This is a genomic window from Mesorhizobium sp. M0848 (genome assembly GCF_040319805.1).
GTDB lineage: Bacteria > Pseudomonadota > Alphaproteobacteria > Rhizobiales > Rhizobiaceae > Mesorhizobium.
The window spans coordinates 115,344-156,685 of the sequence record NZ_JAMYOM010000019.1 but is presented as its reverse complement, the minus strand read 5'-3'; the positions used below and the strand labels follow the sequence as shown (position 1 = coordinate 156,685).

General features: G+C 63.3%; 33 protein-coding genes (1 of these 33 only partly in view). 14 read left to right on the top strand and 19 right to left on the bottom strand.

What is annotated here, in order from left to right:
- Positions 1–154: 154 nt before the first annotated feature.
- The gene (locus NKH95_RS22090) at positions 155–1,204 is read right to left on the bottom strand and encodes a threonine aldolase family protein (RefSeq protein WP_352893125.1); all 1,050 of its coding nucleotides are present in this window, start codon (positions 1,202–1,204) and stop codon (positions 155–157) included.
- A 494-nt stretch (positions 1,205–1,698) separates the two neighbouring features.
- Here NKH95_RS22090 and gltB point away from each other — a divergent pair, with 494 nt between their 5' ends.
- The gene (gene gltB, locus NKH95_RS22085; protein ID WP_352893123.1) at positions 1,699–6,435 is read left to right on the top strand and encodes a glutamate synthase large subunit; all 4,737 of its coding nucleotides are present in this window, start codon (positions 1,699–1,701) and stop codon (positions 6,433–6,435) included.
- 140 nt (positions 6,436–6,575) lie between these two features.
- Positions 6,576–8,030 carry a glutamate synthase subunit beta gene (locus NKH95_RS22080; protein WP_352893120.1) on the top strand — a complete coding sequence of 485 codons (1,455 nt, stop codon included), beginning with the start codon at positions 6,576–6,578 and terminating at the stop codon, positions 8,028–8,030.
- Between the two features lie 21 nt (positions 8,031–8,051).
- On the opposite strand, the gene NKH95_RS22075 is transcribed toward NKH95_RS22080, so the two are convergent.
- Together NKH95_RS22075 and NKH95_RS22070 are read right to left on the bottom strand one after the other, a co-directional pair.
- Positions 8,052–9,260 carry an SGNH/GDSL hydrolase family protein gene (locus NKH95_RS22075; protein WP_352893119.1) on the bottom strand — a complete coding sequence of 403 codons (1,209 nt, stop codon included), beginning with the start codon at positions 9,258–9,260 and terminating at the stop codon, positions 8,052–8,054.
- Positions 9,261–9,386: 126 nt separating this feature from the next.
- Positions 9,387–10,607 carry a lytic murein transglycosylase gene (locus tag NKH95_RS22070; protein ID WP_127290518.1) on the bottom strand — a complete coding sequence of 407 codons (1,221 nt, stop codon included), beginning with the start codon at positions 10,605–10,607 and terminating at the stop codon, positions 9,387–9,389.
- A gap of 209 nt (positions 10,608–10,816) precedes the next feature.
- Between NKH95_RS22070 and galU the strand changes: the two genes are divergently transcribed.
- Positions 10,817–11,722: a UTP--glucose-1-phosphate uridylyltransferase GalU gene (gene galU, locus NKH95_RS22065; protein ID WP_023810070.1), complete on the top strand. Its 906-nt coding sequence runs from the start codon at positions 10,817–10,819 to the stop codon at positions 11,720–11,722.
- Positions 11,723–11,759: 37 nt separating this feature from the next.
- On the opposite strand, the gene NKH95_RS22060 is transcribed toward galU, so the two are convergent.
- Entirely contained in the window at positions 11,760–13,550 is a 1,791-nt protein-coding gene (locus NKH95_RS22060; protein ID WP_352893115.1) for an outer membrane beta-barrel protein, read from the bottom strand.
- Positions 13,551–13,800: 250 nt separating this feature from the next.
- Between NKH95_RS22060 and NKH95_RS22055 the strand changes: the two genes are divergently transcribed.
- Entirely contained in the window at positions 13,801–14,802 is a 1,002-nt protein-coding gene (locus NKH95_RS22055; RefSeq protein ID WP_352632049.1) for a KpsF/GutQ family sugar-phosphate isomerase, read from the top strand.
- A gap of 63 nt (positions 14,803–14,865) precedes the next feature.
- Here NKH95_RS22055 and NKH95_RS22050 read toward each other — a convergent pair whose 3' ends face one another.
- The 12 genes from NKH95_RS22050 to NKH95_RS21995 form a co-directional block, all read right to left on the bottom strand.
- Entirely contained in the window at positions 14,866–15,330 is a 465-nt protein-coding gene (locus NKH95_RS22050) for an NfeD family protein (protein ID WP_023810067.1), read from the bottom strand.
- Positions 15,331–15,341: 11 nt separating this feature from the next.
- A complete protein-coding gene (locus NKH95_RS22045; protein ID WP_023810066.1) occupies positions 15,342–16,292 on the bottom strand; it encodes an SPFH domain-containing protein in 951 nt (316 codons plus the stop codon).
- A gap of 121 nt (positions 16,293–16,413) precedes the next feature.
- Complete coding sequence (locus NKH95_RS22040; RefSeq protein WP_352632053.1) at positions 16,414–17,625, bottom strand: NAD(P)/FAD-dependent oxidoreductase; 1,212 nt, start codon at positions 17,623–17,625, stop codon at positions 16,414–16,416.
- 52 nt (positions 17,626–17,677) lie between these two features.
- Positions 17,678–18,742 carry a ferrochelatase gene (gene hemH / locus NKH95_RS22035; protein WP_352441865.1) on the bottom strand — a complete coding sequence of 355 codons (1,065 nt, stop codon included), beginning with the start codon at positions 18,740–18,742 and terminating at the stop codon, positions 17,678–17,680.
- A gap of 236 nt (positions 18,743–18,978) precedes the next feature.
- The gene (locus NKH95_RS22030) at positions 18,979–20,964 is read right to left on the bottom strand and encodes a 5'-nucleotidase C-terminal domain-containing protein (protein WP_352893113.1); all 1,986 of its coding nucleotides are present in this window, start codon (positions 20,962–20,964) and stop codon (positions 18,979–18,981) included.
- A gap of 187 nt (positions 20,965–21,151) precedes the next feature.
- Positions 21,152–21,532, bottom strand: a complete 381-nt coding sequence (gene omp10 / locus NKH95_RS22025; protein ID WP_031212818.1) for an outer membrane lipoprotein Omp10 — start codon at positions 21,530–21,532, stop codon at positions 21,152–21,154.
- 85 nt (positions 21,533–21,617) lie between these two features.
- Entirely contained in the window at positions 21,618–23,063 is a 1,446-nt protein-coding gene (locus tag NKH95_RS22020; RefSeq protein ID WP_023810061.1) for a homospermidine synthase, read from the bottom strand.
- Between the two features lie 128 nt (positions 23,064–23,191).
- Entirely contained in the window at positions 23,192–24,145 is a 954-nt protein-coding gene (locus NKH95_RS22015; RefSeq protein WP_352893111.1) for a heme-dependent oxidative N-demethylase family protein, read from the bottom strand.
- 3 nt (positions 24,146–24,148) lie between these two features.
- On the bottom strand, positions 24,149–24,811 hold the full coding sequence (locus tag NKH95_RS22010; protein ID WP_352893108.1) for an aminotransferase class IV family protein: 663 nt from the start codon (positions 24,809–24,811) through the stop codon (positions 24,149–24,151).
- Positions 24,760–25,905: an aminodeoxychorismate synthase component I gene (locus NKH95_RS22005; protein ID WP_352722617.1), complete on the bottom strand. Its 1,146-nt coding sequence runs from the start codon at positions 25,903–25,905 to the stop codon at positions 24,760–24,762. The genes NKH95_RS22010 and NKH95_RS22005 overlap by 52 nt, the downstream gene beginning before the upstream one ends.
- Positions 25,906–26,086: 181 nt before the next feature.
- On the bottom strand, positions 26,087–26,845 hold the full coding sequence (locus tag NKH95_RS22000; RefSeq protein ID WP_352441869.1) for a helix-hairpin-helix domain-containing protein: 759 nt from the start codon (positions 26,843–26,845) through the stop codon (positions 26,087–26,089).
- A gap of 361 nt (positions 26,846–27,206) precedes the next feature.
- Entirely contained in the window at positions 27,207–29,039 is a 1,833-nt protein-coding gene (locus NKH95_RS21995) for a M3 family oligoendopeptidase (RefSeq protein WP_352441870.1), read from the bottom strand.
- 175 nt (positions 29,040–29,214) lie between these two features.
- On the opposite strand from NKH95_RS21995, the gene NKH95_RS21990 reads away from it, so the two are divergent.
- The 3 genes from NKH95_RS21990 (at position 29,215) to NKH95_RS21980 (ending at position 33,342) form a co-directional block, all read left to right on the top strand.
- Positions 29,215–30,750 carry a sigma-54-dependent transcriptional regulator gene (locus NKH95_RS21990; protein WP_352775047.1) on the top strand — a complete coding sequence of 512 codons (1,536 nt, stop codon included), beginning with the start codon at positions 29,215–29,217 and terminating at the stop codon, positions 30,748–30,750.
- Between the two features lie 408 nt (positions 30,751–31,158).
- Positions 31,159–32,985, top strand: coding sequence for a peptidoglycan L,D-endopeptidase MepK (locus NKH95_RS21985; RefSeq protein ID WP_352775050.1), 1,827 nt, complete (start codon positions 31,159–31,161; stop codon positions 32,983–32,985).
- Between the two features lie 165 nt (positions 32,986–33,150).
- On the top strand, positions 33,151–33,342 hold the full coding sequence (locus tag NKH95_RS21980; protein WP_127272097.1) for a hypothetical protein: 192 nt from the start codon (positions 33,151–33,153) through the stop codon (positions 33,340–33,342).
- 73 nt (positions 33,343–33,415) lie between these two features.
- On the opposite strand, the gene NKH95_RS21975 is transcribed toward NKH95_RS21980, so the two are convergent.
- On the bottom strand, positions 33,416–34,054 hold the full coding sequence (locus NKH95_RS21975; protein ID WP_352632073.1) for a 2-dehydro-3-deoxy-phosphogluconate aldolase: 639 nt from the start codon (positions 34,052–34,054) through the stop codon (positions 33,416–33,418).
- A gap of 259 nt (positions 34,055–34,313) precedes the next feature.
- Here NKH95_RS21975 and trhO point away from each other — a divergent pair, with 259 nt between their 5' ends.
- The 3 genes from trhO to NKH95_RS21960 all read left to right on the top strand — a co-directional run bounded on the left by trhO (position 34,314) and on the right by NKH95_RS21960 (position 37,098).
- Positions 34,314–35,234, top strand: a complete 921-nt coding sequence (gene trhO / locus NKH95_RS21970; protein WP_352632076.1) for an oxygen-dependent tRNA uridine(34) hydroxylase TrhO — start codon at positions 34,314–34,316, stop codon at positions 35,232–35,234.
- Between the two features lie 116 nt (positions 35,235–35,350).
- The gene (locus NKH95_RS21965) at positions 35,351–36,088 is read left to right on the top strand and encodes a tellurite resistance TerB family protein (protein WP_127809400.1); all 738 of its coding nucleotides are present in this window, start codon (positions 35,351–35,353) and stop codon (positions 36,086–36,088) included.
- Positions 36,089–36,342: 254 nt separating this feature from the next.
- On the top strand, positions 36,343–37,098 hold the full coding sequence (locus NKH95_RS21960) for an SDR family oxidoreductase (RefSeq protein WP_352677078.1): 756 nt from the start codon (positions 36,343–36,345) through the stop codon (positions 37,096–37,098).
- On the opposite strand, the gene NKH95_RS21955 is transcribed toward NKH95_RS21960, so the two are convergent.
- Both NKH95_RS21955 and NKH95_RS21950 read right to left on the bottom strand, forming a co-directional pair.
- On the bottom strand, positions 37,099–37,464 hold the full coding sequence (locus NKH95_RS21955; RefSeq protein ID WP_128303104.1) for a YciI family protein: 366 nt from the start codon (positions 37,462–37,464) through the stop codon (positions 37,099–37,101).
- Between the two features lie 150 nt (positions 37,465–37,614).
- Positions 37,615–38,799 (bottom strand): pyridoxal phosphate-dependent aminotransferase, encoded by a 1,185-nt coding sequence (locus NKH95_RS21950; RefSeq protein ID WP_352893087.1) that lies wholly within the window; start codon positions 38,797–38,799, stop codon positions 37,615–37,617.
- Positions 38,800–38,882: 83 nt separating this feature from the next.
- Here NKH95_RS21950 and NKH95_RS21945 point away from each other — a divergent pair, with 83 nt between their 5' ends.
- The 4 genes from NKH95_RS21945 to denD form a co-directional block, all read left to right on the top strand.
- A complete protein-coding gene (locus NKH95_RS21945; RefSeq protein ID WP_352583363.1) occupies positions 38,883–39,569 on the top strand; it encodes a GNAT family N-acetyltransferase in 687 nt (228 codons plus the stop codon).
- A 10-nt stretch (positions 39,570–39,579) separates the two neighbouring features.
- Positions 39,580–40,563 carry a cation diffusion facilitator family transporter gene (locus NKH95_RS21940; protein ID WP_352893085.1) on the top strand — a complete coding sequence of 328 codons (984 nt, stop codon included), beginning with the start codon at positions 39,580–39,582 and terminating at the stop codon, positions 40,561–40,563.
- A gap of 90 nt (positions 40,564–40,653) precedes the next feature.
- Positions 40,654–40,866: a hypothetical protein gene (locus tag NKH95_RS21935; protein ID WP_023810042.1), complete on the top strand. Its 213-nt coding sequence runs from the start codon at positions 40,654–40,656 to the stop codon at positions 40,864–40,866.
- 16 nt (positions 40,867–40,882) lie between these two features.
- Positions 40,883–41,342: the start of a D-erythronate dehydrogenase gene (denD, locus tag NKH95_RS21930; RefSeq protein WP_352610360.1), read on the top strand. Its footprint extends 518 nt past the window's final position; the window shows 460 of its 978 coding nt (coding positions 1–460); it begins with the start codon at positions 40,883–40,885; its stop codon lies off the right edge, out of view.

Genomic DNA, 41,342 nt, shown 5'->3' with positions numbered 1-41,342 from the left:
ACCATTTATTATCAACCCTCACCGCTCTCAATCCACATCTTGTCCCTGTCGGGGTGGCTGTTTATATAAAATACACCAAAAAAACCACCACCCACCCCCCCCCGCCACCCCCCCCCCCCCCCCCCCGCTTTTTTGTTGTCGGGGATATCCGTTATCAGGCGATCAGCTGGCCAAAACGGTCGACTTCATCGGCTGTCGTCGCAAAGCTGGTGACGAAGCGGTAGAGCAACTCGTCCTCGCCGATGTGGCCGTCAAAGCCATGCGGCTTGTGCCAGTCGTAGAAGGCGGCCCCCGCGGCCTGCAGCCCCTCGGCCTCGGCTTTCTTGATCACCGCGAAAACCTCGTTCGCCTGCGGCAGCCATGCCAGCTTGGCCGTGGCCGAATCCTCGATCGCGGCGGCAAGGCGTGCGGCCATAGCGTTGGCGTGGCGGGCGGTGTCCAGCCACAGTCCATCCTTGAAATAGGCCTCGAACTGCGCTGCCACGAAGCGCGATTTCGAAAACAGCTGGGCGGCGCGCTTGCGCAGGAAGGCCAATTCCCTGGCACGATCAAGATCGAACAGCACGACCGCCTCGGCGCACCAGCAGCCGTTCTTGGTGCCGCCGAAGGAGAGGATGTCGACGCCGCGTCTCCAGGTCATTTCGGCCGGTGTCGTGTCGAGTGCGACCAGCGCATTGGCAAAGCGGGCGCCATCCATGTGCAGGGGCACCGAATATTGTTTGGCGATCGCGGAGATCGTCTCGATCTCATCCAGGCCGTAGATGGTGCCGACCTCGGTCGACTGGGTGATCGAAACGGCCATCGGTCGTCCCCAATGGACGATTTCCGGTGCGAAACGGCCGATGGTCCTTTCCAGATTGTGCGGATCGATCTTGCCCAGCGCGCCATCGATCTCATGCAGGCGAGAGCCGCCGGAAAAATACACCGGCGCGCCGCATTCGTCCTCGATGACATGCGATTCGCGATGAGCAAAGGAAATGCCGCCCGGCTTGTTGTAAGCGGTGAGCGCCAGCGAATTGGCGGCCGTGCCGGTGGCGACGAAGAACACCGCGACCTCTCGTTCGAAAATCTCGCTGAAGCGCTGGTAGACTGCCCGGTCGAGCGCACCGTCGCCATAGGCGGTGGAAAAGCCGCCGGCATTGGCCGACAGGCCGGCGGCAATATTGGGATGGGCGCCTGCCCAATTGTCGGAAGCGAAGAACATGCATCTGCCTATGTCTTGGGAGATCGGGGCTTTGGGGAAATCAGCCTGAAGTTGACCGGTTTCGCGAGCGGACCGCAAGGGGCCAGGCGCCGGAAAAATGGTAAAGCCAGCCAACCGACAAAGCCCGGGTCGAAGACTGAAGCTTACGTTTTTCCTCAACTTCACGACATTTTCTGTCGCGGAAAGCCCAAGTTTTTTGTGAATCGGTCTTGTGTGCGTCCCAGATTTCTGCAATAAAAATTTAGGACAGTAGTGCTGTCTTATTTTGTCGCACAAAACGAGCTGGATTGGCGTATCATTTGGGCCTCTCCGGCTGTTGCCGCGAGCGACAGGTGGACAGCCAGACTCTGGCCTGTACGATTACCAGATGCGATCCATGCGGAAAGCCGCCTGGTTCGGCAAGGATTTCGCAAGACGTGCCACAAGGATCAGGGTGAGCCAAGCGCTTGCCGAGGCAAACCAGCGCCTGAATGGCTGGGAATGGAGGACAGGAGATGACGGACATGACGCACTCTGCGACGAACGGCCAGGCCGCGCAGACGAAAGCGGCAACCGTCAAAACCATGTCCCGGACCGATATTGGCCGAACCGTCAACGGCCTTTCCGCCCAGGGCCTTTACGATCCTCGCAACGAGCATGACGCCTGCGGCGTCGGCTTCATCGTCAATATGAAGGGCGTGAAGTCGCATCAGATCGTCAAGGACGGGCTGGCCGTGCTCGAAAACCTGACGCATCGCGGCGCCGTTGGCGCCGATCCGCTGGTCGGCGATGGCGCCGGCGTGCTGGTGCAGCTTCCCGACCAATTCTTCCGTGAGGAGATGGCGGCCCAGGGCATCGACCTGCCGCCGGCCGGCCAGTACGGCGTTGGACACTGGTTCATGCCGCAGGACGTGGCCCTTCGCGCCCATATCGAGGACATCATTGCCGAATCGGCGCAATCCGAGGGGCTTCCGCTCATCGGTTTCCGTGACGTGCCTGTCGACAATTCGTCGCTGTCGAAGGCGCCTGACATCGTGGCATCCGAGCCGTTCCATCGGCAGATATTCATCGGCCGCACGCCAGACATTACCGATGACGAGGAATACGAGGCCAGGCTCTATCTGCTGCGCAAGGTGATATCGGGCCGCATCTACGCCGAGAACGACAACAAGGACATCGGCGCCTATTGCGTGTCGCTGTCGGCGCGCACCATCGTCTACAAGGGCATGTTCCTGGCCTACCAGGTCGGCGCCTATTACAAGGACCTGATCGATCCGCGCTTCGAGACCGCGCTGATCCTCGTCCACCAGCGCTTCTCGACCAACACCTTCCCGTCTTGGAAGCTGGCGCATCCCTACCGCATGGTCGCCCACAATGGCGAGATCAACACCGTGCGTGGCAACAACAACTGGATGGCCGCGCGCCAGGCGTCGGTCGATTCCGAACTGTTCGGCAACAACATCTCGAAGCTGTGGCCGATCTCCTATGACGGGCAGTCCGACACCGCCTGCTTCGACAATGCGCTCGAGTTCCTGTTCCAGGGCGGGTACAGGCTCAGCCATGCCATGATGATGCTGATCCCGGAAGCCTGGGCCGGCAACAAGCTCATGGATGCCGATCGCAAGGCCTTCTACGAATACCATGCGGCACTGATGGAGCCGTGGGACGGGCCGGCGGCGGTGGTTTTCACCGATGGACGCCAGATCGGCGCCACGCTCGACCGCAATGGCCTGCGCCCGGCACGCTACATCGTCACCGACGACGACCGCGTCATCATGGCCTCGGAAGCCGGCGTGCTGCCGGTGCCCGAGGAGAAGATCGTCAAGAAGTGGCGGCTGCAGCCAGGCCGGATGCTGCTGATCGACCTGGAGAAGGGGCGTATCGTCTCCGACGAGGAGCTCAAGTCGGAGATCGCGACCAAGCATCCCTACAAGACCTGGCTCGCCAACACACAGCTCATCCTCGAAGATTTGAAGCCGGTCGAGCCGCGCGCGCTGCGCAAGGATGTCAGCCTGCTCGATCGCCAGCAGGCGTTCGGCTACAGCCAGGAAGACACCAAGCTTTTGATGTCGCCGATGGCGACAACAGGCCAGGAGGCGGTGGGCTCGATGGGCACCGACACGCCGATCTCGGCGATGTCGGACAAGTCGAAGCTGCTCTACACCTATTTCAAGCAGAATTTCGCCCAGGTCACCAATCCGCCGATCGACCCGATCCGCGAGGAGCTGGTGATGAGCCTGGTGTCCTTCATCGGGCCACGGCCCAACATCTTCGACCTGGTCGGCAATTCGCGCCGCAAGCGGCTTGAGGTGCGCCAGCCGATCCTGACCAATGGCGATCTCGAAAAAATCCGTTCCATCGGCCACACCGAGGACCGCTTCGACACCAAGACGATCGACATCACCTATGGCTCGGCCGAAGGGGCCGCGGGCATGCAGGGCGCCATCGACCGGTTGTGCGAGCGGGCGGAGGCGGCGGTCGCCGGCGGCTACAACATCATCATCCTGTCCGACCGCCAGGTCGGGCCGGACCGCATCGCCATACCGGCGCTGCTGGCTACGGCTGCGGTCCATCATCACCTCATCCGCAAGGGGCTGCGCACCTCGGTCGGGCTCGTCGTCGAATCCGGCGAGCCGCGCGAAGTGCATCATTTCTGCTGCCTTGCCGGCTATGGCGCCGAGGCGATCAACCCTTACCTTGCCTTCGACACGCTGCTCGACATGCACAAGCGCGGGGAACTGCCGAAGGAGGTGGACGCCTACGAAGTCGTCACGCGCTACATCAAGTCGATCGGCAAGGGCATCCTCAAGGTGATGTCCAAGATGGGCATCTCGACCTACCAGTCCTATTGCGGCGCGCAGATTTTCGACGCCATCGGCCTGAAGACCGATTTCGTGCAGCAATATTTCACCGGCACCGCGACGCTGATCGAAGGCGTCGGGCTGGACGAGATCGCGGCCGAGACGCTAAGCCGCCACAATGACGGTTTCGGCAACGACCCCGTGCTGCGCAACAGCCTCGAGGTCGGCGGCGAGTACATGTACCGCATGCGCGGCGAGGCCCATATCTGGTCGCCCGACGCTGTCGCCACCTTGCAGCACGCCGTGCGCCAGGGATCGTGGGAAACGTTCAAGGACTATTCCGCCCAGATCGACAGCGAGACGGCCCGCGCCCAGACCATTCGCGGCCTGTTCAAGATCAAGCTGGCCGGAGAAACCGGCCGCAAGAAGGCGGCGCTCGACGACGTCATGTCAGCGGCCGACATCGTCAAGCGGTTCTCGACCGGGGCGATGTCGTTCGGTTCGATCTCGCGCGAAGCGCACACCACGCTGGCGCGCGCGATGAACCAGATCGGCGGCAAGTCGAACACCGGCGAGGGCGGCGAAGAGGCCGACCGCTATCTGCCGCTGCCTGGCGGCGGCAAGAACCCGGAACGCTCGGCGATCAAGCAGATCGCCTCGGGTCGTTTCGGCGTCACGGCCGAATACCTCGTCAATTCCGACATGATGCAGATCAAGGTGGCGCAGGGTGCCAAGCCCGGCGAGGGCGGCCAGCTGCCCGGCCACAAGGTCGACGCGACCATCGCCAAAGTCCGGCATTCAACGCCGGGCGTCGGCCTGATCTCGCCGCCGCCGCATCACGACATTTATTCGATCGAGGATCTGGCACAGCTGATCTACGATCTGAAGAACGTCAATCCGGCGGCCGACGTGTCGGTCAAGCTGGTGTCGGAGGTCGGCGTCGGCACGGTTGCGGCGGGCGTCGCCAAGGCACGCGCCGACCACATCACCATTTCGGGCTATGACGGCGGCACGGGCGCCTCGCCGCTGACCTCGCTCAAGCATGCCGGCAGCCCTTGGGAAATGGGCCTTGCCGAGACGCACCAGACGCTGGTGCTGAACGGCTTGCGGTCGCGCGTCGCGCTGCAGGTCGACGGCGGCTTGCGCACCGGGCGCGACGTGATCATCGGCGCGCTGCTCGGCGCCGATGAATTCGGCTTCTCGACCGCGCCGTTGATCGCGGCCGGCTGCATCATGATGCGCAAGTGCCATCTCAACACCTGCCCGGTCGGCGTCGCGACTCAGGATCCGGTGCTGCGCAAGCGCTTCAAGGGCACGCCCGAGCATGTCATCAACTTCTTCTTCTACGTGGCGGAAGAGGTGAGGGAGCTGCTCGCCGAGATGGGCTACACCCATCTCGACCAGATCATCGGCGACACCGATCTTCTGGAAAAGCGCGACCTGATCGTGCACTGGAAGGCACGCGGGCTCGATTTCTCGAAGATGTTCTTCAAGCCGGATGCGCCGCATGAAGCGGTGCACTGGACCGAGCGGCAGAAGCACCCGATCGACGACGTGCTCGACCGCAAGCTGATCGAGCTGGCAAAGCCGGCGCTCGAGAGCAAGCTGCCGGTCAAGATCGAGGTCGATATCCGCAATGTCGACCGCTCGACGGGCGCCATGCTGTCGGGTGAAGTGGCCAAGCGCTTCAAGCACAAAGGCCTGCGCGAGGATACGATCCAGGTGAAGCTGACCGGCACCGCCGGCCAGTCGTTCGGCGCCTTCCTGGCGCGCGGCATCTCGTTCGAGCTTGTCGGCGCCGGCAACGACTATGTCGGCAAGGGCCTGTCGGGCGGACGCATCATCATCCGGCCGCCCGAAGAGGCCAAGATCGTCGCGGCCGAATCCATCATCGTCGGCAATACCGTGCTCTATGGCGCGACCGAGGGCGAGGCCTACTTCGCCGGCGTCGCCGGCGAGCGTTTCGCCGTGCGCAATTCGGGCGTCGCCGCCGTCGTCGAAGGCGTCGGCGACCATGGCTGCGAGTACATGACCGGCGGCATCGTCGTCGTCATCGGCCAGACCGGCCGCAACTTCGCCGCCGGCATGTCTGGCGGCGTCGCCTATGTGCTCGATGAGGCGGGTGATTTCGCCGAGCGCTGCAACATGGCGATGGTCGAGCTGGAGCCGGTTCCGGAAGAAGACGATCTGATGGAAAGGCTGCTGCACCATGGCGGCGACCTCGATCACAAGGGTCGCGTCGACGTGTCCGGCGACATGACCAGCCATGACGAGGAGCGGCTCTACCAGCTGATCTCGAACCATGTGCACTACACCGGCTCGGTGCGTGGTCGCGAGATCCTTGACGACTGGACGACATTCCGGCCGAAATTCCGCAAGATCATGCCGGTCGAATACCGCCGCGCGCTGATCGAGATGGAACGCATGCGCATGGGCGTGGCGGCGGAATAGATTTGGAATTGCCGGGAGGCCCAGGTTTCCCGGCCCATCTTCATCGATAGTTTGACCTCGTGCGAAAGGTTGCCATGGCTGCCTCAAGGGGTTAACGGGTGCGGCGAAAACCGTACCATCTGGACAGCAGGAACTGGACTATGGGCAAGGTAACAGGCTTTCTCGAAATCGACCGGCAGGTGCACAAGTACCAGCCGGCCTCCGATCGCATCCGGCATTTCCGCGAATTCACGCTGCCGATGTCGGACAAGGAGGTCGAGAAACAGGCCGCGCGCTGCATGGATTGTGGCATTCCGTTCTGCCACGGGCCGACCGGCTGCCCCATCCACAACCAGATCCCAGACTGGAACGACCTCGTCTACAATGGCGACTGGGACAACGCGATCCGCAACCTGCATTCGACCAACAATTTCCCGGAGTTCACCGGCCGCATCTGCCCCGCGCCCTGCGAGGAAGCCTGCACGCTGAACCTCGAGGACATTCCCGTCGCCATCAAGACGGTCGAGCAGGCGATCGCCGACAAGGCCTATGAAACCGGCCATATCAGGCCTTATCCGCCGGAGAAGAAGACCGGCAAGCGCGTCGCCGTCATCGGTTCCGGTCCGGCCGGTATGGCGGCTGCCCAGCAGCTTGGCCGCGCCGGCCATGACGTCCACGTGTATGAGCGCGAGAGCCGGCCCGGCGGGCTGATGCGCTACGGCATTCCCGACTTCAAGATCGAGAAGCACTACATCGACCGGCGCATCGAGCAGATGCAGGGTGAGGGCGTGACATTCCATTGCGGCGTCAATGTCGGCGTCGACAAGTCGGTTGCCGAGCTGCTCGCCGAACATGATGCCGTGCTCTATTGCGGCGGCTCGGAAACGCCGCGCGCGGCCGGCATTCCCGGCGACGATCTCGGCGGCGTGCATGACGCGATGCCCTATCTGGTGCAGCAGAACAGGCGAGTCGGCGGCGAACCGATCCAGTCGGTGGCGTGGCCGTCGCATCCGATCATCGCCGGCGGCCAGCATGTTGTCGTCGTCGGCGGCGGCGATACCGCCTCCGACTGTGTCGGCACTGCTTTCCGCCAAGGCGCGGTGCGCGTCACCCAGCTCGATATCCGTCCGCAACCGCCGGAGAAGGAAGACAAGCTTTCGGTCTGGCCCTACTGGGCGACCAAGATGCGCACTTCGTCCTCGCAGGCCGAAGGCGCCGAGCGCGAATTCCAGGTGGCGACGCTCGAATTCATCGGCGAGGAAGGCCAGCTGACCGGCGTCAAGTGCTGCGAGGTCGACGACAAGCGCAAGCCGATCGCCGGTACCGAATTCGTCATTCGTGCTGATCTCGCTTTCATCGCCATCGGCTTTGCCGGGCCGGCCGCGGCCGGTGTGGCGAGAGAATTGGACGGGCAGATGAAGATCGCCACCGACAGCCGCCGTTCCAGGAATGTCGAGGCCAATGACCGCGACTACAGGACCAGCGTGGACAGGCTCTATGCGGCCGGCGACGTGCGTCGTGGCCAGTCGCTGGTCGTCTGGGCAATCCGCGAGGGCCGCCAGGCGGCACGCTCGATCGACGAGGCGTTGATGGGGTCGAGCGTTCTCCCGCGCTGAGCCCAGGAGCGTGCAGCGATATTAACGATTGATCGCGGTCGTGGTGCCGGTTGCGGCCTTCGACGGCCAGGAGAAATCGTCGGCGCGGCCGGGCGATGCAATCGGTGCCTTGCCCTCGACCACAAGCTTTTCACCGGGCAGGTCCGGATTTGCCTTCGCCGGCGGTGCCGCGCCCAGCAGTTCGGAGCCACCGTCGAGTGCCGGATCGCTGAGCAGCATCGGCGCGGTGCGGTCGATGACGATGGGGGCCGCGGCCGGCGCCGGCGCCTCGACAGGGGCGCCCGCCGGAGCGGACGGTGTAATCACGCTTCCAGGCGCGGTCAGGCCGAGGATCTTCAGCAGCGGTTTTTCGGTATAGAAGGCGAGTTTGCGCTTGCCCGCCCTCGAGACGTTGATGCCGTCATCGGCGCGCAGCCGCACCGGCTGGCCGTTGATGTCGGGGCCGCTGGTGACGAAAGCACCGTTCTCATCGACGAAGCCGTCCCAGACGTCGACGAATTCACCGCCATGGCTTTCAGCGGCCTGATGGTAGATGTCGTTGAAGGCCAGCATGTCGGAGGTCATCTTCGGCACCCGGAACGCCGGCATGCCGACCCATAGGAAAGGTACCTTTGCCTCCGCGATAGCTTTGCCGAACGCCTCGGTCCGGCGCTCATATTCCTTGGTCCAGGTTTCAGAGCGGGGCTGTTCGCGCACGTCACCCACCTTCATCTGCTGGCGGTCGTTGGAACCCAGCATGACGATCACGGCGGCAGGTTTTTCGGTCTCGATCAGCGATTTGATCTGTTCGGGCCAGTTGTAGAAGTCGTCGCGTACGAAGCCGGACGAGCCATTGCTGCGAACGACGATCCTGACGCCGGCATTCTCGGCAAAGGCGGTATCGAGGCCTTCGGCGAGGCCGGCCGCCATGAAGTCGCCGACCACCAGGACGGTGCGAGCGTCCGGTGCCTTGTCGACCACCTGGATTTCCGGTTCCGCGGGCGGGCGCGGGGCACGGGGTTTTTTCGCCTTGGGCCTGGGCCTCGGCTTCTGGATGTCCTGCGGCGGCTCGATGCGCTCGCTGCGGCGCGGAAACAGAAGGTCGCGCAGCGACCAGCCGCGGTTTTGCTGCTCCTGCGCCATGGCGGGCGCATGAAAGGCGCCAGCCACACCGACGGTGAGCACGATCACGGCCAGGATGAGCACCGGCATGCGACGAACAAGCCCTGCGATGCGCGCAGCCGAAGCCAATCGTTTCCTCCATCCCTTGGCGCAGCCCTTTTTGAAAAGTCGTACTTTTCAAACGGACTTTGCGCCAACCAGATTGCTACAGCGTCCTTTGCGCGACCGAAAGGCCGCGCGGCACCGCAGGCGGCTCTATTTCTGCCGGAGCCACTTCAGCACTTCCATGCTCGGGTAACCGTCCTGGGTCAAGCCGGCCTTGGCCTGGAAGGCCAAGATGGCTGATTTCGAGCCGTCGCCTATCTTGCCGTCGAACTTGCCGTCATAAAGGCCATGTTGGGAAAGCCGCTGCTGCAGCTCCTGCCTTTCCTCGAAAGTGAGCTTGGTGAAAGGCCGCTTCCAGTCCTGCACGAGACCGCTGGAGCCGGCGATTTCGTCGGCAAGAAGGCCGACGGCAAGCGCATATTTGTCGGCGTTGTTGTAGGCTTTGATGACCGTGAAATTCTTGATCATCAGGAAGGCCGGCCCGCTGCGGCCGTCCGGTACTTTCAGCGTCGCTTTGTCGGAGCCGTTCTTGAACGGCTTGCCATTGGCCCTGACGACGCCAAGCGCCTGCCACTGCGACAGCGTCTTGGAACCGCCGGGAAGTTTGCCAGCCGGCAGGGCGACCTCGTAACCCCAGGTCTTGCCGGCCTGCCAGCCATTCTTCTTCAGCAAATTGGCTGATGTCGCCAGCGCATCGGGGATCGAATTCCAGATGTCGCGCTTGCCATTGCCGTCCATGTCCACGGCATAGTGCAGATAGCTGGTCGGGATGAACTGGGTGTGGCCCATGGCGCCGGCCCAGGATCCGCTCAGATGGCTTTCGTCGATGTCGCCGGTCTGCAGGATCTTCAGTGCGGCGACCAGCTGGGTGCGGGCGAATTTCGCCCGCTTCGGATCGGCATAGGCCAAGGTCGCCAGCGAGCGCACGACGTTGCGCATGATGTCGTCGCGCTTGAGGATCTCGCCATAGTTCGATTCCATCGACCAGATGGCCAGCAGGATGTAGCGGTTGACACCGAACCTGGCCTCGATCCGGTCCAGCCACGGCTTCCATTTCCTGGCCATCTGCTGGCCGACGGCGACCGACTGGTCATGGACGCGGTTGTCGAAATAGTCCCAGGCAGGGGCCGTGAATTCAGGCTGCGTACGCGCCTTTTCCAGCACCACCGGATCTATATCCCTGATGTTCCTGAAGGCCTGGTCGTAGAGGGCGCCGGAAACGCCGCTCTGCACGGCGGTGGCGCGGAAGCCGGCGACCCACTGCCGGAAACCGGCATCGGCGAAAGCGGGGCCAGGCATCAGCAGAGCGAGCGATAGGCTGGCTGCCGCTATGACGCTGGTAAAACGTTTTGCGGCATTGCGAACGGACATCTTTTCCTCCTTCTCTGTCTCAGGAAAGACCATTCATCGCCGAACCAGGTTAGGAATTAGTTTACCATAGGCGCCACCGGGAACGAAAAGACGCTTCGAAGCTTTACCGGTGGACATTCCTCTCAGTTGCCCAGTAGTCCCCAATTCCGGCGTGAAAATGTCTTGGAACGGGGATTGCGGAGCTGGCCCTCAAACGGATAATTGAAAGCATGAAGAGAGTTCGCAAGGCAGTCTTCCCGGTCGCCGGTCTCGGCACACGGTTTCTCCCGGCCACCAAGGCTGTCCCCAAGGAAATGCTGACCGTCGTCGACCGGCCGGTGATCCAGTATGTGGTGGATGAGGCGCGCGAGGCCGGCATCGAGCATTTCATCTTCGTCACCGGCCGCAACAAGGCCGTCATCGAGGACCATTTCGACATCCAGTTCGAACTCTATGACACGCTGGCCCAGCGCGGCAAAGACGACCAGCTCGCCCGCCTGCAACGGCTGCAGCCGGCGCCGGGGCAGACCAGTTTCACACGCCAGCAGGTACCGATGGGACTTGGTCACGCCGTCTGGTGCGCCCGCGAGCTCGTCGGCGACGAGCCCTTCGCGCTTTTGCTGCCCGACATGATCATGCAGTCGGAGAAGAGCTGCACGAAGGCAATGGTCGAGCTCTACGAGGAGACCGGCAACAACATCATCGCGGTGCAGGAATGCGCTCCCGCCGAAGCCCACAAATACGGCATCGTCGGCCGCGGCGAGGACACGCATCACGGTTTCCGCATCACCGAGATGGTGGAAAAGCCGAAGGCCGGCACCGCGCCGTCCAACCTTTACATCAACGGCCGCTACATCCTGCAGCCGGAGATATTCAAGATCCTCGAAGGCCAGGAAAAAGGCGCCGGCAACGAGATCCAGCTCACCGACGCCATGCTGAAGCTGGAAAAGCAGCAGCCTTTCTACGGCTACCACTATCGGGGCCGCACGTTCGACTGCGGATCGCCGGAAGGCTTCGTCGAGGCCAACGTCGCCTTCGCGCTGTGGCGCAGCGACATGAACGAGAACATGGCTGGCGTCATCCGCACGCTTCTCGACGAGCTGAAGCCGTCTGAGCGCCGCGGCGCTGCGTTTTAAGGTATTATAGCGAGCGGCCGGATGTTGGTGCGGCCGTTCAGCGCTGCACCTTGACGCCAAGGAAGATGCTGTTGGCAGTGTAGTCTCGGCCCGGCAGATTGCTGGTCAGCTTCTCGGTCCTCACTCTTGTGGTCAGGCCGGTGTAGCGGTTCAGCCACCAGGTCAGTCCGGCCTCGGCGCTCAACACCCTGTCATGGCCGTCGATGCCGATGTAATCACGCCAGTCGAGGCCCAGAGCCGCGTTGGCGGTGAGGTTGGCGCGAATCTGGCGTTCGCCTGTCAGGCGACCGGAATAGAGGATGTCGCCGCTTTCGCCCGATGTGGTCGTGGGCTCGACGGTGGTCCGCCCGGTCAGGCCGATCGTTGTGCCGCGCTCGGGTGACCATTTGAGGTCGGCGTTGACGGTGGCACCGGAGATCGCATCAAGATTTTTGTCGTCGATCGCTTCCCTGAGCCAGCCGGCCGAGAATTCGCCCGACAGCTTCTCACCCATGTCGAGTGTAAGGCCAGCGCGGGCGCCGAGCCGCGTCGACGAGCGCTCGAAGCCCTCATTGTCGATGCGTTGATCATAAGTCCGGCGGCCGACCTCGATTTCGGTGAAAGGGGTCAGGGCAGGGGAGATCTCGTAGCCGGTGCGCAGCGTCGCCGTGTAGAGCGTGGAGTCCTGATCCTTCTGCGACAGCGAGGTACCGTCCGAGAGCTTGGCGTCGCCGTAGAAGTCGTGCGAGACCGCGCCGGTCAACGTGTACTGCATCTTGCCGAGATGCTTTTCGACGGCGAGGCTGCCATCGATGGTCTGCCGCAACGGCTGCTTGCTGACGCCGGCGATGGCGTCCGGCGATGATGCCGATTCCGGCACGGCCTCGTAGCCGAGCTTGGCGATGGCGCGCAACTCATTGTCAAGGTCGACATTGAGCTGGCCTTCGATGCGCCCTTGCTCGTCGTGAACCGGGTAACCCGAGACAGTCTCGCGAAAAAGGCCATAGCCGTCGATCGTGGCTGAGTTCTCGCGCCAGTCGGAGGCGGCGGAAAAGCGCAGCGCCGTCTCGGACAGCAGCGCCGACGTGCCGGCACTGCTCGAATCACCGTTCGAGGTGGCGGTCAGGCCCTGTTCGATCGTCGGCCGGATGACGAACGAGCCCCATTTGACGCCGGTGGCAGCAAACGGATCATCCTCCGGCTTCTTCTTCTGGCCTTCGATGGCGTCCGTGCGCTCTGCGCCTGGGTCGAGCTTCTGCCTGTCGGCACTGTCGATGGTGAGGGCGCGGCGGTTGGCCGTGTCCGCATCGGTCTCTGCACCATCGGCGGCGTCCGTCGTGGAGGCCGTCGTGGAAGCGGTGATGTCGGAGGTGTCGGCCGTCGATTTCTTCTTCTTTTTCGACTTGTCGGCAGCCTTGTCCTTGGCCTGGTCAGCAGCATTCTGCCCGGCGGTCGATGAGCGGCGGCGAGGCTTGGGCGGCGCCGCAGTGTCGGCGGCCGTGTCGTCGGTGGCTGACGCCGGGTCGAAGAGGCTGCCGGTCGCGGTGGCGTCGCCAGTGTCGGCGTCGTCAGGCACGGCACCGGCGCTGGCCGGCAGGTAGGTGCGGGCCGGCGCATTGTCCTGCGCGGCATTGGCCGGCTGTTGACCCTGCGCTGCGAGGGCCAGCTGTCTCGCCTTGCGCTGCTGGTCGGACAGGATCGCCGATTCCGAAACCTCGCCGCGCAGTTCGGTTTCCTGGGCATGGAGCGCCGTCGGGCGCAGCAAGGCAAACATGCTGGTTGCCAGCAGCAAGGCGCAGACCGCCTTGCCCCCACGTCCTGTCGAATTTTCTGGCTGGGCCCCGGACATCGCCACCACTGCTTGCGCGGCGCACGCGCGCCATACTTACCGAACCGTAAATGGGGATGGTTAACGGAGGGTTGAGGCGGCGGCCCGTCAGCCGCCTGAAGCGCTGATTTCCAAAGGCATTCATACCGCGTGCGTCAAGCTTTTGGTTTTCGCCCCTGCCGTCGTCAAAAACCACCGCACACGTTCGGGCAACACGCCTTGGGCCATTTCTGTTGGACAGCGCGCCGGCAAAGCGCTAATCGCATCAGCCATGCATGCGGGATCCCTGGATAAGAAGCCTTCGGACAGGCAAGCCTCGATCGCTTCGGCGCTGAGGACGGTGGCGACAGAACAGGCTGGGGTTGCAGCCCTTGCCGAGGCCTTGGAGAACGGATTGGCCGCGCCTTTCGCGCAGGCGGTCGAGATGATCTCTGGGATTGAAGGCCGGCTCATCGTCACCGGTGTCGGCAAAAGCGGCCATATCGGTTCGAAGATCGCGGCGACGCTGGCCTCGACCGGCACGCCGGCTTTCTTTGTCCATCCCGCAGAAGCCAACCACGGCGATCTCGGCATGATCGCCAGGGACGACGCCATCATCGCCATGTCGTGGTCGGGCGAGAGCAAGGAACTGATGGGCATCGTCGCCTATTCCAGGCGCTTTTCCATTCCGCTGATCGCCATCACCGCCGGAGAGACATCGGCGCTGGCGCGGGCGGCGGACGTGGTGCTGCTTTTGCCGCGCGCTCCGGAAGCCTGCCCGCACGGCCTGGCGCCGACGACATCGACGCTGCTGCAACTGGTGATGGGCGACGCGCTGGCGATCGCGCTGCTCGAAGCACGCGGCTTCACGCCGGATCATTTCCGCACCTTTCACCCGGGCGGCCAGCTCGGCGCCAACCTGACACAGATTCGCGAGATCATGCATGTCGGCGACAGGCTGCCGGTGGTGGTTGCGGGCACCGGCATGCAGGACGCGATCCTGGAACTGTCGCGCAAGGGGTTTGGCTGCGTCGCGATCACCGACGCCGACGGTGCGCTGGTCGGCATCATCACCGATGGCGACATCCGCCGTCACATCGGCAGCAATCTGCTGGCGATGACGGTGGATCAGGTGATGACAAAAGGCCCGAAGACCGCGACGCCGGACACGCTGGTGGCAACGGCGCTGCAGACGATCAACAATTCAGCCATCACCAGCCTGATGGTGGTGGAGGGCCGGAAACCAGTCGGCCTCATCCACCTGCACGACCTGCTGCGTATCGGCGCCGCCTAAGAGCGCTGATCTTCGGTGATGCCGGCCTGACCCGGATCTCGACACACTCTTAACGCCGCTCGTTCAGACCGCCTCGACGGTCAGTTCCAGATCCGTATCGGCCGCGCCCGTCACGCGCACTTGCGTGCCGGCCGGCAAATCCGGGCCGGAGACACGCCACAGCGTATCGCCCAGCTTGATGCGGCCGCGTCCGTCCCGGATCGGCTCGGCAAGTGTCGCCATCCTGCCGACCATTTGCGCGCCGCGCCGGTTGAGCAGCGGCTGGTCGGTCGGGTCGTTGCGGCTGCCGACCAGCTTTTTGCCGACATAGGCCGAGACCAGCGACAGCGCCAGGAAGGCGAGGACCTGAACCTGCCAGGTCCAGAAGCCGGCGTCCCAGATCAGCAGCGACACGGCGCCGATGATCAGCGCGGCGATGCCGATCCACAGCATGAAGATACCCGGTGCGATGATTTCCATCACCAGCAGGACGAAACCGAGTACCATCCAGTTCCACGGGCCGAGTTCGGAAACGATGCGGTCGATCATTGGTTTCGACCTCAGTTGTCGGTTGGGCGAACGACCGGCGGGCGCGCGGCCTGCCTCTGCGAGCCGGTCGTGCCTTCGCTGCGGAAGACTTCCTTGGCGATCTCGCCAATGCCGCCGAGCGAACCGATCAGCGACGATGCCTCGAAGGGCATCAGCACGATCTTGCTGTTGGTGGCCGTGCCGATCCTGCCAAGCGCTTCAGTGTATTTCAGCGCTACGAAATAGTTCAGCGCCTGCACATCGCCTTTGGAGATCGCTTCCGACACCACCTGGGTGGCGCGGGCTTCCGCCTCGGCCGAACGTTCGCGCGCCTCGGCATCGCGGAAGGCGGCTTCCTTGCGGCCCTCGGCCTCGAGGATCTGCGACTGCTTGAGACCTTCGGCGGCAAGGATCTGCGCGCGCTTGTTGCGTTCCGCCGTCATTTGCCGGCCCATCGATTCGATAAGGTTGGCCGGCGGGTTGATGTCCTTGATTTCGACGCGGGTGATCTTGATGCCCCACGGATGGGCCGCTTCATCGACGACGCGCAGCAGGCGCTCGTTGATGGCGTCGCGGTTCGACAGGAGTTCATCGAGGTCCATCGAACCCATGACGGTACGGATGTTGGTCATCGTCAGGTTGAGGATAGCGTTCTGCAGGCCGGCAACCTGGTAGGCGGCCTGCGCTGCGTTGAGGATCTGGAAAAAGGCAATGCCGTCGACACCGACGATGGCGTTGTCCCGGGTGATGATTTCCTGGCTCGGGACGTCGAGCACCTGCTCCATCATGTTCATCTTGGCGCCGATGCGGTCGATGAACGGGAAAATGAAATTGAGGCCTGGGCTCAGTGTCTTGGTGTAACGGCCAAAACGCTCCACCGTATAATTGTAACCTTGCGGGATTGTCCTGATGCCTTTGATCAGCAGCACCAATACCAGAAGTGCAAGTGCACCAACCGCAATATCGAAACCACTGAAATCCATTTGGCTCTCCCTCAGACGAAGGCCGCTCAAGCCATTCTCGCGCAGCCGACTTCACCAAAGACTTAAGTGTATTTCAGATGCGTTACAATCAGGTGATGATGGATTGTTTATAGGGTTGCACTCAGCGGTTGAAGGCAAACAACCTTGCATCCGTGTCATCCAGCCCGTTGATCGAAGCCGGGACAATCTCGGAAGCGATCTGCGAGAAGGTGATGCCGTTGCCGCCGTAGCCCAGCACCGCATGGATGCGCGGGTGGCGGGGAATGGCGCCGATATAAGGCAGGCCGGTGGTCGTGGTGCCGAACGAGCCGGTCCAGGCAAAATCGGGTCTGGTGTCGAGATGCGGAAATATCAGGCCGAGCTTCTCGGCGATGCGTGTGCTCTTGTCGGCGATCAGCTCGTCGCGCCGCGCTTCGTCGATAAAATCCTCGTCCTCGCCGCCGCATATGACCCGGCCGTCGACCGTCGTGCGCATATACAGATACGGCTCCGACGCTTCCCAGATGAATGCTGCGTCCGGCCAGAGCTTTCGCGGTTGCGGGCGTGTCGCAATCGCCCATGTCGAGATGATCCGGTGGGCCGCGGCCGGCACGATGTCGACAAGTTCGTAGCCGGTGGCCAGAACAACATGTCGTGCGGTTATGGTTGGGCCATCCCTGGTCGCGACGACAACAGCTTCGGCGCTGTCCTCGATCATTGTGGCTTCGACGGGGGCATAGAAGCGTGCCTTGCGCTCCAGGGATTTCAGCTGCAGCCCAGCCGTCAGCTTGCGCGGGTCGAGCGCGATGTTGCCGTGGCCGAGAATGGCGCCTTCGCGGTCGATGCCGAATTTCTCAGCTAGCTGTTGTCGGGTTAAGCAGATGGCGCCGATGCCGGCTAGCCGACGTGCCTCGGCCTCGTCGCGCAGTTCCGACGGACCAAGCATCGTGCCGGCCAGATAGAGTGATGGCATGCGGCTCAGGCCACAGTTGATGCCGAGTTCGGCAATCCGTCCGGCGAGATTGGAAACGGCGAGCCGCGAGCGTCGCCAGGCCTGCTGGGCCGAGGCTCTGCCAACCATCTTCGAGAGCGTGGAGAGAGGCTGGTCTATTTCGAATGCCACCAGTGCGGTGGTTGCGGCCGTCGAGCCCTTCAGCGGGCCGCGCCGGTCGATGCAGATCACCCGATGGCCATCGGCCGTCAGCGCCTCGGTCATCATGGCGCCGCTGATGCCCATGCCGACGATCAGCACATCCGTCTTGACGTCCCGGATCAGGCTGTCCGTCGGTACCGCAGGCGCCCGATAGGCGGACCACACGGGCCGGCCACTACTGAGGTCGAGTTTGCGGGACATCGAATTCTCCGGAGGGCGCGCCTTAACGGCTCGGAGCAGGCGTTGTTCCGGTTCAGACCCAGCCGGACAGTTCGCGCCGCACCATGGCCTCGATCACCGCCATCCCTTCCGCGCTATCGTTGAGGCAAGGGATATGGGCGAAATTCTTGCCGCCGGCATGGTGGAAGGTTTCGGCCGCCTCGCGGCCGATCTCGTCCAGCGTCTCGATGCAGTCGACGGAAAAGCCGGGATTGACGATGGCGATCGACTTGACGCCGTCCTGCGCGAGTTTTTCCACCGTCTTGTCAGTATAGGGCTGCAGCCATTCCTGCGCGCCGAAGCGCGACTGGAAGGTGATGATCAGTTTCTTGTCATCCCAGCCAAGCCGTTCGCGCAGCAGCCGCGTCGTCTTCTGGCAGTGGCAATGATAGGGGTCGCCCCTCTCGAAATACGGTTTTGGAATGCCGTGATAGGAGGTGATGACCACCTCCGGCTCGAAGTCCAGCGTCGCCAGATGCCGTTCGATCGAGCGCGCCAGCGCTTCGATATAGACCGGTTCGTCATAGTAGGGCGGCACGCTGCGGACGGCCGGCGCACGGCGCATTTTCATCAGCGCGCGAAACAGCTGGTCGTTGGCTGTTGCCGTGGTCGTCGCTGAATATTGCGGATAGAGCGGGAAGGAAAGAATGCGGTCGCAGCCCTGGTCGACCAGACGCTGGGCAATGCTGGCGGTTGAAGGGTTGCCGTAGCGCATCGCCCAGTCGACGACGACATCAGGCAGGTCGCTCAGCGCGTCGGCCAGCTTTTCGGCCTGGGCGCGGGTATAGGTGCGCAGCGGCGACTCGTTCTTTTCCCGGTTCCAGATCCGGGCGTAGTTGGCGCCCGACTTCTTGGGCCGCGTGGTGAGCACAAGGCCATAGAGGATCGGATACCAGATTGCCCTGTTGAGTTCGATGACGCGCGGGTCGGACAGGAATTCACGCAGATACCGCCACATCGGCTTGAAATCGGTGCCGTCGGGCGTGCCGAGATTGACCAGCATGACGCCGATCTTGCCCGCCTTGACCGGCGGATGCCCAGCGGGCAACGGGCCGAGCGCCTTTGCGGCCTTGGGTTCGGCAGGGGTGGGAAGCGTCATAAGGGTTCTCCGGAAGACGCGAACCTAACCATCTTGCGCGCGCATTCAATGCAGCGTCTGGCCGCACCTTAAAGCGGATTGTCTGAATGGATTCAGACGACCCGCTTTAAGTCTTTGTTTTTATGCATGTCGTTCTCCCAAAACCGAGTTCACTTTTGGGCGATATGCATTAGCCCGAAAACAGGACGCCCGTCCGGTTTTCGGACGGACGGTGTCATTCAGGCATATAAGCGAGGCTATTTCGGCGGGATGGTCAGCGTTGCGCCGACAGGAAGCCGGCGCGGCTCATAGCCCTTGTTGGCACCCGAAATAACCTTCCATTTGGCGCCGTCGCCATAGGCCTTCTTGGCCAGATCCCAATAGGTGTCGCCGGCAACGATGACATGGTTGGCTTCGGCCGGCGCCGCCTCCGCTGGCTTTGCCGGCTCGGCCGGAGCCGGCGCGGCTGGTGGCGCTGGCGGGGGAGGTGCTCCTTCCGTCGATATGGCCGGTGGTGTGTTGGCGATATCGCCCGAGTTGGCCGGCAATTCAGGCATTGCAGGTGCCGCTTCAGCAGGCTTGGCGGCTTCAGCCGGATCGGTTGCCGGGGCCGCAGGCGCCGCGGCGACGGTCGCGGCTATTTCGGTGATGCGGCCGTCGAGCTTCGGCGTGTAGGGTCGGTGGGCACCGAGATAGTCGGCAACCACCTGTTCGAGGCCGGGGCCGTAATCGTAGGCATTCTTGGCCTTGTCGGCGAAGATCTTGTAGCCGTCGCCGCCCTGGCGGACATAGTTGTTGGTTGCGACCAGATAGTCCTTGTCCGGCTTGATCGGCGTCCAGGCGCCGCCTTCCATGACTTCCACCGACTTGACGCGGCCGGCATTGGGCGCGACGGATTTGTCGAAGGAATATTTCAGGCCGGCGACCTGGGGGAAGCGCCCGGCGCCGTCCTCGACCTGGCTGAGGCCGCCCTCGAGGCCGGCCACCAGATCCTTGCCCGAAATCTGGAAGGTCGCCAGCGTGTTCTGGAACGGCAGCACGGCCAGCACCTCGCCCATGGTGACGGTGCCCTTGTCGATCGAGGCGCGCAGGCCGCCGCCATTGGAGATGACGATTTCGACGCCCTGTCCCTTGACGCGGTCGAGGACGGCGTCGGAAACGAGGTTGCCCATCGCGCATTCTCGGGTGCGGCAGCTCTCACGACTGCCGTCGATGACGTCGGTGGTTTCCGCCACTTCCTTGTTCTTCAGCGCCTCGATCGGCGCGCCAAGTTCCTTGATGCGGGCGAGCACGGCCGGGTCGGGGGTGATCGACTTGTCGAGATAGATCGGGTCGCCGCTGGCCGATTTGACGACGCCATTGTCGTCGAACACCACCTTGAACTCGCCGAGATATTTCGAGTAGGACGCCGCCTGCACCACCGGCACCTTGTAGCCGTCCGGATTGTCGACCATCGTCGGGTAGGGGCCTTCGGCCTTCGGATCGGTGTTCGACAGCAGGGAATGGCTGTGGCCGCCGACGACGACATCGATGCCCGGGATCTTGGCAATGACGTCGCGTTCGCGCCTGTAGCCGATATGGGTCACGGCGATGATCTTGTTGACGCCTTCGCCCTTGAGCTTCTCGACTTCGGCGGTGATCGACTTGACGTCGTCCTCTATTGCGACGTTGGGTCCGGGGGAAGCGAGGTCCGGCGTGTCGTTGGTGATCGCGCCGATGATGCCGATCTTCTGGCCGCCGACCTCGACGACAACAGACGGCTTGATGCGGTCGCCGAGCTTGGATTGCGCGTTGGCCTTCACATTGGCGCCGAGCACCGGGAACTTGATCATGTCGAGGAACGGCGCCAGGGCCACTTCGCCGTCGTCGAATTCATGGTTGCCGAGCGCCATGGCATCGAACTTCATCTCGTTGAGGAATTCGCCTTCGACCTTGCCCTTGTAAGTGGAGTAGAACAGTGAGCCCTGGAAATTGTCGCCTGCGCTGAGCAGCAGCACGTTCTGGCCTTCCAGCTTCTTGCGCTCCTGGGCGATCGCGGTGATCAGCCGGCCCGCGCCGCCGATGCACTCGCCCTTGGTTTCCTCGTCCGCCGAGCAGGTCGATTCATATTTGTTGTTGCCTTCGATGCGGCTGTGCCAGTCGTTGATATGCAGGATGTTCAGCGTGTAGTCGGCAAAGGACGCGCCGGCCGACAGGCCGAGGGCTGAGGCTGACAGGGCTGCAATGGCGGCAAGCTTCTTCATCTTCGTCTCCCGGAAAGCTGGTCAGAGGCCACTAGCGCTCTTGTTTGACTGGAACATTACAGCCGGCGCTTCGGCCATGTTCCCATCGCGTTCCGGATGACGCAAGCGGAATCCGGGACCCTTTGCCGGCACAAAAAAGGACGGCGGCCAACCGGCCGCCGTCCTTGGAAAATGAATGGTCGTGGGTTCAGACGCGCCTTGTCAGCACGAAATTCTGACCGCTGGAGCTCGTGCAGTTGAGCTGGCTTGTCGATACCATCAGGCAGTTGAAGCTGACCGCGGTCTGGCGGATCAGCGAGGTGCCGCTGATCTGCACCGATGTGGCGCCTGTCATCGTATAGCTGCCGTCGGCAAGCTTCTGGCCGGTGTCGGTGGCGACCGTCGTGAAAGTACCGCCGGCGAAGGTCGACAGGCCGGTGCCTTTGGCGTCGATCCAGGAGCCCTCGACGCCTTTCGGCGCCGCCGCCATGGGCGGCTCATCGGGACCGCTGGTCGCACAAGCAGCAAGCCCGGCCAAGGCTGCCGCCGCTACGCTCATCGAAAGAACTTTGCGCGCAATGTTGTTCATATGAAAATCCTCTCCTCAGTCCGCATCCCTTCAATCGCCCGATTTCCGGGCGATTGCAAGGCAGTGAGGCAGGTAGGCGGTGCTGCTATCGCACAAGGATGTTGCGGAACTGCCACGGGTCGTTGCGGTCGAGGTCTTCCGGGAACAGGCCGGGACGGTTATCGAGCGGCGTCCAGTCGGTGTAGTAGCCCTTGACCGGTCCGAGATACTGGGACTGCACTTCCAGGCACCGCCTGTAGTCCATCTCGTCGGCTTCGACGATGCCGGCCTCGGGGTTTTCCAGCGCCCAGACCATGCCCGAGAGCACCGCCGAGGTGACCTGCATGCCGGTGGCGTTCTGATAGGGCGCCAGCTTGCGCGCCTCGGCGAGCGACAGCTGCGAGCCGTACCAATAGGCATTCTTGTCGTGGCCGTAGAGCAGCACGCCGAGTTCGTCGACGCCGTCGATTAACTCGTTCTCGTCGAGCACATGATGCACCGGCTGAGGCTTGCCGGCGGCGCCGAACATCTCGTCAAGCGACAGCATCGCGTCGTTGCAGGGATGGTAGGCATAGTGGCAGGTCGGGCGGTAATGCACCTTGCCCTTCTTCGAACGCACGGTGAAGAAATCGGCGATCGAGATCGCCTCATTGTGCGTCACCAGCAGGCCGTATTGCGCGCCGGGCGTCGGACACCACGAGCGCACGCGCGTATTGGCGCCCGGCTGCTCCAGATAGATGGCTGCCTTGGAGCCATGCTTGTGCTTCTTGGCGTTCTTCGGCATCCATGTCTCGTGCGTGCCCCAGCCAAGTTCCGCGGGCTGCAGGCCCTCGGAGATGAAGCCTTCTACCGACCAAGTGTTCCAGAACACATTCATCGGCTTCGGCTTCTTGGTGCGCTGGGTGTCGCGTTCGGCGATGTGGATGCCCTTGACGCCGGCCTTCTTCATCAGCTTGGCCCAGCCCTCGCGGTCGTCCTGCGCGGGCTCCGAGAATTCCAGGCCAAGATCGGTGGCGAGATTGACCAACGCCTGCTTGACGAACCACGAGACCATGCCTGGATTGGCGCCGCAGGTGGAGACCGCCGTGGCGCCGCCGGGCTTGTCGTGCTTTTCCTTGAGCAGCGACTCGCGCAGCGCGTAATTGGTGCGGCTGGCGTTGTCCGCCTTGGCGTCGAAATAGAAGCCGAGCCACGGCTCGACGACGGTGTCGATGTAGAGCACACCGAGCTTGCGGCAGAGCCGCATCAGATCCACCGAGCCGGTATCGACCGACAGGTTGATGCAAAAGCCCTGGCCGCCGCCATTGGTCAGAAGCGGGGTCAAGAGCTTCTTGTAGTTCTTCTCGGTCACCGCTTCCTGGACGAAGGCGATGCCGCGCTCGTCGAGCAGCTTGCGGTCGGTGTCGCGCGGGTCGATGACCGTCATGCGCGACTTGTCGAACTTGAAATGGCGTTCGATCAGCGGCAGCGTTCCCCGGCCGATCGAGCCGAAGCCGATCATCACGACGGGGCCGCTGATCTCACCGTAAACGGGCCAGTTTTCATTCGCCATTTTATCGAGCACTCCTTCAAAACCCAGGAAACTGGGAAAACACGCGCAAAACCGGGAATTTCTGCCCGGCGGCCATGCGCTACATCACAGATCATTGTCACAAACCAGCGAAAAGCGCCAACCAGCGGCTACGCTGCGTTGGCCATGTGGTTAAGGACAGTCATCAGCCGATCGCGGTCTGATGTCAGGCCCTTGTAGTCGAGCTGCGCGAGATCGAGCGCGTCGAGCTGGGCGGCGAAAGACGCTGCGAGCTTCGCCCGATCAGGGTGCTTCGCCAGTACGGCGAGCGGGTCGAGATGGATGCGGATGGTGAACAGGATATCGCGTGAAACAGGCAGTTTGCGCAGGGTTTGCCGCTCGACGCGGATGAAGGCATGGGCGTCGATGTCGCCATCGGGGAAGCGCGACGGCCTGTTGGTGGCGCGGTCGATGCGCTGCACGTCGGAAAGCGGATGGTAGAGCGCGTTGTCGGCCTGGATCGACCAGTTGTAGCGCTCGACGGCCTGCCCCTGGAGGCCATCGAACATCCGGTTGATGAGTTCTGCCGGACGCGTGCCCGGGCCGAAACCCGGCACCGGCGCGTGGATGTCCTGCAGCGGCTTGCCGAATTTTTCCAGGAGCGACCAGGACGAGGGAAAGCAGAGCGAGCCGGCAACCAGCCGCCAGCCGCTGTCACTGCTGCGCATCAGGATGAGGTCTTCCTGGACGAGCTGTGAGGCCTTGGCCAGCGGCGCATCGGCAAGGGAAGCAGGCAGACGGCTCGCCGCGCCCGCCACCTCGACGCCTGATCCGCCGAGCCGATGGGTTTCGGGGAACCTCTCCAGGAGATGCGCAGCGAGCAAGTCGAGCACTTCCTGCTGGGCGTCCCGCGTGCCGTTTTCCTCGACGAAAACGCGCTCTGGGATTTCGGCATAGAGCCGGCGCTTTTCGGCGAGATACGGCAGCAGATGGCCGTCGACCTCGATCCAGTCCGCCGGGTCGAGCGGCTTCAGCCCGATACTGAACAGTTTCGACGAGCCGTCATAGGGCGTGTGGGTGGGCGGCGTATGCTCTGGGGGTGTGTGAGTGGGCACAGTCGTCATGTTTCAGGTCAGTCTTGCGGGGATTATTCCGCGCAGCGAATTGCCGACGAACAGGGACTTGGCGGATTTCAGATCGTCCAAGCTGTAGATTGCTTCACGGGCGCGGCCTTCATCCAGAAGCTGCGCGCGCAATACACCAGGCAGCAGGCCGCAGTCGAGCCGGGGTGTGACCAGCACGCCGTCGCCGAGATCGGCAAAGACATTGGTGATCGTGCCTTCACAGATCTCGCCGCGCTCGTTGGCCATAAGCACCTCGTCGGCCTGGGTGACGAGATATTCGGCGCGGGCATGCGTGTAGAGCTGTCGTCGGCTGGTCTTGTGGCGCAGCAGCGTGTCGTTCGAATCGAGCCTCGTCCGCGCCAGCCGCAGTATCCAGACCTTGTCGGCGGCGAGCGGTTCATAAGGTTGCGCCGAGGCCGTCACCTCACCATCGTGCGACAGGACAAGCCGCGTGCGCATGGCAACGCCGGAACCGCCGGCCGCGCTGCTCAGTGCCTCGCCGACCGTGCCTGGATCACAGTGGAAGCCGAGCTCCGCCGCCGAGCCATAGAGGCGCGCAAGATGACGATCGAAGCGCAGGAAGCCCGGGCCGGGTTCCCAGCGCATGGTCTCGATCAACTGAAAGTCGGCGGTGTTCCCGTCGCGAAGCGCGCTTTCAGCAGACACTCCTGATACTCCTCCTGCGCCGTGGAATCGAAGACGACGCCGCCTCCGACATTGTAGACGGCCTCGCCGCCCGAAAAGAGCGAGATGGTGCGGATCGCCACGGAAAAGCGCATCGGGCCGCCGGGCGCGATCCAGCCTATGGCGCCGCAATAGGCATCGCGGGGCGTGCCTTCCAGATCGCGCAGGATCTCCATGGCACGGATCTTAGGCGCGCCGGTAATCGAACCGCAAGGAAACAGCGCCGCGAAAATCTGGCGGATAGAGAGACCCGGCAGCAGTTTGGCCCTGACGTCGCTTACCATCTGATGCACGGTCGGATAGGTCTCGATGCGGAACAGCGCCGGCACGTCCAGCGTGCCCACCTCGCTGATCAGCGAGATATCGTTGCGCAGGAGATCGACGATCATCCGGTTTTCGGCCTGGTTCTTCTCGTCATTGCGCAGGAAGATCTTCTGCCGTTCGTCCTCGGCTTTGGTGGCGCCGCGCGGCGCCGTTCCCTTCATCGGATGCGTCTCGATCATGCCCTCGGCGTCGATCTCGAAGAACAGTTCAGGCGAGCGCGACAGCACGATGGGTTCACCGAGCGCGATCAGCGCGCCGTATTTCACCGGCTGACGTTCAGTCAATGCATTGAAGGCGGCCAGCGGCTCGCCCGACCACTGCGCATGCACGGGAAAGGTCAAATTGCCCTGGTAGCAATCACCTTGCCGGATGTGCTGGTGCAGCCGCGAGAAGCGTTTTTCATAATCCTCGGGCGACCACGTCGCACGGGCGTCGAAGATCGGGCCGTTGGTCGCCGTGGTGTCGCGCGGCGGCACCGCCTCTTCGACCGGGGCATCGAAAACCCCAAGGCACACGAGTGGGGAGCGGCGTCCGTTAGGCAGCAGGGGAACGAGCTTGGGTTCGAGCAGGTAGCCCGCCTCATACGAGAAATAGCCGGCAAGCCATTTGCCTGCATCATGCGCGGCTTGTGCTGCTTCCAGAGCCGGCCCGAAATCCCCTGCTTCGTGCGCCACGATGATATCGGCCGGCCGGTCGAAAACGAGCTGGCGCGCGCTTTTGTCATTGCGAAAAATTGCGGCGGGCAGGGACATGGGCACCGAATGCTGCGGTCAATGAAGCCATCAACCGCTCTATATGGGGTGCCGCCCGCGCGCAATCGAGGGAACGGCACGCTGCCTCTTAAAGCCGACCTTAGGGCCAACTCAGGAACCAAGAGCAAACGGCGGCGCCGATATGGCGCCGCCGCTTGCAATCTTCAATATTCGCCAGCGATCAGCTGTTGCCGGTGGTTCCGGCTGTTGGAAACTGCTTGGCGAATTCCTTCTCGTTGCCGGAGGCGAGCAGCTTGGCCTGCTCGATCCAGCGTTCGCGCGCGATACGGCCGTCGAAATTCATAACGTCCTCGATCCGTTTGATATCGGCGGCGGTCCAGGACGCGATCTGGGCGAAGTTGGTGACGCCTTGCGCCTTGAGCAGCTTCTCGTTGACCGGACCGATACCGATCAGCCGGCGCAGATTGTCGGGCTTGCCGGATGCTGGGCCGGCTGCTGGCTTGGCTGTTGTTGCAGGCTTGCTCGTCGCGGATTTGGCTGGAGCCGAGGCTTTGGTGGCGGCGGGTTTCGCCGCCGGCTTGGCAGAGACCGCCTTGGCAGAGACCGGCTTGGCAGAGACCGCTTTCGCAGCGGCGGCCGGTTTAGCCGGCGCGGGCTTTGTGGCGGCGGATTTGGCCGGCGCGGGGGTCGACATCAGGGCCGCCGGCGCCTGGCTTGCCGGCTTTGCCGCGCTGCTTCCGGCGGCAGGTGCGGCCGGCGCGTCGCGCAGCCGGCGCTCGAGGTCGGCGCGGGTCTTGCCGCATGCATCGAGTTCGCCGGTCAGGCGGTCGCTGTCGGTGCGCAGCCTGTCGCGTTCGCTGCGTGTACGGTCGAGGTCGCCGCGCAAGCTGTCGAGTTCACCGCGCAGGCGCCCCCAAAGGAACCAACCGACCAACACGCCTATCAGGAACGCCAGGACCACGTAGAAAAAAGTGCCCATTGTCTCTCTCCAGTCAGATCCGTCTGCCGTGGGTCATGACCTTCGGCGAAGGACTACTCTTGGTGGTTCCGCGGTAAGCAGAACAGCCGGCTTCGGTTCGAGCTGCGGCGATCGGCTTTGCTTGCCCATGGCCAACGGCCGTTGTCGCGTTCGCCTGAGCGCCACGGCCGGCTGAGATTTCTCCTCGCCGATCCGCATGCGCTCCGGCTGAGCTTGGAGCGAAGGCTATCATAGAGCTTGTGGAAAGCTATCGGAAAACTTCGGTGGAGAGTACTTCAAGAACAGATATTTAGGGCGATAGTAGAGCTGTCCCAACATGCATTCCGGCTAAACTGTTAGAGCGACGCCTGAGGGACGCATCTCAGGTGTCGAGCGCTTCCAGCTCGTCGATCAGGCCACTGATGACGCCAAGTCCGATCTGCCAGAAGGCGGGATCGGTTGCGTCGAGCCCGAAGGGTGCCAGAAGCTCGGAATGATGCTTGGTGCCGCCCGCGCGCAGCATTTCGAAATACTTGTCCTGAAAGCCGCGCTCGGCGTTCTGGTAGACGGCGTAGAGCGAGTTCACCAGGCAGTCCCCGAAAGCATAGGCATAGACATAAAAGGGCGAATGGATGAAGTGCGGGATGTAGGTCCAGAACACCTCGTAGCCTTCGCGCAGTTTGATAGCGGGACCCAGACTTTCGGCCTGCACTTCGAGCCAGAACTGACCGAGCCTGTCGGAGGTCAGTTCGCCGTTCTTGCGTTCGGCATGCACCTTGCGCTCGAATTCATAGAAGGCGATCTGGCGTACGACCGTGTTGATCATGTCCTCGACCTTCTGGGCGAGCATGGCCTTTCGCTCGCGCCGGTCGGTGGTCTGGTCGAGCAGCGAGCGGAAGGTCAGCATCTCGCCGAAGACCGATGCCGTCTCGGCCAGCGTCAGCGGCGTCGAGGCCATCAGTGCGCCCTGGCCGCCGGCCAGCACCTGATGCACCCCATGGCCAAGCTCGTGCGCCAGCGTCATCACATCGCGCGGCTTGCCCATGTAGTTGAGCAGGACATAGGGATGCGCCGACGGTACGGTCGGATGCGCGAAGGCGCCAGGCGACTTGCCGGGCCGCACCGGCGCGTCGATCCAGTTGCGGTCGAAGAAGGTTCGTGCGATCTCGGCCATGTCGGGCGAAAAGCGCTGATAGGCGGACAGCACCGTGTTCCTGGCCTCGTCCCAGCCGATGATCGCCTGGGGCGTATCCGGCAACGGCGCGTTGCGGTCCCAGTGGTTCATCACCTCCATGCCCAGCCAGCGCGCCTTCATCGCGTAATAGCGGTGCGACAGGCGCGGATAGGCATCGCGAACGGCGGAAGCAAGGGCGTCCACCACGCTGCGCTCGACGCGGTTAGCGAGATGGCGTGAATCGGCGATGTCCTCGAAGCCGCGCCAGCGGTCGGATATTTCCTTGTCCTTGGCCAGCGTGTTGGTGATCAGCGTGAAGGTGCGCAAATTTTTGCGGAAGGTCGTGGCCAGCGCCTCGGACGCCCGGCGGCGCACCTCGCCGTCGGCATCCTGCAAGCGGTTCAGCGCCGGCTCCAGCGTCAGGTCCTCGCCGTCGATGTCGAAGCGAAGGTCGGTCATCGTCTCGTCGAACAGGCGGTTCCAGGCGCCGCGCCCAGTGATCGACTTTTCGTGGAAGAGCTGCTCGACGCGGTCCTCGAGCTGGTAAGGCTTGTCCTTGCGCAGATCGAGCACCCATGGCCGGTAGTGACCGAAGGCGGGGTCGCCGGCGAGCGCGCCTTCGATCGACGCATCGTCTATCAGGTTGAGTTCGAGCGCGAAGAACAGAAGGTGCGCGCTGGCGTCGGTCATCTTCTCCTGGACGTCGCCATAGAGCTTGGCGCGCTGGGGATCAGCGGTGTTTCCGGCATAAACCAGTCCCGCATAGGAGACGATGCGGCCGATCAGTTCCTCCAGCGCCTCGTAGGCGACAAGCGCCTCGCCCAGCCTGCCGGCGCTGCCGCGCCCGGCCTCGGCGGCCAGTGTGCCCTTCCAGCGGTTCTCGAAGGTGGTCGCATCAGTCGCGGCCTTGGCGATGTCGCGCTTCAGTTCTGGCGCGTCCATGCCGGCATAGAGGTCGGCAAGGTTCCATTCCGGCAGGTCGCCCAGCTCGGCCGCGCCCTGACCGGACGCCGGCGCCGTCAGCCGCCGTGCGGAAACCATGTGCCCAGAATCCTTATGCATTGCCGACACCTTCCGTGGCCAAGGTTCGAGGGGAAACGAGAAGCCGGTCAAATCCTAAGGAATTCATTCACCGGGTTTTTTGAAACCTTATTTAGAACCCTATGCCAAGATGGTCCACAGGGCAGAATTCCTCGGGCGGGCAGTCATACCAGTCATGACAGGTTCCATACTCATAGTCGATGACGATCCGGTGCAACGCCGGCTGCTCGAAGCGGCGGTGACGCGGTTCGGCTACAGCGCAATCGTCGTCGACGGCGGCGCGGCCGCTCTCGATATCCTCGATGGACCCGGCGCCCGCGAGGTGTCGGTGGTCATCCTCGATCTGGTCATGCCCGGTCTCGACGGTATCGGCGTGCTGAAGGCGATGCGCGAACGCGACATCAACGTGCCGACCATCGTGCAGACCGCGCAGGGCGGCATCGAGACCGTGGTTTCGGCGATGCGTCATGGCGCCTTCGATTTCGTCGTCAAGCCGGCGTCTCCCGACAGGCTGCAGGCGTCGATCGGCAATGCGCTCAAGGTCGAGGCCGTCGAGGGCGAGGTCAAGCGCACGTCGCGCCGGCGCGGCGGCCTCCTGACCTTCAAGGACATGATCACGCACAGCCCGGCCATGGACAGGGTGATCCGCCTTGGCCAGAAAGCGGCGGCATCCAACATCCCGATCCTGATCGAGGGCGAGTCCGGCGTCGGCAAGGAACTGGTGGCGCGCGCCATCCAGGGCAGTGGCGACCGCCGTTCGAAACCCTTCGTCACGGTCAATTGCGGCGCCATCCCCGACAATCTGGTCGAATCGATCCTGTTCGGCCATGAGAAGGGCTCGTTCACCGGCGCCACCGACAAGCACACGGGCAAGTTCGTCGAAGCGCATTCGGGCACACTGTTCCTCGACGAGATCGGCGACCTGCCGCTCGACGTGCAGGTCAAGCTGTTGCGCGCGGTCCAGGACGGCGAGGTCGACCCGGTCGGCGGACGCTCGACCGTCAGGGTCGACATCAGGCTGATTTCGGCGACGCACCGCAACCTCCTGCAGCAGGTCAAGGACGGCAAGTTCCGCGAGGATCTGTTCTATCGGCTGAACGTCTACCCGATCTTCGTGCCGCCGCTGCGCGACCGCCGCGACGACATCCCCTATTTGGTCACCCATTTCATGGAGAAGGTGGCGCCGGCCGACCCGCACCGTCGCCTGCAGGGTATTTCGGCGGCAGCGCTCGCCGTGCTGCAGGCCTATGACTGGCCTGGAAACATCCGGCAGCTCGAAAATGCCGTCTTCAGGGCCTCGGTGCTTTGCGAAGGCGATGTGCTTTCCGCCGAGGACTTCCCGCAGATACGGGCGCAAGTGGAAGGCACCGTCAACCTGGATATGGACGGCGATGCGCCGGCGCCCTCCCAGTCTTTGCAGGAGCGCGATGACGAAGCCTTGCCCGGCGAGGGCGGCCCAGCAATCGCGTTCGATCCGCCGGCAAGGCTGCAGCCTCGCTTCGGCACGTTGCGGGCGCTCGACGAGCGCGGCAATGTGCGGGCACTTGCCGATGTCGAACTCGAGATGATCAAGCTTGCCATCGATCACTACAACGGACAGATGAGCGAAGTCGCCCGCCGACTCGGCATCGGCCGCTCGACGCTCTATCGCAAGCTCAAGGAACACGGCATCGATCCGGAGACAGGCCGCGTGGACCGCCTCGCCTCCTAGGGCGATGCCAGGCTGAGCTTCGGCCCGGAATCCGGCTTTGCCACAAGGCCGGCGCCAGCTTGCAATGCCATAACAGCCCTTGTATCGCCGTTTCAGCGGCATTGTGGCTGTGTCATGGACAGCTCTGTTCACGCATTAAGGCTAACGGTAACAGATCGTGTTCGGGCCGAAGGCGAAAATCTGATCTAAACCAGCGGTTTACCAAGAAACCTTGTGAACAATTTTTGACGGGATATCGCCACGGTGTTACCGCATTTCGGCTTCAATAAGCGATGATTAACCATTAGGATCGATATTCGGGTGTGCTAATGCCACATCCGTTTGGACAAATCCGGGGACAAACGGCAGCCTGCAAGGCCTTTTGATTTGAACAGAATCGAACGACACACAAACAGGCGGCACCATCATTTGAGCGTCTGGCCGAAGTGGCTGGCAGTGTTGGTTGTCGCTTTTGGTTTTGTTGCCGCGGCTGCGAGCGGAGCCAGCGCCGAAACACGGTCGCTGAAGCTTTATCATCTCCACACCCATGAGAAGGCCGAGATCGTCTACAAGCGCAACGGCCGCTACGTTCCCGAGGGTCTCAGGAAGATCAACATCATTTTGCGCGACTGGCGTCGCAACGAGCCGACCAAGATGGATCCGCGTCTGCTGGATCTGGTCTGGGAGGCATATCGGGAAGCAGGTGCCACGGACTACATCCAGGTCGTCTGCGGCTATCGTTCGCCGTCGACGAACTCGATGCTGCGCGGCCGCAGCAGGGGCGTCGCCGAGAAGAGCCAGCACATGCTCGGCAAGGCGATGGATTTTTACATCCCCGGCGTGCCGCTGAAGAAGCTGCGTAACATCGGTCTCAAGATGCAGGGCGGCGGCGTCGGCTACTATCCGTCATCCGGTTCGCCGTTCGTCCACATGGATGTCGGCAATGTGCGCCATTGGCCGGGTATCAGCCGGCAGGAACTGGTCAGCCTGTTCCCCAATGGCAAGACGCTGCATGTGCCGAGCGACGGCAGGCCGCTGCCCGGCTTTGAGCAGGCGCTCGCCTCCTACAAGGCGCGCAAGGGTTCAGGCTCGCCGGCCATCGAGATGGCCAGTGCTGGCGGCAGCAGCAAGAAGTCAGGTGGCTTCCTGTCGGCTTTCTTTGGCGGCGGCGGCGACGACGAGGCCGACGACAGCGCCGATGTCCAGACCGCTTCGGCCGCCCCCCCGCCCAAGGCGAGAAACCTGAAGCCGGCAGCAGCAGCCAAGACCAGCAACCTCCCGGGCATTGCCATCGTGGCGCCGGAGAATGCGCGGCGCGCCGAGATTCCGCAGGTGACCGAGCAGCAGGCTCCGGAGCCGGAAGAGGACACGCCGGAGACGATCATCGCGGCATTGCCGGCCCGAAGCATTCCGCTGCCGGATTTCGCACCGCGGCCGAAAGCCGATGTCGGCGCTCAGCAGCCTGAGAACGTTCCTTTTGCGATGGCGGAGGCGACAGCCACCACCGAGCAGGCCGTGGCGACCGCGCATGCGCCGGCGAGCGTTCCTTTCGGCTTGGCCGATGCAACGGCTTCGGCTAATCCGGCCCAGATCGCGGTCAACAACATACCGTTGCCGACATGGCGTCCCGACAATTCGCTGCCGGCCGCTCTGGCTGCGCCGCCCAGCAAGGATGTGCTGATGGCGCTGGCCGAGACGGCTGATCAAGGCAAGACCGCGACCGATGCGTTCTCGGTGCTGCCGACGGCGCGGCCCGAGATGGCCAGGCCGGATGCGGTCAAGGCCGTGCTCGACGAGGCCAATGCACAGGTCGGTGCGGCCGATTACCAGCTTGCTTCCTTGTCCGGATCCGAGCCGCGTTCGGCGTTCAACGATCCGGGCACCAACGCCGCATCGCCGCGCGATGCTGTCGTTGCCCGTCCGGCCGGTTCCGATCCGGCCGCCGCGATCGGCGCCGGCGTCAAGACGACCCGCAAGGAATCGAGAGCCACCGCCCGCGACCTGAAGCCAGGCCCCAAGGCCACGGTGGTTGCAGCCGCACCGCAGGCCGCCCGCTGGGCATTGACCAGCGGCGAGCATGTCGCCACCGTTTCAAGCGCGACGACGGCGCCGGGCTACGCCTACAGCATCGTGCACACGCCGCCGAGCGAGGTCTACACGGCCGGCTTCCAGCCGAGCAGCCAGGTGGCCGATGCCAATCGCTTCACCGGCAACGCCGTCAAGTTCATGTCGGTGGCCCGCTTCCAGACCAAGTGACGGCAAATCAATCGACAAAGCCGCGCCGGGCAACCAGCGCGGCTTTTTGTTGTTCAGCGAACCGGGCCAGCCTGCACGGTCACGTGCGGCTGAACTTCTCGTGAAGCCGGAACGGTCGGCCTATTCCCCGGGTTAATATAGGTTCGTTCAAACCCGGGGAGATCCATGAAGAACATCCTATTGGCATCGGTCATCGCATTGGCAACCGCTTCGGCGGCCATCGCCCCTACGCAGGCCGAGACCATTGTCGTCAAGACTCATGACCATATGCACATGAAGAAGCATTGCCGGACCAAGGTGGTCACAAGCTGGAAGCATCACCACAGGGTGGTTGAAAAGGTTCGGGTCTGTAGCTGATCCGGTTCGGAGCCGATTTGGCAAACCCGGTCGACGCGAGTCGGCCGGGTATTTTCATGCCGTGGCCGAAGCCTTATTTCGCAAGCTTGCTCGCCGCGCGCGCCAGGGCTTCGATCTCGTCCCACTTGCCGGCCTTGACGAGGTCGTCGGGCGCCACCCAAGAACCGCCGACGCAGACCACGTTGGGCAGGCTTAGATAGTCAGCCGCGTTCTTGGCCGAGATGCCGCCGGTCGGGCAGAATTTCACATCGGCGAGCGGTGAGGCGAAGGCCTTCAGCGAAGCGATGCCGCCCGACTGCTCGGCCGGGAAGAATTTCAGGAAGCGCAAGCCGGCTTCGCGCGCGGCCATGATCTCGCCGGGCGTGATGGCGCCGGGCAGCAGCGGAACATCGCTGTCGGCGGCTGCCGCCAGAAGCTCGCGGGTGATGCCCGGGCTGACGATGAATCGCGAGCCTGCGCTCGCTGCCTTTTCGAACTGCCTGATATCGAGAATGGTGCCGGCGCCGACGATGGCTTCCTCGACCTCACCAGCCACACGCCGGATCGCCTCCAGCGCGTCGGCGGTCCTCAGCGTGATCTCGATCGCCGGCAGGCCGCCACGCGCCAGGGCGCGGGCCAGCGGCACGGCGTCAGCGACATTGGCGATCTTCAGCACCGGGATGACCGGCTGGCCGTTGAGGAGCGACAGGAGGTTTTCGGTCTTGCTGGGCATCTGTCTCTCCATATCCTAGTGCATGTCGCCCAAAAGTGCCCCTGGTTTTGGGAAGACGACATGCATAAAACAAAGACCTAAAGCGCGTCACATGAATTCGTTTCGGCGCGACGCGCTTTAGGACAATTCAACCGATTAGCAGACGGGTGTTTTTCTGTCCATGAAACGAAGCGTGTCGCGATGTCACGCGCCGTCGATGCTTGCCGGGATTCCGGCTCTGCCTTGAATCGGCTTGCGTGAGCGTTTAGTGGCTTTGGCAATGACATCACTTCTGCCCCTTCGCGTGGCCGCGCTCTACCGGTTTGCCCGGCTCGACGCCTTCGAGGAGCTGCGCGCGCCGCTCGCTGCCTTCTGTTGCGGGCGCGGCATCAAGGGCACGCTGCTTCTGGCGCATGAAGGCATCAACGGTACTGTCGCCGGCAGCGAAACGGCGATTGCCGAACTGATCGAGTATCTCGAAGCCATCGAAGGGCTCGCCGGCCTCGAGGTCAAGTACAGCGTGGCCGCGGACATGCCGTTCCATCGCATGAAGGTGCGGCTGAAGCGCGAGATCGTCACCATGGGTGTCGATGATATCGACCCTTCGAAAAGCGCCGGCACCTATGTCGCGGCGGCCGACTGGAACGCGCTGATTTCCGAGCCCGATACTGTTATCATCGACACGCGCAACGCCTATGAGGTGTCGATCGGCACCTTCAAGGGCGCGGTCGATCCAGCCACGTCAAGCTTTCGCGAGTTCCCGGCCTGGGTGGAAGCGCACCGGGCGGAGCTCGAGGGCCGCAAGGTCGCGATGTTCTGCACCGGCGGCATACGCTGCGAAAAGGCGACCGCCTACGTCAAGTCGCTCGGCTTCGAGGACGTGTTCCACCTCAAGGGCGGCATCCTAAAATATCTGGAAGAGGTTCCCTCCGAACAGAGCCTCTGGCAAGGCGAGTGCTTCGTCTTTGACGAGCGCGTTTCGGTGTCGCACGGCCTCGCCGAGGGCGAAGCGGAACTGTGCCGGGCCTGCCGCCGCCCGCTGACGCCGGGCGACCTGACGTCGCCCAAATTCGCCGCCGGTATTTCCTGCCCGCATTGCTTCGATGCGCGTTCGGACGAGGACCGCCAGCGTTATGCCGAGCGCCAGCGCCAGGTCGAGCTTGCGCAGGCGCGGGGCAGAGAGCCGCATATCGGCTCCTGATCCAGGCATCGAGCTGCTGCAAAGCGGCCGCTGTCATTGCAATGTCAAGTTTCGGGACTTACGTCTTCGACGTTCGAAACCTGCCCGTTCGGCCGGGCAAATCCTGGAGGCACTGAATGTTCGATCCCAAGAAGCTTCTCGACGATCTGCTCGGCTCGCAAATCCCCGGCACCAGCGGCACCGTTCGCGACAAGGCGGGGCAGGCCGTGCAGATGGCCAAGGACAATCCGCTGGCCGCCGGCGCACTGGCCGCCGTGCTACTTGGAACTGGTGCCGGTCGTAACGTAACGGGCGCCGCGGTGAAGCTTGGCGGACTGGCTGCCATCGGCGGTCTCGCCTACAAGGCCTACCAGAACTACAAGGCCGGCAACGCACCCGCCGAAGCACCGGCGGCCGGCGAACCGGAATTGCTGCCGCCGCCCAAGGACACCGCCTTCCACCCGTCGCAGGCGCCGCAAGGCGAGGACGAATTCACGCTGACCCTGATACGGGCGATGATCTCGGCGGCGAAGGCCGATGGCCATATCGACGATGAAGAGCGCCAGAAGATCGCCGGCAAGCTCAGCCTGGCCGGCATAGACTCCGATGCCGAAAAGTTCCTGATGGCGGAGCTGGCAAGCCCGCTCGACCTCGACACGCTGGTGGCCGGCGCCAAGACCGACGCGCAGAAGCTCGAACTCTACACGGCGTCGCGCCTGACCATCGATCCCGACACCCGCGCCGAGCGTGGCTATCTCGACCTGCTTGCAGGCCGGCTCGGCCTGCCGGACGCGCTGGTCGACCATGTCGAGGCAACGGTTTCGGCGGCCAAGGTGCCGGCCAAGGCAGGGACATCACCCAATCCGCGCTGGTAGGCCAAAACGGCACAGGAGGCACTTTCCGGGTTAACCTCTCGTTAACCCAGCAAGCGCATCAACACAGTCGGATCGGCTTTTCCTCCTCCCAAGCCCGGTTCAGATCAGGGGCGGTCGCCAATGGCCGCCCTTTTTGTCGGTCCGATCGGATGGACACGCTTGCCATCGCCGCCCTCATTTGCGATGCCTTCCTTTTTCGAGCCAAAACCCGAAAATCAGTCGAGCAAGCGCAGCTCTGCCGGAGGACAACAGCCATGACCGAGCAAAGAACCGCCATCGTCACCGGGGCCGGCACGGGCATCGGCAAGAGCGTCGCCACGGCGCTGCTCAAGAACGGCTGGAACACGGTATTTTGCGGGCGCCGCAAGTCGGTGCTGGACACTGCGGTCGCCGAGGCCGGCCGCACCGACGCCAAGGCCTTGGCGGTAGCCTGCGATATCAGCAAGGCAGGCGAGGTCGACGATCTGTTCGAGACCGTGGCGGCGGCCTTCGGCCGTGTCGACCTGCTCTTCAACAATGCCGGCATGGGCTACAAATCGGCGCCGATCGACGAGATACCGGTCGAAGTGTGGAACGATATCGTCGGCGTCAATCTCACCGGTTCGTTCCTGTGTGCCCGTGCCGCCTTTGGCGCCATGCGCAAGCAGAAGCCGATGGGTGGCCGCATCATCAACAACGGTTCGGTGTCGGCCTATGCGCCGCGCCCGGGCTCGGTGCCCTACACGGCGACCAAGCATGCCATCACCGGGCTGACCAAGACGCTGGCGCTCGACGGCCGGCCTTATGACATCGCCTGCGGCCAGATCGACATCGGCAATGCGCTGACCGATATGGCGCAGCCGATGACGGTCGGCGTGCCGCAGGCCAACGGCTCGATATCAGCCGAAGCGGTGATGGATGTTCAGCGCGTCGCCGACGCCGTCGTCCATATGGCCAGCCTGCCGCTCGAGGCCAACGTGCTGTTCATGACCGTCATGGCGACCAAGATGCCGTTTGTCGGGCGTGGGTAGTTATTCTCCCGGTAGCTCTGCGCCGGGTAGATAGAGCGCGATAGGACGGATCTCGTACACGGCGGTCGGATTGACGCGACGAAACTCGCGCGCGATAGCGATGGCATCGTCCCGCGTCGGGCAGTCGACGACATAGAGGCCGAGAAGCTGTTCCTTGGTTTCGGCGAAGGGGCCGTCGACGATCATGCCGTCGCGCAAGGTGCAGGCCGATTGTGTCGCGTCAAGCCGCGCCGACGGCCCAAGGCTGCCGTCGGCATAGAGCCCTTCATGGATCTTGAGCAAGTCAGCCATCAGCGCCGTATCTTCCTGCGGCGTCAGCGCTTTGATTGCGTCTTCCACATGATAGGCAAGGATTGCATAGAACATCCGATGTCACCCCACTTCGATCCTGATCCGAGGACCGTAGCCGTTCTCGACATGCACGCCCAGTCTTGGCCGCGCGCCTCCGGACGGCTCATGACACCGTCATGCCACAGCCGCAATTGTCCGGAAGAGGACAGCGGGCCGCTTTCAAGCTTACTTCGCCAGGAAGGCCTCGATCCGTTCCAGCGCCCGCAAGATGTTCTCCTCGGAATTGGCGTAGGAGAGCCTGATATAGCCTTCGCCGAGAATGCCGAAATCGGGGCCGCCGATCAGCGCCACGCCGGCATCGTCGAGCAGCGCCGAGGCCAGCTTCTTGGCCTTCCAGCCGGTCTTCGAGACGTTGGGGAAAGCGTAGAACGCGCCCTTGGGCGTGATGCAGGAGATGTCAGGCAGGGCGTTCAGTCCCTCGACGACGATCTTCCGGCGGCGGTCGAAGGCGCGCATCATATTGGCGACATCGTCCTGCGGGCCGTCGATTGCCGCGATGCCGGCGAATTGGCTCGGCGCGTTGACGCAGGACCAGCAGTTGACAGCCAGCTTGCGCACCTTGTCGTAGAGATGGGCGCCCTTGTCGCCATTCGGCCAGATCGACCAACCCATGCGCCAGCCGGTCATCGCCCAGGTTTTCGACCAGCCATTGAGCACGATCAGCCGGTCGCGGATCTCGGGAAAGCCGAGCAGCGAGCAATGCGTCTCGCCATCATAGGTCATGACGTCGTAGATCTCGTCGGAGAGGATGGCGACGTGCGGATGCGCCTCCAGCCCCTTGACCAGTTTCTCGATCTCGGCACGCGGCGTGACGCCGCCGGTCGGATTGGCCGGCGAGTTGAGGATCAGCAGCCTGGTCTTCGAGGTGATCAGCGCCAGCGTCTCCTCGGCCGAGAAGGCAAAGCCGTTCTCCTCGCGCATCGGCACCGGAATAGGCGCCGCACCCGTGAATTCGATCATCGAGCGATAGATGGGGAAGCCCGGATCGGGATAGAGGATTTCGGCGCCAGGTTCGCCGAACATCAGGATCGCCGCGAACATGGTCGGCTTGCCGCCGGGCAGGATCATCACCGTTTCGGGCGATACTTCGACACCGGTGGTGGTCAGCGTGCGCCGCACCACCGCCTCGCGCGTCGCCAGCAAGCCATTGGCCGGCGTGTAGCCGTGATGGCCGTCGCGCAGCGCCTTGATCGCCGCCTCGACGATGTGCTGCGGCGTCTTGAAGTCGGGCTGGCCGATGCCGAGATTGACGATGTCGCGGCCTTGTTGGGCAAGTGCTGTGGCCCTCGCGAGCACGGCAAAGGCGTTTTCCTCGCCAAGGCGGTCGAAGGCCGAAATCGTGTGGAGCATTTTTCCCGTCCGTGTGGTTCTTGCTGTTGGGTCGCGTTTTTGTGAGCTTCGGCTGGCAAAAGTCAAACGGATTGGAGCTTTCGGTGTCGGAAAATCTCAGGGATTGGCAACCGCGCCCGCGGCCCGAACGCAAGACCATCGACGGAAGCACTGTCCGGCTTGAGCCGCTGAGTGCTGCAAAACACGGCGACGGCCTCTATGAAGCATCCTCCGTGTCCGACATCGACGGCCGCTTCGCCTGGCTGCCGGACTATCCGCCGGAGACCCGCGCCGCCTTCCAGCCATGGCTGGACAAGGTCGAGGCCAGCGAGGATCCGCTGTTCTTCACCGTCATCGACAAGGCCAGCGGCAAGGTCGCCGGACGCCAGACACTGATGCGCATCGATCCGGCGTACGGCGTCATCGAGATCGGCAACATCTATTGGGGACCGCTCATCTCGCGCAAGCCGGGAGCAACCGAAGCGCAGTTCCTGTTCATGAAATACATCTTCGACGAACTCGGCTACCGCCGCTACGAATGGAAGTGCAACAACCGCAACGAGCCATCGAAGCGGGCGGCCGAACGGTTCGGCTTCAAGTTCGAAGGCATTTTCCGCCAGCATCTGATCGTCAAGGGTGAAAACCGCGACACCGCGTGGTATTCGATCATCGACAAGGAGTGGCCGGCTCTGCGCAGTGCCTATGAGGCGTGGCTCGATCCGGCCAATTTCGATGGCGACGGCCAGCAGAAGCGACGGCTCGAGGATTGTCGCGCGGAATTCGGCGCTTAGGAGTTCGCCATTGGCACATACAAACGATCACAGCGGGCATGATCACACTGGGCACGATCATGGGCCTGGCCATGTGCACGGCTCGACCGACAAGAAACGCGTTCTGATCGCAGCCTGCCTGACCGGCGGCTTCATGGTCGCCGAAGCGCTTGGCGGCATCCTCACCGGATCGCTGGCGCTGCTGGCCGATGCCGGCCACATGCTCGCCGACTCGATCGCGCTCGGCTTGGCCTGGTATGCTTTCCATCTAGCCGGCCGCCCGGCGACCGTTCGCCTCACCTACGGCTTCGGCCGGGTGAAGACGCTGGTGGCCTATACCAACGGCATCGCCATCTTCGTCATCGCGCTGTGGATCGTCTATGAGGCGTGGGGGCGCCTGCAGGCGCCGGCACCAGTGCTTGGCGGGCCAATGCTGGCGGTGGCGATCCTCGGCCTGCTGGTCAACATCGGCTCGTTCGTCGTGCTGCATGGCGGCGACCGCGAGAGCCTGAACATGCGCGGCGCCATCCTGCATGTGCTTGGCGACCTGCTCGGCTCGGCTGCGGCCATCGCGGCGGCGCTGGTCATCCTGGCGACGGGCTGGACGCCGATCGACCCGATCCTGTCGGTCCTGGTCTCGCTGCTGATCCTGTACACGGCGTGGTCGCTGATGCGAGAAGCCGCTCATGTCCTGCTCGAGGGCGTGCCGCCAAGCCTCGACCGCGATCTGATCGCCAGGGATATCGAGGCGACGATCCAGGGGGTGCGCGAAGTGCACCACATGCATGTCTGGTCGCTCGACGGGACCAGCAACATGGCGACGCTGCATGCCTGTCTCGACGAGGGCGTCGATGCGCATCAGGCGGTGAGTGCCGTCAAGAAGCGGCTTGCCAGCGAGCACGGCATCAGCCATGCCACCGTGGAACCGGAATTCGGCCAGTGCGCCGACGATGGCGACGAACACGACCACGGGCACGAGCATGAAGCGGCTGCCTATCACGACTACCATCACTAGGACCGGATCGATCGATGTCGATTGGTCCTGCCTCGGGAGTTGCGAAACCTTGAAAACCAGCTTGATGAACACCCGCTGTCCTGGTGCGGCGTGATGGATCGTGACACCAGGAATGCTCTTATCGCTGCAGTGTGGATCATGCTTCTGTTCGGTATCGGCGCCTACTATCTGCCGACCGTGATGCTGGCACTCGGCAGCCTTTCGACCGTGCTGGCCGGCGCCTTCGGCGTCGTCTTCGTGCTGGCGTTCTTCTCGGTGTTCTGGCTGCGGGCCCGCAACCAGCGCAAAAACCAGGGTAAATAGGCAAGGGATTTTCGATATGCGCATTCTGATCACTGGCGCCGCGGGTATGGTCGGCCGCAAGCTCATCGCCCGGCTGGCCAAGGACGGCACGCTGCGCGGCGGCAAGATCACCGCGCTCGATTTACACGATATCGTGCCGCCGCAGGCACCGAGCCTGGATGGCGTCAGCGTCACGCTGCACACCGGCGATCTCGCCGAAGCGGGGGCCACTGAGCGCCTGGTCGCATCGCGCCCCGACGTCGTGTTCCATCTTGCCGGCATCGTGTCGGGCGAGGCGGAAGCGAATTTCGATCTCGGCTACCGCGTCAATCTCGATGGCACGCGGGCCCTGTTCGATGCCATCCGGCTGGCGGGCTTTGCGCCGCGCGTCGTCTTCACCTCGTCGATCGCGGTGTTCGGCGCGCCGTTCCCGGATGTCATTCCCGATGACTTCCATCCGACGCCGCTGACCTCCTACGGCACCCAGAAGCAGATGA

Bases quoted from the DNA above. Each gene is read 5' to 3' on its own strand.
- NKH95_RS22040 (WP_352632053.1), bottom strand. From the start codon at position 17,625: ATGTCCCGCAAACTCGACCTCAGTAGTGGCCGGCCCGTGTGGTCCGCC.
- NKH95_RS22045 (WP_023810066.1), bottom strand. From the start codon at position 16,292: ATGGATTTCAGTGGTTTCGATATTGCGGTTGGTGCACTTGCACTTCTG.
- gltB (WP_352893123.1), top strand. From the start codon at position 1,699: ATGACGGACATGACGCACTCTGCGACGAACGGCCAGGCCGCGCAGACG.
- galU (WP_023810070.1), top strand. From the start codon at position 10,817: ATGAAGAGAGTTCGCAAGGCAGTCTTCCCGGTCGCCGGTCTCGGCACA.
- NKH95_RS21955 (WP_128303104.1), bottom strand. From the start codon at position 37,464: ATGTTCTATGCAATCCTTGCCTATCATGTGGAAGACGCAATCAAAGCG.
- NKH95_RS21975 (WP_352632073.1), bottom strand. From the start codon at position 34,054: ATGCCCAGCAAGACCGAAAACCTCCTGTCGCTCCTCAACGGCCAGCCG.
- hemH (WP_352441865.1), bottom strand. From the start codon at position 18,742: ATGACGCTTCCCACCCCTGCCGAACCCAAGGCCGCAAAGGCGCTCGGC.
- NKH95_RS21995 (WP_352441870.1), bottom strand. From the start codon at position 29,039: ATGGTTTCCGCACGGCGGCTGACGGCGCCGGCGTCCGGTCAGGGCGCG.
- trhO (WP_352632076.1), top strand. From the start codon at position 34,314: ATGACATCACTTCTGCCCCTTCGCGTGGCCGCGCTCTACCGGTTTGCC.
- omp10 (WP_031212818.1), bottom strand. From the start codon at position 21,532: ATGAACAACATTGCGCGCAAAGTTCTTTCGATGAGCGTAGCGGCGGCA.
- NKH95_RS21950 (WP_352893087.1), bottom strand. From the start codon at position 38,799: ATGCTCCACACGATTTCGGCCTTCGACCGCCTTGGCGAGGAAAACGCC.
- NKH95_RS21990 (WP_352775047.1), top strand. From the start codon at position 29,215: ATGACAGGTTCCATACTCATAGTCGATGACGATCCGGTGCAACGCCGG.
- NKH95_RS22020 (WP_023810061.1), bottom strand. From the start codon at position 23,063: ATGGCGAATGAAAACTGGCCCGTTTACGGTGAGATCAGCGGCCCCGTC.
- NKH95_RS22015 (WP_352893111.1), bottom strand. From the start codon at position 24,145: ATGACGACTGTGCCCACTCACACACCCCCAGAGCATACGCCGCCCACC.
- NKH95_RS21960 (WP_352677078.1), top strand. From the start codon at position 36,343: ATGACCGAGCAAAGAACCGCCATCGTCACCGGGGCCGGCACGGGCATC.
- NKH95_RS22090 (WP_352893125.1), bottom strand. From the start codon at position 1,204: ATGTTCTTCGCTTCCGACAATTGGGCAGGCGCCCATCCCAATATTGCC.
- NKH95_RS22050 (WP_023810067.1), bottom strand. From the start codon at position 15,330: ATGATCGACCGCATCGTTTCCGAACTCGGCCCGTGGAACTGGATGGTA.
- NKH95_RS22030 (WP_352893113.1), bottom strand. From the start codon at position 20,964: ATGAAGAAGCTTGCCGCCATTGCAGCCCTGTCAGCCTCAGCCCTCGGC.
- NKH95_RS21980 (WP_127272097.1), top strand. From the start codon at position 33,151: ATGAAGAACATCCTATTGGCATCGGTCATCGCATTGGCAACCGCTTCG.
- NKH95_RS22060 (WP_352893115.1), bottom strand. From the start codon at position 13,550: ATGTCCGGGGCCCAGCCAGAAAATTCGACAGGACGTGGGGGCAAGGCG.
- NKH95_RS21965 (WP_127809400.1), top strand. From the start codon at position 35,351: ATGTTCGATCCCAAGAAGCTTCTCGACGATCTGCTCGGCTCGCAAATC.
- NKH95_RS22070 (WP_127290518.1), bottom strand. From the start codon at position 10,607: ATGTCCGTTCGCAATGCCGCAAAACGTTTTACCAGCGTCATAGCGGCA.
- NKH95_RS22005 (WP_352722617.1), bottom strand. From the start codon at position 25,905: ATGTCCCTGCCCGCCGCAATTTTTCGCAATGACAAAAGCGCGCGCCAG.
- NKH95_RS22000 (WP_352441869.1), bottom strand. From the start codon at position 26,845: ATGGGCACTTTTTTCTACGTGGTCCTGGCGTTCCTGATAGGCGTGTTG.
- NKH95_RS22055 (WP_352632049.1), top strand. From the start codon at position 13,801: ATGCATGCGGGATCCCTGGATAAGAAGCCTTCGGACAGGCAAGCCTCG.
- NKH95_RS22080 (WP_352893120.1), top strand. From the start codon at position 6,576: ATGGGCAAGGTAACAGGCTTTCTCGAAATCGACCGGCAGGTGCACAAG.